At 38.5% G+C, this 56169-nt stretch carries 66 protein-coding genes, 1 other RNA gene, 1 pseudogene and 1 other annotated feature (2 of these 69 cut by a window edge); of the genes and pseudogenes, 61 read left to right on the forward strand and 7 right to left on the reverse strand.

Annotation, left to right across the window (positions count from 1 at the left end):
* Together D0Z64_RS01490 and D0Z64_RS01495 are read right to left on the reverse strand one after the other, a co-directional pair.
* A protein-coding gene (locus D0Z64_RS01490; protein WP_080881152.1) for a DJ-1 family glyoxalase III crosses the window boundary here: on the reverse strand, window positions 1-7 show its beginning. Its footprint begins 578 nt before the window's first position; 7 of the gene's 585 nt are visible here — the first part of the coding sequence; its start codon is at window positions 5-7; its stop codon lies beyond the left edge, outside the window.
* Window positions 8-54: 47 nt separating this feature from the next.
* Window positions 55-705 (reverse strand): HAD family hydrolase, encoded by a 651-nt coding sequence (locus tag D0Z64_RS01495; RefSeq protein ID WP_080881153.1) that lies wholly within the window; start codon window positions 703-705, stop codon window positions 55-57.
* A gap of 201 nt (window positions 706-906) precedes the next feature.
* Here D0Z64_RS01495 and D0Z64_RS08455 point away from each other — a divergent pair, with 201 nt between their 5' ends.
* The 7 genes from D0Z64_RS08455 (at window position 907) to D0Z64_RS01525 (ending at window position 5154) form a co-directional block, all read left to right on the forward strand.
* Window positions 907-1158, forward strand: coding sequence for a TSUP family transporter (locus tag D0Z64_RS08455; RefSeq protein WP_236943522.1), 252 nt, complete (start codon window positions 907-909; stop codon window positions 1156-1158).
* A 58-nt stretch (window positions 1159-1216) separates the two neighbouring features.
* Window positions 1217-1426 (forward strand): sulfite exporter TauE/SafE family protein, encoded by a 210-nt coding sequence (locus D0Z64_RS08460; RefSeq protein ID WP_006351897.1) that lies wholly within the window; start codon window positions 1217-1219, stop codon window positions 1424-1426.
* 161 nt (window positions 1427-1587) lie between these two features.
* On the forward strand, window positions 1588-2268 hold the full coding sequence (locus D0Z64_RS01505; protein WP_080881154.1) for a histidine phosphatase family protein: 681 nt from the start codon (window positions 1588-1590) through the stop codon (window positions 2266-2268).
* Window positions 2269-2330: 62 nt separating this feature from the next.
* Entirely contained in the window at window positions 2331-3227 is an 897-nt protein-coding gene (locus D0Z64_RS01510; RefSeq protein WP_040457133.1) for a cation diffusion facilitator family transporter, read from the forward strand.
* Window positions 3228-3235: 8 nt separating this feature from the next.
* Window positions 3236-3427, forward strand: a complete 192-nt coding sequence (locus D0Z64_RS01515) for a hypothetical protein (protein WP_006351894.1) — start codon at window positions 3236-3238, stop codon at window positions 3425-3427.
* Window positions 3428-3436: 9 nt separating this feature from the next.
* Complete coding sequence (locus D0Z64_RS01520; RefSeq protein WP_127345543.1) at window positions 3437-4114, forward strand: 2,3-bisphosphoglycerate-dependent phosphoglycerate mutase; 678 nt, start codon at window positions 3437-3439, stop codon at window positions 4112-4114.
* Between the two features lie 104 nt (window positions 4115-4218).
* A complete protein-coding gene (locus D0Z64_RS01525; protein ID WP_080881156.1) occupies window positions 4219-5154 on the forward strand; it encodes an AAA family ATPase in 936 nt (311 codons plus the stop codon).
* A gap of 51 nt (window positions 5155-5205) precedes the next feature.
* Here D0Z64_RS01525 and pepC read toward each other — a convergent pair whose 3' ends face one another.
* Both pepC and D0Z64_RS08465 read right to left on the reverse strand, forming a co-directional pair.
* Window positions 5206-6555, reverse strand: coding sequence for an aminopeptidase C (gene pepC / locus D0Z64_RS01530; protein WP_006351891.1), 1350 nt, complete (start codon window positions 6553-6555; stop codon window positions 5206-5208).
* An 80-nt stretch (window positions 6556-6635) separates the two neighbouring features.
* Window positions 6636-6824, reverse strand: a complete 189-nt coding sequence (locus tag D0Z64_RS08465) for a hypothetical protein (protein ID WP_228116998.1) — start codon at window positions 6822-6824, stop codon at window positions 6636-6638.
* A 248-nt stretch (window positions 6825-7072) separates the two neighbouring features.
* On the opposite strand from D0Z64_RS08465, the gene D0Z64_RS01540 reads away from it, so the two are divergent.
* The 41 genes and pseudogenes from D0Z64_RS01540 (at window position 7073) to tsaD (ending at window position 36770) form a co-directional block, all read left to right on the forward strand.
* Window positions 7073-7624, forward strand: a complete 552-nt coding sequence (locus D0Z64_RS01540) for a dCTP deaminase/dUTPase family protein (RefSeq protein WP_006351889.1) — start codon at window positions 7073-7075, stop codon at window positions 7622-7624.
* Window positions 7624-9000 (forward strand): DNA repair protein RadA, encoded by a 1377-nt coding sequence (radA, locus tag D0Z64_RS01545; protein ID WP_080881157.1) that lies wholly within the window; start codon window positions 7624-7626, stop codon window positions 8998-9000. Before D0Z64_RS01540 ends, radA begins: the two co-directional genes overlap by 1 nt.
* A 75-nt stretch (window positions 9001-9075) precedes the next feature.
* Window positions 9076-10575, forward strand: coding sequence for a glutamate--tRNA ligase (gene gltX, locus D0Z64_RS01550; protein WP_006351887.1), 1500 nt, complete (start codon window positions 9076-9078; stop codon window positions 10573-10575).
* Between the two features lie 104 nt (window positions 10576-10679).
* A complete protein-coding gene (cysS, locus tag D0Z64_RS01555) occupies window positions 10680-12104 on the forward strand; it encodes a cysteine--tRNA ligase (protein WP_236943523.1) in 1425 nt (474 codons plus the stop codon).
* Entirely contained in the window at window positions 12097-12540 is a 444-nt protein-coding gene (locus D0Z64_RS01560; RefSeq protein ID WP_006351885.1) for a Mini-ribonuclease 3, read from the forward strand. Before cysS ends, D0Z64_RS01560 begins: the two co-directional genes overlap by 8 nt.
* On the forward strand, window positions 12527-13282 hold the full coding sequence (gene rlmB, locus D0Z64_RS01565; protein WP_080881159.1) for a 23S rRNA (guanosine(2251)-2'-O)-methyltransferase RlmB: 756 nt from the start codon (window positions 12527-12529) through the stop codon (window positions 13280-13282). Before D0Z64_RS01560 ends, rlmB begins: the two co-directional genes overlap by 14 nt.
* Window positions 13283-13443: 161 nt before the next feature.
* Window positions 13444-14019, forward strand: a complete 576-nt coding sequence (locus D0Z64_RS01570; protein WP_006351883.1) for a sigma-70 family RNA polymerase sigma factor — start codon at window positions 13444-13446, stop codon at window positions 14017-14019.
* A 78-nt stretch (window positions 14020-14097) separates the two neighbouring features.
* Complete coding sequence (locus D0Z64_RS01575; protein WP_006351882.1) at window positions 14098-14316, forward strand: P8 family protein; 219 nt, start codon at window positions 14098-14100, stop codon at window positions 14314-14316.
* Window positions 14317-14476: 160 nt separating this feature from the next.
* On the forward strand, window positions 14477-15988 hold the full coding sequence (locus D0Z64_RS01580) for a gluconokinase (protein WP_080881160.1): 1512 nt from the start codon (window positions 14477-14479) through the stop codon (window positions 15986-15988).
* A gap of 58 nt (window positions 15989-16046) precedes the next feature.
* Complete coding sequence (rpmG, locus tag D0Z64_RS01585) at window positions 16047-16196, forward strand: 50S ribosomal protein L33 (RefSeq protein ID WP_006351880.1); 150 nt, start codon at window positions 16047-16049, stop codon at window positions 16194-16196.
* 4 nt (window positions 16197-16200) lie between these two features.
* A complete protein-coding gene (gene secE, locus D0Z64_RS01590; protein ID WP_006351879.1) occupies window positions 16201-16371 on the forward strand; it encodes a preprotein translocase subunit SecE in 171 nt (56 codons plus the stop codon).
* A gap of 113 nt (window positions 16372-16484) precedes the next feature.
* A complete protein-coding gene (gene nusG, locus D0Z64_RS01595) occupies window positions 16485-17042 on the forward strand; it encodes a transcription termination/antitermination protein NusG (RefSeq protein ID WP_080881161.1) in 558 nt (185 codons plus the stop codon).
* Between the two features lie 130 nt (window positions 17043-17172).
* Window positions 17173-17598 carry a 50S ribosomal protein L11 gene (rplK, locus tag D0Z64_RS01600; protein WP_006351877.1) on the forward strand — a complete coding sequence of 142 codons (426 nt, stop codon included), beginning with the start codon at window positions 17173-17175 and terminating at the stop codon, window positions 17596-17598.
* Window positions 17599-17684: 86 nt separating this feature from the next.
* Window positions 17685-18377: a 50S ribosomal protein L1 gene (rplA, locus tag D0Z64_RS01605; protein ID WP_006351876.1), complete on the forward strand. Its 693-nt coding sequence runs from the start codon at window positions 17685-17687 to the stop codon at window positions 18375-18377.
* Window positions 18378-18475: 98 nt separating this feature from the next.
* Complete coding sequence (locus D0Z64_RS01610; RefSeq protein ID WP_080881162.1) at window positions 18476-19342, forward strand: phosphate ABC transporter substrate-binding protein; 867 nt, start codon at window positions 18476-18478, stop codon at window positions 19340-19342.
* A 6-nt stretch (window positions 19343-19348) separates the two neighbouring features.
* Window positions 19349-20344 carry a phosphate ABC transporter permease subunit PstC gene (gene pstC, locus D0Z64_RS01615; protein ID WP_127345544.1) on the forward strand — a complete coding sequence of 332 codons (996 nt, stop codon included), beginning with the start codon at window positions 19349-19351 and terminating at the stop codon, window positions 20342-20344.
* Window positions 20344-21237 carry a phosphate ABC transporter permease PstA gene (gene pstA, locus D0Z64_RS01620; RefSeq protein WP_080881164.1) on the forward strand — a complete coding sequence of 298 codons (894 nt, stop codon included), beginning with the start codon at window positions 20344-20346 and terminating at the stop codon, window positions 21235-21237. Before pstC ends, pstA begins: the two co-directional genes overlap by 1 nt.
* Window positions 21238-21246: 9 nt before the next feature.
* Window positions 21247-22044, forward strand: a complete 798-nt coding sequence (gene pstB / locus D0Z64_RS01625) for a phosphate ABC transporter ATP-binding protein PstB (protein WP_080881887.1) — start codon at window positions 21247-21249, stop codon at window positions 22042-22044.
* Between the two features lie 10 nt (window positions 22045-22054).
* Window positions 22055-22810, forward strand: coding sequence for a phosphate ABC transporter ATP-binding protein PstB (gene pstB / locus D0Z64_RS01630; RefSeq protein WP_040457127.1), 756 nt, complete (start codon window positions 22055-22057; stop codon window positions 22808-22810).
* Between the two features lie 17 nt (window positions 22811-22827).
* Entirely contained in the window at window positions 22828-23505 is a 678-nt protein-coding gene (phoU, locus tag D0Z64_RS01635; RefSeq protein ID WP_080881165.1) for a phosphate signaling complex protein PhoU, read from the forward strand.
* Between the two features lie 45 nt (window positions 23506-23550).
* Window positions 23551-23673, forward strand: a sequence feature (ribosomal protein L10 leader region).
* A 34-nt stretch (window positions 23674-23707) separates the two neighbouring features.
* Window positions 23708-24226 carry a 50S ribosomal protein L10 gene (gene rplJ / locus D0Z64_RS01640; RefSeq protein ID WP_006351868.1) on the forward strand — a complete coding sequence of 173 codons (519 nt, stop codon included), beginning with the start codon at window positions 23708-23710 and terminating at the stop codon, window positions 24224-24226.
* A 50-nt stretch (window positions 24227-24276) separates the two neighbouring features.
* Window positions 24277-24639 carry a 50S ribosomal protein L7/L12 gene (gene rplL / locus D0Z64_RS01645; protein WP_080881166.1) on the forward strand — a complete coding sequence of 121 codons (363 nt, stop codon included), beginning with the start codon at window positions 24277-24279 and terminating at the stop codon, window positions 24637-24639.
* Window positions 24640-24757: 118 nt separating this feature from the next.
* A complete protein-coding gene (locus D0Z64_RS01650) occupies window positions 24758-25096 on the forward strand; it encodes a potassium channel family protein (RefSeq protein ID WP_127345545.1) in 339 nt (112 codons plus the stop codon).
* 109 nt (window positions 25097-25205) lie between these two features.
* Window positions 25206-25822: pseudogene (locus D0Z64_RS01655) on the forward strand (class I SAM-dependent methyltransferase).
* 140 nt (window positions 25823-25962) lie between these two features.
* Window positions 25963-26145, forward strand: a complete 183-nt coding sequence (locus D0Z64_RS01660) for a hypothetical protein (protein ID WP_040457124.1) — start codon at window positions 25963-25965, stop codon at window positions 26143-26145.
* Between the two features lie 83 nt (window positions 26146-26228).
* The gene (gene tadA / locus D0Z64_RS01665; protein WP_006351863.1) at window positions 26229-26729 is read left to right on the forward strand and encodes a tRNA adenosine(34) deaminase TadA; all 501 of its coding nucleotides are present in this window, start codon (window positions 26229-26231) and stop codon (window positions 26727-26729) included.
* 32 nt (window positions 26730-26761) lie between these two features.
* Window positions 26762-26861: signal recognition particle sRNA small type (ffs, locus tag D0Z64_RS01670), an RNA gene on the forward strand.
* 53 nt (window positions 26862-26914) lie between these two features.
* Entirely contained in the window at window positions 26915-28732 is a 1818-nt protein-coding gene (gene dnaX / locus D0Z64_RS01675) for a DNA polymerase III subunit gamma/tau (protein WP_080881168.1), read from the forward strand.
* A gap of 31 nt (window positions 28733-28763) precedes the next feature.
* Window positions 28764-29093 (forward strand): YbaB/EbfC family nucleoid-associated protein, encoded by a 330-nt coding sequence (locus D0Z64_RS01680; protein WP_006351469.1) that lies wholly within the window; start codon window positions 28764-28766, stop codon window positions 29091-29093.
* Complete coding sequence (gene recR, locus D0Z64_RS01685; protein ID WP_006351468.1) at window positions 29094-29693, forward strand: recombination mediator RecR; 600 nt, start codon at window positions 29094-29096, stop codon at window positions 29691-29693. It begins immediately after the preceding gene.
* Entirely contained in the window at window positions 29693-29932 is a 240-nt protein-coding gene (locus tag D0Z64_RS01690) for a YaaL family protein (protein ID WP_080881169.1), read from the forward strand. The genes recR and D0Z64_RS01690 overlap by 1 nt, the downstream gene beginning before the upstream one ends.
* A gap of 101 nt (window positions 29933-30033) precedes the next feature.
* Window positions 30034-30672, forward strand: coding sequence for a dTMP kinase (tmk, locus tag D0Z64_RS01695; RefSeq protein WP_080881170.1), 639 nt, complete (start codon window positions 30034-30036; stop codon window positions 30670-30672).
* A gap of 12 nt (window positions 30673-30684) precedes the next feature.
* Complete coding sequence (locus tag D0Z64_RS01700; RefSeq protein WP_006351465.1) at window positions 30685-31005, forward strand: cyclic-di-AMP receptor; 321 nt, start codon at window positions 30685-30687, stop codon at window positions 31003-31005.
* Window positions 31006-31866: a DNA polymerase III subunit delta gene (locus D0Z64_RS01705; RefSeq protein WP_080881171.1), complete on the forward strand. Its 861-nt coding sequence runs from the start codon at window positions 31006-31008 to the stop codon at window positions 31864-31866.
* A 12-nt stretch (window positions 31867-31878) separates the two neighbouring features.
* Window positions 31879-32214, forward strand: coding sequence for a DNA replication initiation control protein YabA (gene yabA / locus D0Z64_RS01710; RefSeq protein WP_056956222.1), 336 nt, complete (start codon window positions 31879-31881; stop codon window positions 32212-32214).
* Window positions 32215-32228: 14 nt separating this feature from the next.
* Window positions 32229-33083 (forward strand): 16S rRNA (cytidine(1402)-2'-O)-methyltransferase, encoded by an 855-nt coding sequence (gene rsmI / locus D0Z64_RS01715; RefSeq protein WP_080881172.1) that lies wholly within the window; start codon window positions 32229-32231, stop codon window positions 33081-33083.
* A gap of 5 nt (window positions 33084-33088) precedes the next feature.
* Window positions 33089-33820, forward strand: coding sequence for an acyl-[acyl-carrier-protein] thioesterase (locus D0Z64_RS01720; RefSeq protein ID WP_080881173.1), 732 nt, complete (start codon window positions 33089-33091; stop codon window positions 33818-33820).
* A 55-nt stretch (window positions 33821-33875) separates the two neighbouring features.
* On the forward strand, window positions 33876-34394 hold the full coding sequence (locus D0Z64_RS01725) for a folate family ECF transporter S component (RefSeq protein ID WP_080881174.1): 519 nt from the start codon (window positions 33876-33878) through the stop codon (window positions 34392-34394).
* A gap of 27 nt (window positions 34395-34421) precedes the next feature.
* A complete protein-coding gene (gene tsaB, locus D0Z64_RS01730) occupies window positions 34422-35159 on the forward strand; it encodes a tRNA (adenosine(37)-N6)-threonylcarbamoyltransferase complex dimerization subunit type 1 TsaB (RefSeq protein WP_080881175.1) in 738 nt (245 codons plus the stop codon).
* Complete coding sequence (rimI, locus tag D0Z64_RS01735) at window positions 35143-35724, forward strand: ribosomal protein S18-alanine N-acetyltransferase (RefSeq protein WP_127345547.1); 582 nt, start codon at window positions 35143-35145, stop codon at window positions 35722-35724. Before tsaB ends, rimI begins: the two co-directional genes overlap by 17 nt.
* Entirely contained in the window at window positions 35721-36770 is a 1050-nt protein-coding gene (tsaD, locus tag D0Z64_RS01740) for a tRNA (adenosine(37)-N6)-threonylcarbamoyltransferase complex transferase subunit TsaD (protein ID WP_080881177.1), read from the forward strand. The genes rimI and tsaD overlap by 4 nt, the downstream gene beginning before the upstream one ends.
* Before the next feature lie 45 nt (window positions 36771-36815).
* Here tsaD and D0Z64_RS01745 read toward each other — a convergent pair whose 3' ends face one another.
* A complete protein-coding gene (locus D0Z64_RS01745; protein ID WP_127345548.1) occupies window positions 36816-38747 on the reverse strand; it encodes an ABC-F family ATP-binding cassette domain-containing protein in 1932 nt (643 codons plus the stop codon).
* 144 nt (window positions 38748-38891) lie between these two features.
* Here D0Z64_RS01745 and D0Z64_RS01750 point away from each other — a divergent pair, with 144 nt between their 5' ends.
* The 4 genes from D0Z64_RS01750 to D0Z64_RS01765 all read left to right on the forward strand — a co-directional run bounded on the left by D0Z64_RS01750 (window position 38892) and on the right by D0Z64_RS01765 (window position 41906).
* Window positions 38892-39539 carry a redox-sensing transcriptional repressor Rex gene (locus D0Z64_RS01750; protein WP_006352145.1) on the forward strand — a complete coding sequence of 216 codons (648 nt, stop codon included), beginning with the start codon at window positions 38892-38894 and terminating at the stop codon, window positions 39537-39539.
* Between the two features lie 144 nt (window positions 39540-39683).
* Window positions 39684-40142: a LytTR family DNA-binding domain-containing protein gene (locus D0Z64_RS01755; protein WP_080881179.1), complete on the forward strand. Its 459-nt coding sequence runs from the start codon at window positions 39684-39686 to the stop codon at window positions 40140-40142.
* The gene (locus tag D0Z64_RS01760; protein WP_080881180.1) at window positions 40139-40879 is read left to right on the forward strand and encodes a LiaF transmembrane domain-containing protein; all 741 of its coding nucleotides are present in this window, start codon (window positions 40139-40141) and stop codon (window positions 40877-40879) included. Before D0Z64_RS01755 ends, D0Z64_RS01760 begins: the two co-directional genes overlap by 4 nt.
* 46 nt (window positions 40880-40925) lie before the next feature.
* Window positions 40926-41906 carry a class III bacteriocin gene (locus D0Z64_RS01765; RefSeq protein WP_080881181.1) on the forward strand — a complete coding sequence of 327 codons (981 nt, stop codon included), beginning with the start codon at window positions 40926-40928 and terminating at the stop codon, window positions 41904-41906.
* A 40-nt stretch (window positions 41907-41946) separates the two neighbouring features.
* Here D0Z64_RS01765 and D0Z64_RS01770 read toward each other — a convergent pair whose 3' ends face one another.
* Together D0Z64_RS01770 and D0Z64_RS01775 are read right to left on the reverse strand one after the other, a co-directional pair.
* A complete protein-coding gene (locus D0Z64_RS01770) occupies window positions 41947-42933 on the reverse strand; it encodes a LacI family DNA-binding transcriptional regulator (RefSeq protein ID WP_080881182.1) in 987 nt (328 codons plus the stop codon).
* Window positions 42905-44410 carry a sucrose-6-phosphate hydrolase gene (locus D0Z64_RS01775; RefSeq protein ID WP_080881183.1) on the reverse strand — a complete coding sequence of 502 codons (1506 nt, stop codon included), beginning with the start codon at window positions 44408-44410 and terminating at the stop codon, window positions 42905-42907. The genes D0Z64_RS01770 and D0Z64_RS01775 overlap by 29 nt, the downstream gene beginning before the upstream one ends.
* 232 nt (window positions 44411-44642) lie before the next feature.
* On the opposite strand from D0Z64_RS01775, the gene D0Z64_RS01780 reads away from it, so the two are divergent.
* The 9 genes from D0Z64_RS01780 to zwf form a co-directional block, all read left to right on the forward strand.
* On the forward strand, window positions 44643-46595 hold the full coding sequence (locus D0Z64_RS01780; RefSeq protein ID WP_080881184.1) for a sucrose-specific PTS transporter subunit IIBC: 1953 nt from the start codon (window positions 44643-44645) through the stop codon (window positions 46593-46595).
* Window positions 46596-46791: 196 nt separating this feature from the next.
* Complete coding sequence (gene groES, locus D0Z64_RS01785) at window positions 46792-47076, forward strand: co-chaperone GroES (protein ID WP_040457224.1); 285 nt, start codon at window positions 46792-46794, stop codon at window positions 47074-47076.
* 51 nt (window positions 47077-47127) lie between these two features.
* Window positions 47128-48738, forward strand: coding sequence for a chaperonin GroEL (gene groL, locus D0Z64_RS01790; protein ID WP_080881185.1), 1611 nt, complete (start codon window positions 47128-47130; stop codon window positions 48736-48738).
* 271 nt (window positions 48739-49009) lie between these two features.
* Window positions 49010-51583: a DNA mismatch repair protein MutS gene (gene mutS / locus D0Z64_RS01795; RefSeq protein ID WP_127345830.1), complete on the forward strand. Its 2574-nt coding sequence runs from the start codon at window positions 49010-49012 to the stop codon at window positions 51581-51583.
* A 1-nt stretch (window position 51584) separates the two neighbouring features.
* Complete coding sequence (gene mutL / locus D0Z64_RS01800; protein ID WP_080881187.1) at window positions 51585-53468, forward strand: DNA mismatch repair endonuclease MutL; 1884 nt, start codon at window positions 51585-51587, stop codon at window positions 53466-53468.
* A 3-nt stretch (window positions 53469-53471) separates the two neighbouring features.
* Entirely contained in the window at window positions 53472-54065 is a 594-nt protein-coding gene (gene ruvA, locus D0Z64_RS01805; protein ID WP_006352134.1) for a Holliday junction branch migration protein RuvA, read from the forward strand.
* Between the two features lie 112 nt (window positions 54066-54177).
* Complete coding sequence (ruvB, locus tag D0Z64_RS01810) at window positions 54178-55128, forward strand: Holliday junction branch migration DNA helicase RuvB (RefSeq protein WP_236692627.1); 951 nt, start codon at window positions 54178-54180, stop codon at window positions 55126-55128.
* A gap of 76 nt (window positions 55129-55204) precedes the next feature.
* Window positions 55205-55663 carry a preprotein translocase subunit YajC gene (yajC, locus tag D0Z64_RS01815; protein WP_006352132.1) on the forward strand — a complete coding sequence of 153 codons (459 nt, stop codon included), beginning with the start codon at window positions 55205-55207 and terminating at the stop codon, window positions 55661-55663.
* A 108-nt stretch (window positions 55664-55771) separates the two neighbouring features.
* Window positions 55772-56169, forward strand: the beginning of a protein-coding gene (zwf, locus tag D0Z64_RS01820) for a glucose-6-phosphate dehydrogenase (RefSeq protein ID WP_080881188.1). 1054 nt of this gene lie beyond the right edge of the window; only the first 398 of its 1452 coding nucleotides appear in the window; its start codon is at window positions 55772-55774; the stop codon falls past the right edge of the window.

Genomic DNA, 56169 nt, shown 5'->3' on the forward strand with positions numbered 1-56169 from the left:
TAGTCATAAAAAGTTCCTTTCTAAATAACTTAAATTTATCATCATCCCTAATTATTATATATTTAAATAAAATAGTAAATCTAATAGTCTTGATAAATGTAATGTCGGATGAGGCGTAATTGAAATTTTTTCTCTCTTTGGCGTTAACCATAGTGATTTTAGATGAGCGTTTTCTGCTGCTTGGATTTCTTCAGTTAAGTTTGAACCAACTACTAAGCAGGTGTCAGGATCAAGCTGCAGATCATTAACTACTTGAATCAAATTATTTTTTTCAGGAAACTTTGTAGTAAAATCATCAGCAAAATATAATGCTTCAAAGTAGTCAGCAATTCGTGCTTCTTTTAAGCGTGGCAATAATTCTGCTTTTCTTTCCTTTCCTAAGGCTACTAGATTCAGTTTGCCCTTGACCTGTTCCAAAAAATCTCGACTGTTTTTGATCAGTTGGTGCTGCTTTCTTAAGAAGCCATAAAAAGTTTCTTGGGCATTTACGTGGTCTGGCAAAAAATTTTGCAGAAGCAGTTGAATTTGTTGGCCCTCGCTTAATAATTTAAAGCCATTACTGAGCTGAGTATATTTTAATCGTTCACTAGGCCCAAAATTTCTTTGCTGTTTTTTTAATGTTTGCCTTAAAGCAGTTTTTAGGGCAAGCTTTTCATTTAGCAGAGTCCCTTCAGGAACAAAAATTAATGATTCAAAAGTATTCACAATCTTCCTCCTTTGATTACATTGTATAATTTTAATAGCATTTTGTATTTTGATAAAAAATTTGAGGTAAAAAACGGGGATTATCGGAACCTTTATCTTTTTAATTATTGTTGGCATTCTGGCAGGAATGGTTTCTGCAATTGCGATTATGCATCGCTTGTTTCATATCCAGCTTTGCTAATTGCAGGTGCACTACCGGTAATGGCAAATATTACAAATACCGCTGCATTTATTTTTACTGGCGCAGGTTCGGCCTTGTCTTCATTGCAAGAAATGAAAGGGCATTGGTTTGAATCGGCCAAATATGCACTGTTTATTTTAAATGGAGCTTTGATCGGGAGCTTGCTTTTATTAAGGTTTCCTGGCACTGTTTTTGAAAAACGGGTACTGTTCTTTGTCATTTTTTCAGCTGCAATGCTGTTATTAATGGCAACAAAAAGTTTTTTAATTTAAAAGTCAAACGTTCTACAGGTAAAACGATTGCTGCCTGTATTGGCATGTTTTTGCTGGAATGTATACTGGCTGTTTTGGTGCTGCAGCCGGAGTTTTAAACTTAATATTTTTAACTTACGTTAGTGATGCGAGTTTTGTTGCCGTTAATGCAATGAAAAATATTTTGGGCTCTTTAGGCAACCTGGTGGCACTAATTGTCTTTATTTTTGGTGCAAAAGTTGACTGGGGGGAAAGCGATACCGCTTGCAATTGGTTTGTTTATTGGTAACTTTATTGGCCAGAAATGCATTAAATATTTGTCACCTAAAGCAGTGCGCTGGATTACCGCAGGCTTTTCCGTTATTTTAGCAAGTTACCTGTCTATACAGCATACCTATAGATCTGGTAAAATATATACGTAGCTGTAAATCTAAAGGGGGGAGAATTTTATTGACTACAGAAGTTTATTTAGTTCGGCATGGAGAAACAATGTTTAATCAGCTGAATAAAGTTCAAGGTTGGTGCGATTCTCCATTAACGGTCAAGGGAATTGATGATTTAAAACGCACAGCTAGAGCGTTAGCACAAGTACACTTTGATAATATGTATTCATCCGATTTAAAAAGGGCAATTGATACTGTTCATTTGATGAAGAATGCAAATACTGTTTCTCAAATAGGAAAAATTAGAAAATTGCCAGAGTTTAGAGAGGTTTTCTTCGGTAGTTTTGAAGGCGACGATATCAATAAAACCTGGGCACAAATCGCTAAGACAGCGGGAATAGGCTACGGAACCAATGTGCAAAAAATTATTAATCAGCTTGGTCTAGAAAAGTTCAGAGAAGCAACCAAAGAAGCTGATCCACGTCATTTAGCAGAAAATAAACAAGAACTGGATGAACGAATGAAAAGGGGAATCCAGAATCTTCATGAATTAACAAAGGATGAAGAGCGTGTTTTGCTTGTTTCCCATGGTGATTTTATTAAAACCTTAACAATCAAATATTGGAAGAAAAGCGATGGCTACCATGATATTCCATTTCCAGATAACGGCAGCGTTACTCGCGGATTGCTTCATGATGATGGCCGCTTTGAAATTATCGACTATAATCGAAATGCTGAAAGTTTATAAAAAGTCCTACTGCAGAAGTGGGGCTTTTTTTGGTAAACTGGATAGGCGAAAGGAAAATATTTATGGATAAACAAGATCGGACTACAAAACGCTATGTTTTTGTTACTTTGTTGAATGTAATCATTACGATTGCGGAATTCTTCGGTGGAATTATTTCTGGCTCATTATCTTTGCTTTCGGATGCAGTGCATAATTTAAGCGATGTTGGTGCGATCGTTTTGTCTTTTGTTGCTCATTTGATTAGTAAAAGAAACCGCAATAAAAATAAGACTTTTGGTTATCAACGGGCCGAAACTTTAGTCGCTTTTACTAATGGCGTCATTTTGATTGTTATCAGTCTTGTCCTTTTTATTGAAGCAATCGAACGTTTTTGGAACCCTGAACATATTAAAGGTGGCGTAATGCTAGTCGTTGCCTTAATTGGGTTAATTGCTAATTTTATTTCTATGTTTGCTATGCATCGGGATGCTAAAGGAAACTTAAATGTACGTTCAACTTTTGTGCATATGATGAGTGATGCCTTGTCCAGTTTAGCGGTTGTGATTGGGGCCAGTTTTATTTACTTTTGGAAGATTGATTGGCTAGACCCTATTTTAACTATGCTGGTCTCATTGTTTGTTTTGCATGAAGCTTACGAAATTACGATGAAAGCGACAAACGTTCTGATGGAATCAAATCCAGACATCGACCTGAAGAAAATTAATCAGATTGTTCTGAGCTATCCAGAAGTTAAAAATATTCACCATGTCCATATTTGGCGTTATAGTGACGATTACATAATGCTGGATGCCCATTTGAATGTGGATAAGAACTTGACTTGTGGTGAATTTGAAGATCTTTGTCAAAGAATTGGACGAGAATTAAAAGATCAGTTAGGGGTCAACCATATTAACTTGCAAGAAGAATGCGAGCGTGGTCGAAATGATAAAATGATTGTTGAACGGGGCAAGGAAAATTAGGTGCGAAAATGAAAAATGGAGTTAATATTTTTACAGCAATTATCGTAATTATTGTCGGTTTGTATGATTTGTCCTATGCTTATAACCGACGACATCAACCAACAAATAAAGCCGGCTTAAGAGCTTTTACGATTTTAGGTGTGATCTTTACTGTCGGCGGCATAGTCATGCTGATTATGAAGCTGTGTAATTTTATTTAAGGGGATAAAATGGTCAAATTAGTTTTAGTTAGACATGGAGAAAGTGTAGCTAATGCCGCTAATGTGTATACTGGCTGGAATGATGTACCATTAACCAAAAAAGGAGAGCAGCAGGCACGCAAAGCAGGACGCTTAATTAACCAAATCTCTGATTTTCATCCCACGCATATCCATACTTCGGTTTTGTCGCGGGCAATTGTCACAGCCAATATTGTAGCCGATGTGTGCAACTTTTTGTATTTGCCGATCACTAAGACATGGCGCCTAAATGAACGCCACTATGGCGCTTTAAGGGGCCTTAACAAGGACATCTCGCGCAAGGTCTTTGGCGTAGAGCAAGTCCTAATGTGGCGGCGGAGTTTTGATTCCGTTCCGCCTAAGCAAGGATCGCCGATTGTTGATCGTCGTTATCGTTTATGCGATCAACATTTAATGCCACGTGCAGAAAGTTTGCATCAGACTCAGTTGCGTTTAATGCCATATTATTATGACGAAGTTGCTTCAAGGATGATGCGTGGGGAGGATCAATTAATTGTTGCTCATGGTTCAAGTTTGCGTGCATTAATCAAAAAACTTGAAGGTATTAATGACCATGACATTGTAAAATTGGAAGTTCCTAACGCGGAGCCAATTATTTACACAATGAATGACGATATGAGAATTATAGATAAACAAATTTTAAATTAGTGTGCGCTTGCACACTTTTTTAATGCTCTGATTCATGGAATGGGTCACAATTATGGTAAAATTTATTACGAATTAATTATTATTTATAGTTTGGAGTATTTGGCATGCGTAAAATATTTTTATTGAGAGGCGCACCTGGCTCTGGTAAATCTTCTTTTATTGCCCGTCATCACTTACAACCATATGCGATCAGTCGTGATCAAATTCGGTTATTATTGGCGGATTTAACTGTATATTATCAAGAGGAAGCCGATTATTTACACCAGGTGATCCCGCGTCATGTAACTGTGCAGATGCAAAAAATGGTCGACAATTTGGTCGAACATAAGATGTCTTATGGCGAAACAGTAATTGTAGATGGGACCCATATTGTTCCTAGTGAAATCGAGCATTTCAAGCCATGGGTTGATAAGTATCATTACGAATTATTCGTTATTGACCTGATGCAGCATAATACTTTGGAGAGCTTATTAAAACGCAATCAAATCAGAATGCATTATGATTGGGTAAAGCCCGAAGTAATTAAACAAATGTATCGTTCGTATGAAGCCCATCCCGAGGTTCCAGAATGGGCACATGGAATTGTTCCAAGTCAAATGGAAAAGGCTCTTTCGCAACGTGAAAGCAATCTTGATCGTTATTTTCATGTGATTGCAGTTCCTGATCAAGTTGCGGAAGAAGATTTTCCACATGTGCATATCTCGAATTTTTATTTTTCTTTCAACAACAAATTCACAGAAAAATATGGTACTTATCGAAATGTGGTTACGATTGCGAAAACTCGTGATGAAGCTGTGAAAGAATTTAAATTGCCTTATTTTGTTTTTAAATTTCATCACAAGCACTTTTTGATTTCAGCGTATCCGATTAGAAACGAAATGTTGGATTCAATTCATAAGGTTCACGGTGTTTGGTCCTATAATACGGGGCTATATAATGTTGCTGATTATTTAAAAGAATTCCCAGAAAATCGTGAACAACATGTTCATCAATTCAATTTGAGCAAGCTTGATCCGACAAGATTGCTGCATATTTGGTAAAAAAAGAAGTTACTCACAAGAGCAACTTCTTTTTTGTTGAAAAATATTTTATTAGTACTTAAAGGCTAAAGCACCCATTGGGTCCCATGGCAATAATTGAATGGGATTCTTCTTGCCTTCGTCGTAGGCTTTCTTTAAGTCATCTGGCAAGAACTTCTTGTTGATAACTGCTTGATAAACAAATGAATCAAACCACTTATCACTCATAACAAAGTAACCTTTGAATCCAGGCTTGTCACCCCATGAGTTTTCAATCTTCCACTTAGTTGGCTTGCCATCTACGATATCAACGCCGGTGATTACCATTGCGTGGTCCATCATGCTTTCGCCAGAATCAAGCATTTCAGCCTTAGACATTGAAAAGTCAACATCAAATAATTCATCGCGTCTGTAAAGTGCAGTATCAAGAAGACCGGCCTTACGTTCAGAATCCTTAACAACATTTGAACCAAACCAAACAACTTCGCCGCTCTTTAATTGCTTGATGATCAAGTCCTTCATTTCGTCTACTTTCAAGTTTAAGTGACGAACTTGACGACCGCCTTCAATGTTTCCTAAGTATTCAACTGAGAATACTTTGTGGAAAGGTTTGTCAGCAGTTGGAGCATTGATTGTGGAAATGTGGTTTTCAAGATCCATGCCCACGTATTTATCAAAGAATTCCTTTGGAGTAATGTCCTTATCAATGTGGTAATTCTTGTCGTCGTCACGGTATTCAAAGTTGAACTTCTTTGGTGGAACGCCAAGAGAAATTGAAAGAACGCGGAAGACATCGTTTAACATTTCTTCCTTGCGCTTTTCGACTTCGTCTTTAGATTTGCCATCGTTAACCAATTTGCGCAATTCAAGACCATCTTTGCGAAGCAAAGTATTCAAAGTGTCATTTAATGCACTTGAGTTGTTTGAGTTGGCAGTTTCTGGATAAACGCTCTTAGGAACAATACCGTATTTTTCAATAATGCCACAGAGCATGTCCCATTGCCCACCGTCTTGTTGTGGGGTAGCAAATAAGAATGAAACCTTGCGATCACCTAAATCTTTATCGGCAGTTGCAATAACATTTTCAAAGAACCAATTGGATTTTTCGAACTTATCCCAGAAGTTAGTGTAGTTTTGTGACAATTCAAAGTCCTTTAACTTGAACTTCTTTTGCAATGGGTGACGCATGGTGTTCAAAGCACTGAACATCCAGCAACGGCCAGATTGCTTTTGGTCAGCAGGTTTGCCAGTATCGATTTCGATTGAGAAAGTTGGGTCTAAATCAATCTTAGTTTGCAAGTCTTGACTTGCTTTAAAAATACCGTTTTCTTGAGCGGCCCGGCTAGCAACTTTGGCAGCAGGGTGGTTAGTTAAGTCATTTTCAAATTTAGCAATGATATCACTAGAAATTTCTTTTGCCATATTTTCCTCCTTAGAGATTTAATCAACATTTAATCAATTCCTATTTTATCCTATAAAAAAAGAAGCGTCCATGAAGGCGCTTAAAAATTAAATGGTTTGTTGTACCATATGGCTTCTAATTCGGGATGCTGTTTGAAATATTTAATTGCAATTGGATCCAATGGCCAAATCTTTTTTTCACTTTCTTGGACAAAGACAACTACATCATGCATTATAAGTGAAATTTCATGTTGATCATGTTGTTCAGGATTAAGAAATAGATGATTCATAATCCAAACGGTCTCGTCCTTTCGCTCAATTAAATCGAGATCGGTCCGAGATGTGATTATATCGTTGTCGTTTTTACGTGTGAAATATTTTTTTGTTGGGATAGTCATTTTATTTTCCTTTTGACGGTAAAAAGAGATTTTTTTACGTATTTAATAGATAGAGGAATAAATTCTTTTTGCTTTCAATAAAACATTGTAAAATAGATACCTAGCAAAATAAAAGTAATAAATGATGGAGTTTTTTAAAGATGAAAATACGTGGCTTTGAAGTTGTTTCTAATTATCAAGATCAAGGAATTAATTTGCCAAGACGGCAGACTTTAGCTAGTGCCGGCTATGATCTTGAAGCAGCCGAAGATATTACAATTCCAAGTATTTGGCGGTTAAATTTTGTAAGAATCTTTCGGTTGATTAGAAACGGCCATCAAATTTTTGAACGTGACTATGAAATGGCAGAAAAATTGTTAAAGCCAATTTTAGTTCCTACAGGCTTAAAAGCTTACATGCCTGAAGATGAGGTGCTTATTTTGGCTAACCGTTCCTCCAACACCTTCAAGCGCAATCTTAGTTTGCCAAATGGAATTGGCGTAATTGATGCAGATTACTACGATAATCCAAAAAATGAAGGCGAAATTTTTGTGCAAATGATCAACTACGGCGTTCGTCCGCTTCATATTCACAAGGGAGATCGAATTGCACAAGGTATTTTTATGAAATATCTAAAAACTGATGATGATGATCCAATTGATCGTCAGAGAATCAGTGGTTTTGGATCAACTAATGAGAATGAGGGGCATTAATGGCAAGGGTAAAAACACAATATAAATGTCGTTCATGCGGCTATATTTCAGCATCTTATTTGGGTCGCTGTCCTAACTGCGGAGCATGGAATCAATTTGAAAAAGAAACGCAAGAAGTTCAAAAGCATTCAGCTAAAGCAGCGCCTAGTCAATTAATTAAAAAGACAGGGATTAATGAACCGGTCAATTTGGAAAAAGTAAAGGCTGAAAAGGAAAACCGAATTCCAACTGAATCAGAAGAATTAAACCGCGTTTTGGGCGGAGGAATTGTGCCAGGATCATTAGTCTTAATCGGCGGCGATCCAGGAATCGGCAAGTCTACTCTGATACTGCAAATTATGAGCGATTTATCCAAAAAATATAAAGTTCTCTATGTTTCAGGTGAAGAGTCGGCAAATCAAATTAAATTGCGGGCAGACCGCCTAGGCGTTGGTCAAAGTCAAATGCTGCTTTATCCAGAAACCGACATGCATGATATCAGAGAAACCATTGATGATATTAAACCAGATTTTGTGGTTATTGATTCAATTCAAACGATGAATGAACCAAGTTTAGATTCAATGACTGGTTCAGCTTCACAGGTCCGTGAGGTTACCAGTGAACTAATGAAGATCGCTAAAATGGATGTCATTACGGTTTTTGTTATTGGGCATGTTACCAAGGAAGGTGCAATCGCTGGGCCGAAAATCTTGGAACATATGGTAGATACAGTCCTTTACTTTGAAGGGGATGAACACCATTCATACCGGATTTTGCATTCTGTTAAAAACCGTTTTGGCGCTGCGAATGAAATTGGGATGTTTGAAATGGAAAACGGTGGCTTAAGAGAAGTTACCAATCCATCTTCAATTTTTCTTGATCAGCGTTTGCCGCAATCAACCGGATCGGCGGTAGTAGTTTCGCTTGAAGGAACAAGGCCGCTGCTCGCAGAAATTCAGGCTTTGGTTACTCCGACCGCTTTTGGTTATGCTAAAAGAACGACGTCGGGAATTGACTATAATCGTGCAGCTCTTCTTCTGGCTGTTCTTGAAAAACGAGGTAACTTAATGCTGCAGAATCAAGATGTTTACTTAACTGCTACCGGTGGTATTCGTCTTAGTGAGCCTGCGATTGATTTGGCTGCAATCATGGCCGTTGCTTCCAGCTATACTGACAAGGAGATTCAACCGACTGATTGCTTTGTGGGTGAAGTTGGCTTGACTGGTGAAGTAAGAAGAGTCAATAAAATTGAAGCACGAGTAAAAGAGGCCGCAAAAGTTGGGTTTAAGCGAATTTTTATTCCACGACATAATCTCAGCAAAAGCTTAATGAATAATGGAATTGAAGTTATTCCTGTTTCTAGCATCCCTCAAGCATTAAAGTTAGTTTTTAATTAGTAAGATTGAACTTTTTGTCTATTACGCGTAAACTAATACTGTTACAATCCATTATTTTTGAAAGAGGCATGAATTTTGGCTAAAGAAAAGATTCGTGTAAGATATGCACCAAGTCCAACTGGTCACTTACACATTGGTAATGCACGTACTGCACTTTTTAACTATTTATTCGCTCGTCACAATAAGGGTACTTTTGTTTTAAGAATTGAAGATACCGACCAAAAGCGTAACGTTAAAGGCGGTTCAAAGTCACAGATGGAGAACTTGCATTGGCTTGGTATCGACTGGGACGAAGGTCCTGATAAGGGTGGAGACTATGGTCCATATCGTCAATCAGAAAGAAAAGATATTTATAACAAATACATCAAGCAATTGATTGACGAAGGCAAAGCTTACTATTCCTACAAGACTGAAGAAGAACTTGAAGCTCAACGTGAAGAACAACGTGCAATGGGCATTGCTCCTCACTACACTTATGAATATGAAGGCATGACTGCTGATGAAATTAAAAAGGCTCAAGATGAAGCCAAGGCAAAGGGCTTGAAGCCAGTTGTTCGTATTCATATTCCAGAAATGGAAACTTATGAATGGGACGATATCGTTAAGGGTCACTTAAGCTTTGAATCAGACACTATCGGCGGCGACTTTGTTATTCAAAAGCGTGATGGCATGCCAACTTATAACTTTGCCGTTGTTGTTGATGACCACTTAATGAAGATTACTCATGTTCTTCGTGGTGATGACCACGTTTCAAACACTCCTAAGCAATTAGTTGTTTATGAAGCACTTGGCTGGAAGCCACCTAAGTTTGGTCACATGACTTTGATTATTAACGCTACTACTGGTAAAAAGCTTTCAAAGCGTGATGAATCAGTTTTGCAATTCATTGAACAATATCGTGACCTTGGCTACTTGCCAGATGCCATGTTTAACTTCATTACGCTTCTTGGCTGGTCACCAAAGGGTGAAAGTGAAATCTTCAGCAAACGTGAATTTATTAAGCAATTTGATCCTTCACGTTTGTCAAAATCACCTGCCGCTTTTGACCAAAAGAAGCTTGAATGGGTTAACAACCAATATATCAAGAAGGCTGATCGTGATACCTTGCTTGATTTGGCACTTAACAACTTGCAAGAAGCAGGCCTTGTTGATGAACATCCAACACCAGAAAAGATGGAATGGGTTCGCCAATTAGTAAACATTTATTCAGTTCAAATGTCATATACTAAACAAATTGTTGATATGGCAAAGATTTTCTTCACTGATGCAGAAAACCTGTCAGATGAAGAACTTGAGGAAATCAAGAAGGACGATGCCCGTCCAGTAATTGAAGAATTCAAGAAGCAATTAGATTTGATTCCTCGCTTCACTTCGGTTCAAATCATGAATGCAATCCAAGCTACTCGTCGTGCTACTGGCATCAAGGGTAGAAAGTTGTTTATGCCAATCAGAATTGCTACTACTAGATCAATGGTAGGCCCTGGTATCGGTGAAGCAATGGAACTTTTAGGCAAGGAAAAGGTAATTAAACACTTGGACTTGACCTTAAAGCAAATGGAAGAGAATGGTCTTTAATTTTTTAAAACCATAAAATCTAAAAAGAAGCTGTAAATGACTGCAGCTTCTTTTTTCTTTGGTAAAATATGGGTAATGATTACAAAGAAGGGAAAGAGCAAGCTGTGAAAGTTTTTAATACCTTATCGCGTAAAAAAGAGGAGTTCAAACCATTAGTTCCCGGACAAATTAGCATGTATGTTTGTGGACCAACGGTTTATAACTACATTCATATCGGCAATGCCAGAAGCGTAATTGCGTTTGACACGATTCGTCGCTATTTTGAATATCGGGGTTATAAAGTTAAATACGTTTCTAACTTTACTGATGTCGATGACAAGATGATTAATGAAGCAAGAGCTGAAAATACCACTGTTCCTAAGCTTGCTGAAAGATATATTAATGCTTATTTAGAGGATACAGAGGCACTTAACGTTGAACCAGCGACGCTCCATCCTCGTGCTACTCATGAAATAAAAGAGATCATTGCCTTTGTAAAAGAATTGATTGCTAAGGGTTATGCTTATGAAGTTGATGGCGATGTTTATTACCGTGCTAAAAAGTTTGCCGATTATGGCAAATTGAGTGATCAAAATATTGCGCAACTTGAAGAAGGTGCTTCAGAGCATATTAACGATACTGAGCAGCAGCGTAAGGAAGATCCGATCGATTTTGCTCTTTGGAAGGCACAAAAGGAACCTGATGAAATTGCTTGGGACTCACCATGGGGTAAAGGCCGTCCAGGCTGGCATATTGAATGTTCAGTTATGTCAACCAAATATTTAGGCGACACCATCGATATTCATGGTGGTGGACAAGATTTGGAATTTCCACACCATGAAAACGAAATTGCGCAGAGTGAAGCCAAAACCGGCAAGAAATTTGTTAATTATTGGCTTCATAATGGCTTTGTCACTGTAGGTAAAGACCAAGAAAAGATGTCAAAATCTTTGCATAATTTTGTGACTGTGCACGATATTATCAAAGAGGTAGATCCACAAGTTCTGCGTTTCTTTATGGCCAGTGTTCAATATCGTCGACAAATCAATTATTCAGAAGATAATTTAAAGCAAGCTCAGGTTATTTTGGAGCGGTTTAAGAATACACTGACTAACATTAATTATCGCTTGGAAGATGACACAGCTAGCCAAGAAGATGCTGCCTTGAAGCAGGCCGTTGCTCAAACCAAACTTAAATTTGAACAGGCAATGGATGACGATTTTAATGTTCAAAATGCTTTAACAGCAATTTATGAATTATTGCCAGTGGTTAACGCAAATACTAATCTTGCTAATGTAGACAAAACCGAACTAAAGCAGTTCAAGAAGCTGCTTTGCCAATGGCTGAATATTTTTGGCATCGATTGTGATAAGCTGGTTGCAACTAAAGCTAGTGCAGAAGATGAGCAAATTGATGCGTTGGTTAAAAAGCGTGATGAAGCCCGTAAAAATAAAGATTGGGCTACAAGTGATCAAATTCGAGAACAATTAAAAGAAATGGGGATTACGATTCAAGATACTCCTCAAGGAACAAGGTGGACTCGTGATTAAAGTAAAGAAGTTAACTGAAACAGATGTCAATCCAGATACTTTAAATGGTCAGACTTTGGCCTATTTGGGGGATGCCGTTTATGAAGTTTATATTCGGCGGCACCTAGTTAAAGGCGGAATTGTGCGACCACAAGTTTTGCAGCGAGAAGCTACGCATTATGTTTCCGCTAAAGCTCAGGCTGGTTTGATCACCAAGATGAGAGATGAGCAAATGCTGTCAGAAATTGAGCTGACAGCCTTCCGTCGTGGGCGTAATGCCAAAACTCACACTAAGGCTAAGCATACTAGTTTGAAAACCTATCAATTATCGACTGGCTTTGAAGCGATGTTGGGCTATCTTGACTTGGCTGGTGAATATGAGCGAGTTAATCAATTGGTCTTTTGGTGCATTAATGCTGTGGAAAATGGAGATTTAGAAAAATATGACTTCGAATGATAAAGATTTCGTGTTTGGCCGTCATGCCGGACTAGACTTTTTAAAAACACAATCAGCAGATCGAATTAATAAAGTCTTTTTGCAGCATGGGGTTCAAGAAGATTTTGCCAATCAAGTTTATGCTTTAGCTAAGAAAAAAAGATTAGTTGTTCAGACAGCACCTAAGAATAAATTGGATCGACTGGTAGCTGGCGGAAACCATCAGGGCCTGGTGTTGGCTGTTTCTAGTTTTGAATATGCTGACCTTGATCAATTGCTGGATGAATTTGATCAAGTAGGTAAGGAACCATTCTTGCTAATGTTAGATTCAATTGAAGACCCTCATAATCTTGGCTCGATTTTACGTTCAGCTGATGCAACTGGAGTAGATGCGATTATTATTCCTAAGCGCCATGCTTCTGGCTTGACATCGGTAGTTGCAAAAACATCAACCGGAGCAATAGATTATGTACCGGTAGCTAGAGTTAATAATTTGGTACAAACAACAAAAAATTTGAAAAAGCGCGGTTATTGGATTTTTGGCACCGACATGAAGGGAACGGACTACCGTCAGTGGAACGCTAACGGCAAAACAGTTTTAGTTATTGGCAATGAAGGCAAGGGGATTGCTCCACTTTTAAAAAAGCAGATGGATCAAACTCTGACTTTGCCAATGGTAGGGCATGTGCAGTCCTTAAATGCCGGTGTTGCAACCGGTATTCTGCTATATCAAATGTTAAATAGCAGAAATCCATTAAAATAAGGATTTGACCAGATACAAGTAACGATTTTTGTGAGTGGCAGCGAAGACAAAAATCGTTTTTTGTTTGCCTCCAATTGCCGAAGTGTAGTTCTGTCATTATTTATCCCGTATTCTAATACTCAGAGGTTTTAAGAAAAATAAAAAAGCGAGGGTAAATAATTATGATCCATGCAAAGAAAGAAGCAAAATTAATCAGTGCAGCACGTCAAGACGATGAAAAAGCATTATTGCAATTATTTGAAAAATATCGTCCGTTAGTTGTAAAGAGTAGAAGAAAATTCTACTTCCGCGACTTTGATGATGACGACTGGGAACAAGAAGCACTGATTGTTTGCTTAGATGCAGTTGACAGCTACAATCCAAATCGAGGCAAGTTTGGAACTTTTTATAAGAAGCGATTATATAATCGAGCAGTTGACTTATTGCGCTACCGTACAACCAGCCGCAGAATTGGAAATGAAATTATGTTATCACTTGAGGCTTTAATTGAATGTGATAGCAACAAAATAATTGAGCCGATTGAACAGCCAATTGCTACGGTTGCGAATATGGAGAACTTAGCTGATTTTTTCAGAAATTTGTCTGATCCTGAATTGGTTGCGATGAAGGTCTTTTTAGGTCATTACACAATTGAAGAAGCAGCAGAAAAATATAATATGTCAATTGAGAAAATCAAGCGCGCAGGTCAACGTGCTTATCAAAAATTATTGAAAGCAGTCTTTGATCAAGTTAAGTAAATGGACAGTAATCGCTAGCTGATAACTGCTATCTTTGGTATAATATATCTCGTAGAATATTTTAGGAGGTAATTTAAGATGACAGACGAAATTATTAAGACTGCATTGTTAGACCGTCACATGAACGAAGTTTTTGACTGGAGCGATTCAAAGTTACCAGTTAGAGATGCCCTTTGGGACTATTTCATGGAAAAGAATGGTAGAGATACCATGAAGACGGAGGAAGATATGCTTCCGTTTTTGAAAGACTCTGACGATAAAATTAAAGCCTTCGTCAACGAAAATCTTAAGAAGTAAATCCGACTAAAAACAATGTTCTACGCACAGTGGTCACGCTTTGTTTGACCACCATGACAGCTACTGATTAGTAGCTGTTTTTTTTGTGCTCTTTTTTATAATCTGCTATAATTTTGAAAATTAATTATCTAAATATTGGAAGAAGTTTTATTCAAAAAATATGAACTACATAATTGGCATGGATGTTGGCACGACCGCAACCAAAGGCGTGCTTTATGATGAAAATGGCAGTCAAATTTTTGAAATGTGCATTCCATATCCTTTGATTCAAGATGAAATTGGTCAGGCTGAAGAAGATCCAGAAGTGATTTTTGATGCTGTTCAGCAAATTATTTATAAACTTTCCCAAAAAGCGAATGGCAAAATTTTGGCAATTTCCTGGTCAAGCCAGATGCATTCCTTGATTGGTTTAGATGAAAATAAAAAATTATTAACTAACAGCATCACTTGGGCGGATAATCGTGCCGAAGAGACAGTTGCTAAGGCCAAAGCAACTGGCCTTGCACAAATAATTTATCTACACACCGGCATACCGATTCATCCGATGGCACCAGTTTATAAATTGTTGTGGCTTAAGGAGAATAATCATCAGCTTTATAAAAAAGCAAAATACTGGATAGGAATAAAAGACTATTTAATTTATCGCTTAACTGGTGAAGTATGGGAAGACATTCCTATGGCGGCCGGCAGCGGGATGCTTAATTTAAAAACTTTAACATGGGATAAAGAAATTCTAGCTCAGTTAGATTTGGATACAGAACAATTACCCAAATTAACCAACCCAACCCAAATTATTTCTTGGATAAATGATGAATATCGTCAAAAATTAAATTTAAATTCCAACACGGTAATCGTACTAGGAGCGAGCGATGGCTACTTGTCTACAATCGGTGTCGCTGTTTTAAATAAAAATAATTTTGCCCTTAATGTCGGCACATCAGGAGCAGTCAGAACGCTAGTAAATAAGCCAGTGATTGATAAAAAGACCAGATTTTTTTGCTACCCGGCAAATAATAATTCATATTTAATTGGCGGACCTGTAAATAACGGCGGGATTATTTTTGAATGGGCACGCAAAACAATTTTTAATGCTGATGAAACAGCCGAAGATTTCTTGAATATTGCTCAGACTGTTCCTGCTGGCAGTGGTGGTCTGATTTTTCATCCATATTTAGGCGGAGAAAGGGCACCCATTTGGAATGCTGATGCTAAAGGCTCTTTTGTCGGACTAACGCGTAATCATACTAAACCGCAGATAGCACGCAGCGTTATCGAGGGGATTGTTTTTAATCTGTTAGGGGCCTCACATGCTATCACGGAAAATATTGGCAAGCCACAAACGATTAGAGTTACGGGTGGTTTTGTAAAAAGCAATTTTGTTAGACAAATGCTGGCTAACGTCTTTAATCTGCCAGTCACCGCATTGAAAAACAATCAAAGTGGTACTTTGGCGGCCATGTTTTTAGCGCGTCTTGCTCTAGGGATGAATCATGAGCTAAATGAAATTGGCAATTTTGTTAAAGAAGATAAAGTTTATTTTCCAAATGATAAAGATGTAAAAATTTATCAAGAATTGATCCCTATCTATCATGAGGTAGAAAAAGAAATTAGTCATAGTTATCAAAAAATCGCAGCCTTTCAAACTCGGCATCCAGATTTGTTTACAAATTAAGACTAATTGCTTTATTGAATTAATCCTGTTAAAATAATTTAAGTTTGGAAGTGAGATTATGGCAGTTAGAAAAGCAGCCTTAGCCTGCAGCGTCTGTGGGTCACGCAATTACTCAATCACCGCAAGCAAAAATCGCACTCAGCGACTTGAATTGAAAAAGTTTTGCAAACATTGCGGCAAGATGACTTTACATAAAGAAACGAGGTAAGAGAATGTTTAAGTTCTTTAAGAGTGTTGGACATGAAATGAAATTAGTTACATGGCCAACTTACAAACAAAATCGTCACGATACTATGATTGTTATTGTGAGTTCAATTTTGTTTGCCATTTATTTGGGTGCACTTGACTGGGCTTTCAGTGCATTGACTCAAGCAGTTATGTAAAGAAGATAATAATAGCTAACAAAATCAGACCGTGGTATAATATGGCTAACTGATTAAGAAAACCTCATTTGCGAGGTTTTTTTGTTTGCAATAATTTAAGGAGAAATATTTAAATGGTCGAAACAGCAAAAAAACAATGGTATGTTTTACACACATATTCTGGCTATGAGGACAAAGTAAAGTCTGACTTATTGTCACGTGCACAAAGCATGGGAATGCAAGACTACATTTTCCGTGTAATGGTTCCAGAAAAAGAAAAGGTTGAAACTGTTCGTGGCAAAAAACAAGAAGTTGAAGAAAAGATTTTCCCAGGCTACGTTTTGGTTGAAATGGTAATGACTGATGAAAGCTGGTTCGTCGTTAGAAATACCCCAAACGTTACTGGATTCGTTGGTTCTCATGGTGGTGGTTCCAAACCTTCACCACTTCTTCCAGAAGAAGTAGAACGTTTGCTTAACCAACAAGGTCAACCAGAAAAGAAGAAGCCAACTGTCAACTTCGAATTGGGTGAACATGTTACGATTACTGAAGGTGCCTTTAACGGCATAGTTGGTAAGATCACCGATATTCAACCAGATAAATACAAGCTTTATGTTTCAGTAGACATGTTTGGTCGAGCAACGACAGCTGAATTAGATTACGATCAAGTAAAGAAGCTTGATGAAGAATAAACTAGATAATTAGTTGTTGTAATTGCGGTTAAACCATGGTAAGATACTAAAGTACGTTTATTATTGTGGGAGGAGAAAATAGGTAAATTCCCCATTTTAACCGCATCACGGAATCAAGGAGGTTTTGACCGTGGCAAAGAAAGTTATTAACGTAGTTAAGTTACAAATCCCAGCTGGTGCTGCAACACCTGCACCTCCAGTTGGTCCTGCTTTGGGTCAAGCTGGTATTAACATTGTAGGTTTCACTAAGGACTTCAATGCTAGAACTGCTGACCAAAAAGGCATGATTATCCCTGTAGTTATTACAGTTTATGAAGATCGTTCATTCGAATTCATTACTAAGACTCCACCAGCAGCTATTTTGCTTAAGCAAGCTGCTAAGATCAAGAAGGCTTCTGGTGAACCTAATACCAAGAAAGTTGGTAAGGTAACTAAGGACCAAGTCAAGGAAATTGCCGAGACTAAGATGAAAGACCTTAACGCTGCTGATATTGGAGCTGCTATGCGTATGGTTGAAGGTACCGCTAGAAGTATGGGTATCGAAGTCGAAGACTAATCCGGTTATTTAGGAGCTTAAGTAACACATTAGGTGGGAGAGTTCAGAGAAAACTCGTTTGACCACATATACAAGGAGGAAATCACATGCCAAAGCATGGTAAGAAATATTTAGAAGCTGCTAAAAAAGTAGATTCAAACAAGCTTTACTCAGTAAAAGAAGCTATGGAACTTGTTAAGGAAACCTCATATGCAAGCTTTGACGCTTCAGTTGATGTTGCTTACAATTTGAGTGTTGATCCTAAGCAAGCAGACCAACAAATTCGTGGTTCACTTGTTTTACCTAACGGTACTGGTAAGACCCAAAAGGTTATCGTATTCGCTGAAGGTCCACAAGCTGAACAAGCTAAGGCCGCAGGTGCTGACGAAGTTGGTTCTGATGAATTAGTTGAAAAGATTCAAAACGGTTACTTGGACTTTGATGTTGTTGTAGCAACCCCTATGATGATGGCTAAGGTTGGTCGTTTAGGTCGTATCCTTGGACCTAAGGGCTTGATGCCAAACCCTAAGACTGGCACTGTAACTATGGACATCGAAAAGGCTGTTAAGAACGTTAAGGCTGGTCAAGTAGAATACCGTCTAGACCGTCAAGCTGCTATTCACGTTGCTATTGGTAAGGTCTCATTTACTGTTGATCAATTAGTAGAAAACTTTGATGCTTTACGTGACGTAATCTTACGTGCTCGTCCTGCATCCGCTAAGGGTCAATACATCAAGAGCGTTGCTGTTTCAGCAACCTTTGGTCCAGGGATCAAGCTTGATCCATTAAACTTGAACTAGTTTAATAAAATTAATCAATAAAAGCGTCTCGTGTATTGCGAGGCGCTTTTTTCTATGGTATCATTAATTGAATTTAAGTAAGTAAAAAGGAGCCACTCATGCATAAACATCACTTTGGCGGAATAATTACAGTTTGTTTATTACTGCTGTTTTTTTTAACTGGATGCCAAAATAATAGTTCACGAATTACAGTTGTTGGTTCAAGTGCGATGCAATTGCTTGCTGAACAGGCCGGCAATGATTATCGCCTTGCACATCCAAGCATCAATATTGTAGTTCAAGGTGGAGGATCTGGTACTGGATTAAGTCAAATTCAAGCCGGTGCAGTCCAAATTGGAACTTCCGATGTTTTTGCCGAAACGCAAAGTGGAATTAATGCAAAAAAGCTTAAGGATCATTTAATCGCTGTCGTTGGAATTGTTCCAATAGTCAATAAAGATGTTGGTGTTAAAAACTTATCTTTAACGCAGCTGCAAAAGATTTTTACTGGTGAAATTACTAATTGGAAACAAGTCGGTGGCAAAAATGAGTCAATTACTGTTATTAATCGCTCCAAAGGCAGCGGGACTCGGACTACTTTTGAAGATATCGTCCTTAAAGGCAAAAAGCCGGTTGCTGCGCAAGAACAAGATTCTAACGGAACAGTAAAAAAGATTGTTGCTTCAACGCCAGGAACAATTAGCTACATTTCTTTCCCTTATGCAAATGATCAAAATATTCAAAAATTGAGTATTGATAACATCCAACCTACTAATCAAAATATCACGACGAATAAATGGCAACTTTGGAGTTATGAGCATATGTACACGAAGCTAAAGCCAAGCAAAGCAACGCAAGACTTTATTGATTACATGTTAGGAAGCAAAGTACAGGAGGATTTAATTCCGAAGATCGGCTATTTAAGTATTAAGGATATGAAGGTAGAAAGAGATAGCAACAATCAAGTTACTAAGATAGGCAACTAAAGGAAAATGAAGAAAAAAGACGAATTAAAACAAGTTGTTGATCAAGCAATCGCTGAACAACAAGTACCATACGTTAAGATAAATCAAATTGGTCCTAACGATGTCAATATCAAAAAGCTAACGCAACCTTCTAAAGAAACGCACCAAGAATATTGGGGCAAAGGTTTAACTTATGCAGCAATCGGCCTCATTATCGTGTTGGTTATTTCTATAATTGGTTTTATTGGTGTCCACGGATTATCTACTTTTGTTAGTGATCATGTCAATGTATTTCACTTTTTAACTTCAACTGACTGGGATCCAAGTGAAGGTAAAAATCACGTCGGCGCTGCTGCAATGATTGTCACATCATTTGCCGTTACCTTGCTGGCTGCAATTGTGGCGACACCATTTGCAATCGCAGCAGCACTCTTTATGACTGAATATACATCCAAAAAGGGTGCCAGCTTTTTGCAATCTGTCATTGAACTGTTGGTAGGGATTCCGTCCGTGGTTTACGGATTTTTGGGTTTAACCATTATCGTGCCAACGATTAGAAAAATCTTCGGTGGAACCGGGTTTGGTATTTTAGCGGCTACCCTGGTTTTATTTGTGATGGTTTTGCCAACGATTACCTCCTTAACGGTTGATGCCTTAAAGGCAGTTCCTAAGCAATTTCGTCAAGCTTCATTTGCCTTAGGAGCAACAAAATGGCAGACAATTCATAAAGTAACTTTAAAGGTGGCTACGCCGCGGATTTTAACGGCGGTAATTTTCGGAATGGCGAGAGCATTTGGCGAAGCATTAGCTGTTCAAATGGTTATTGGTAATGCGGTTCTCATGCCAGCAAATTTGATTAGTCCTTCAGCTACTTTAACAAGTCAATTGACTAGTCAAATGGGCAATACAGTAATGGGAACTTTGCCGAATAATGCTTTATGGTCATTAGCTCTGCTTTTGCTTATTATGTCATTAGTGTTTAATTTCTTGGTTAGATTAGTTGGTAGAAAGGGCAGCAAATAATGAAGGCGAAAAATACTGATAAAATCGCTACCTGGGTTATTTACTGGTTGGTAGCCATTGTAGTTTTGATTTTGGCAGGCATCCTTGGGAACATTTTATGGACCGGCCTTCCGCATCTTTCATGGCACTTTTTGACATCTGAGGCTTCTTCTTATCAAGCAGGGGGCGGCGTTCGGGATCAGCTGTTTAATTCAATTTATTTGTTGATTTTGACGACAATCATTTCTTTTCCAATTGCTTTAGGAGCTGCAATCTACTTATCTGAGTATGCAAGTGATAATTTGTTTACCAGTTTGATTAGAACGACGATTGAAATTCTAAGTTCATTGCCATCAATTGTTGTGGGCTTATTCGGCTATTTACTATTTGTCGTTCAATTTGGTTTAGGCTTCTCAATTATTTCTGGTGCACTAGCTTTAACCTTCTTCAATTTGCCAATTTTGACAAGCAACATGGAGCAGGCAATAAATGGCGTACCACAATCTCAGCGTGAAGCGGGGCTTGCGTTAGGTCTGTCTAATTGGAAAACGATTCGAGGCATTGTTCTTCCAGCAGCATTGCCAGGAATACTAACTGGATTGATTTTGAGTGCCGGCCGAATTTTTGGTGAAGCAGCTGCCTTAATTTATACAGCCGGACAAAGTGGATCAACTGTTAATTACTCTAACTGGAATCCATTTAGTCCAACCAGTTTTTTAAATGTTATGCGTCCAGCCGAAACCCTAGCGGTTCATATTTGGAAAGTAAATACCGAAGGTATTATTCCAGATGCAACCGTTGTTTCAGCCGCAGCTTCAGCTTTATTAGTGATTGTAGTTATTTTGTTCAACTTAGGTGCACGTTATTTAGGTAATAAGCTGTACCAAAAGCTGACAGCAGCTAAAGCAAAGTAGGTGTTGCGAATGGAAATTATCGATCAACCAAGCTATATTAAAACTTTTGATAAAAAAGATCGTGCCCTTTATACCGAAAACTTAAGTGTTTTTTATGGGGGAACGATTCAAAAACAGTTTGATGCCAGTTTACAATTTAAGAAAAATACGATTACCGCTTTAATTGGTGGTTCTGGGTCAGGAAAATCGACTTTCTTACGTTGCTTAAATCGAATGAATGATCAGGTAGCTAGAGTTGATGGCAAAATTATGTTCCATGGCTTAGACGTAAATCAGAAGAATATCAATGTTTATGAATTACGGAAGAATATCGGCATGGTCTTTCAGCGACCAAATCCTTTTCCAAAATCAATTCGTGAAAATATTACCTATGCCCTAAAGGCTAATGGTCAAAACGATAAACAGAAATTGAATCAAATTGTTGAAGAAAGTTTACGTGCTGCTGCTCTTTGGGATGAAGTAAAAGATAAGCTTGATAAAAGCGCATTGGCCCTTTCCGGCGGTCAGCAGCAACGCCTTTGCATTGCTCGGGCTTTAGCAGTCAAACCTGAGATTCTTTTACTTGATGAGCCAGCTAGTGCGTTAGATCCCGTATCTACTTCAAAATTGGAAGATACTTTGAAACAACTGCGTTCCAATTATACGATGGTCATGGTTACGCACAATATGCAGCAGGCTTCAAGAATCAGTGAATATACTGCTTTCTTCCATTTAGGACATGTTATTGAGTATAATTCAACAGATGAGATCTTTACCAATCCTAAAGGCAAGTTAACAGAAGATTACATTCAGGGTAGTTTTGGATAAAGGAAAGATAATGAAGGACGTTATTACTGCAAAAGATGTCAAACTGAGTTATGGCAGCTATGAAGCATTACATGGCATTAGTTTGAACTTTCATGAAGATGAATTGACCGCTTTGATTGGACCTTCAGGGTGTGGAAAATCCACTTTTTTGCGCTGCTTGAATCGAATGAATGATGATATTGAAAATATCAACATTACTGGAAAAATTCTGTTTGAAGGACAAGATATTTATAGCCCTAAAATGGATTTAGTTGAATTGCGTAAAGAAGTTGGCATGGTATTTCAACAACCAACTCCGTTTCCGTTCTCAGTTTATGACAATATTGCTTATGGCTTGAGAATTGCCGGTATTAAAGATAAAGAATTAATTGATCAGCGAGTAGAAGAAAGTCTTAAACAGGCCGCAATTTGGAGAGAAACTAAAGATAATTTAAAACGCAATGCACAAGCTTTTTCCGGCGGACAACAGCAGAGAATTTGTATCGCACGCGCGTTGGCGATTCGGCCAAAAGTAGTTTTGCTTGATGAGCCTACGAGTGCTCTTGATCCAATTTCAAGTTCTGAGGTTGAAGAAACTTTAATGGACCTGAAGCGTAAATATACGTTTATCATGGTTACGCATAACTTGCAGCAAGCCGGTAGAATTTCGGATCAAACAGCCTTTTTGATGAACGGTAATTTAATTGAAGCAGGCAAAACTGAAGAAATGTTCATTGCACCTAAAAAGCAAATTACAAGTGATTACCTTAACGGTCGTTTTGGTTAAACCAATGGAGAAATAAGATGCACGAAATATTTTTAGATGAATTAAAGAAATTAAATACCCAATTTATGGAAATGGGTGTGTTAGTTAATGATGAAATTGATCATGCAACTAGAGCATTCGTCGCTCACGATAAAAAGCGAGCACAGTCAATTGTTGATGATGAAGAAAAAATCCCACATGAATCTTTGGATATTCAAAAGAAAGCATTAAAGTTAATGGCTTTGCAGCAACCTGTTGCAACCGATTTTAGAGTAGTGATCAGTATTTTGAAAGCAACAACTGATTTGGAAAGAATCGGGGAAAATGCGATGAGTATTGCTCTTGAAACAATCAGAGTAAAAGGCAATCCACGAATTCCGGATGTTGAGGAGATCATCTCAAACATGACTCATAATGTCAGACACATGTTGATTCAAGTTTTAACTGCATATGTCCAGGATGACGAAAAGATGGCCAAAGATGTTGCATCAAGAGATGCAGATATTGACGAGGATTATGTTAAGGCTAGAAAACTGATTGTTGACGGAATTGAAAACGATCCTTCGGCAGCAGTTGCTTCTTCAAGCTATTTTGTCGTAACAAGATTGCTTGAAAGAATTGGTGATCATATTGTTAATTTGGCAATGTGGGTTGTTTACAAGACCACTGGTGAATTAAATGAATTAACTAATGCCACCGAAGAGAAAACAATCTAGAATTTTAAAATATTTCCTTGCCAGAAGCAAAATAGGCTGTTATACTATTTAAAGTAAATTCTACCTAAGACTCGGGTGGCATGACGCCTCAAAATCCCGCCGAGGCCAGAAGATAATGAAGATTTTAATGCTCCATGTCTTTCGGCATGGAGTTTTTTAGGCCTTATAGAATTTATTAATGTCATCATGGAGGTGAAATCAATTGAGTAAAGCTGCTATTGCAGAAAAAGAAAAGCTTGTTAATGCTTTTGCCGATGAACTTAAGGATGCTAAGGCTATCTTGGTTATCAACTACTTAGGTTTGACTGTTGAAGAAGTAACCAACATGCGTAAGGAACTTCGTGATAACGACGTTAAGATGAGAGTTATCAAGAACACTTACTTGAAGCGTGCTGTTGCTAAGGCTGGCATCGAAGGCCTTGACGATACTTTCGTTGGCCCTACTGCTGTTATCTACACTGATAACGCTGATGATGTTACTGAACCAGCTCGTATCGTTTCTAAGTACGAAGATGATTTCGACGTTATTGAAATCAAGGGTGGTATGCTTGAAGGCAAGTTAACTTCAAAAGATGAAATCAAAGAACTCGCTGCTATTCCAGGCCGCGAAGGTTTGCTTTCAATGCTTGTTTCTTGCTTACAAGATCCTATTCGCAAGGTTGCATATGTTGTTAAGGCTGTTGCTGATTCTAAGTCTGAAGACGAAGGTTCAGCAGAATAATTATTATTGTAAATAATATCTAAATTCTAAAATTTCGGAGGATACTTATAATGGCTTTAGATAAGGATAAGATTATTGAAGATTTAAAGGGCGCTTCAATTCTTGAATTGAACGACCTTGTAAAGGCTATTGAAGATGAATTTGACGTTTCAGCTGCTGCACCAGTTGCAGCTGCAGGTGCTGCAGGTGCTGCTGAAGCTAAGTCAAGCTTTGACGTTGAATTGACTGAAGCAGGTCAAGAAAAGGTTAAGGTTATCAAGGAACTTCGTGACATCACTGGCAAGGGCTTGCTTGATGCCAAGAAGATGGTTGACGGTGCTCCAGTTATCGTTAAGAAAGACGCTTCAGAAGATGAAGCTAACAAGATCAAGGAACAACTTGAAGGCGTTGGCGCAACTGTAACCCTTAAATAATTGATGCCGTTAGGCAAAATTATAAAAAAATGGACTCTGTTCTTTGCAGAGTCCATTTTTTTCTTTAAAATAAAAGTATGCTTAAAGATAATACCTATACTCAAACTAAAACTTATAAATGGACAATGGCATCCTGTACATGCTTTATTTCAGTATTGCTTTTTCAATTATTGAACATGTTCCTCTTAATCGAGCTTTTTGGTGGGCAATAACAACTGCCAGCACAGTAGGTTATGGCGATATTTCAACGCATACACTTGTACCGCATACAATGATCGGACAATTCGTTGTTTTAGTCATGATTATCATTGGCGTTGGCATGATGGGAATGGTTTCCAGTTCTCTGACGACATATTTTATGAGAAAAAATTCAGTCACAACGCAGAGCGAAACACAAAAAAGTTTAAAATTAATCCTTAAAAAATTAAATCAACTTGAAAAAAGAATGATAATTTAGCTCAACAAAACGAAGACTTGAAGGAACAAATTCAGGCTATTAAAGAACAACAAAACAGCAGTGAATGGCATCATTTTAAGGACTGGCTTAAAAATAAAGGAGATAGAAAATGAGTGCAGAAAAGAATCAAATGTATTTTGCCGTAAATCCTGATGCTGCCCATGATGAACATGTTGTGGATTACCACGTGGCGGATGTGGATTTAAAATTCAATACTGATGCAGGCGTTTTTTCAAAAATGCGGGTTGACTATGGCTCAGGCGTACTCATCAAGGCTATGCACAATGTGACTTTTCCGGATGCCGGAATTCTTGATGTCGGGACAGGCTATGGTCCACTAGGCTTATTTGCGGCAAAGTTTTGGCCAAACCAGACCGTAGAAATGGTCGACGTTAATGAGCGTGGTCTTAAATTGGCTAAAAGAAATGCTCAGCTTAATCACATCGATAATGTGGAAATCTATTCTTCAGATGTTTATGCGCAGGTGGATAAAAGCAAAAAATTTGGCTTAATTATCACTAATCCACCGATCCGTGCCGGTAAAAAAGTCGTTTCTGCAATTTTAGCGGGTGCAGCTGATCATTTAGTAAAAGACGGCATTTTACTTGTGGTAATTCAAAAAAGCAGGGCGAACCAAGCGCACGCAAATTATTAAAAGCTACTTTTGGCAACTGCGAAATTTTGCAAAGAGATAAGGGTTATTACATCTTAAAAGCACAAAAATAATAATTAAATAATGAATTAAATAAAAAGCGCTGAAACCCTCATTAGAGTAGTATTGGACTTTGCAAAAATGCTTTGCTTTCATATTTTTGCTTTTTATAATGGTAGCGGAAACAAGAAATAAAGTTATAAGGGTGATTGTTATGCAAAAGTTTATTAAGTATTTAGTCGCAGTTTTATTCATTATTGGTGGTATTTTTATGTTTGGTTGGATTTTAGGCGATAACGAAACAGCTACTCCAGCAGGTTTAACTGCTCTCTACATGATTGTAGAAGGAATCTTTTTCTACCATTACTTTAGAAATCGCAACATTAGTACTTTATAAGTTAAAATGAAAAACAATCGTTAACCAAGCGATTGTTTTTTTGTTATGATGAGTAATAATCAATCTTCTGAGGGGGAGAATTATTGCTTTCTAATGACGAAAAAAAGAAGTATATGCAGTTAGCCATTATTGAAGCTAAAAAAGCTGAGAGACAAGATGAGGTGCCAATCGGAGCAATTGTGGTTGCACCTGATGGACAAGTGGTTGGTAAAGGATACAATCGGCGTGAGCTTGATCAAGATGCAACGCAGCACGCAGAAATGATTGCCATTCGTGAAGCTTGCAAAAATATTGGCTTTTGGCGATTGATCGACTGCAGCTTATTCGTAACACTCGAACCTTGTCCCATGTGTGCCGGTGCGATTATCAACGCCAGAATCAAGGATGTTTATTTTGGAGCGATGGACCCAAAAGCAGGAGCTGCCGGCAGTGTAGTTGACCTGTTTACCGTAGAAAAATTTAACCATCATCCTCAGGTTATTCGGGGACTATATCAAGATGAGTGCAGTCAGATGCTGACAGACTTTTTTCGGGCAATTCGCAAAAAGCAAAAGGAAGCCAAAAATAATTCAGAAGAAAAATAGTTAATAGTAGAAATCTCACGCGAAATACGCTATTATATTTGTTGGGCAATGTCTGACCTCTGAATTGTGTCAGGACCGGAAGGTAGCAGCACTAAGGTTGTTCAGGCATGTGCCTTTTATTAGACAATTACAAACTCTTAACTCTTTTAAAGAGTTAAGAGTTTTTTACTAGGGAAAGAGAATTCATGGCTTATCAAGCACTTTATCGGAAATGGCGTCCAGGCACTTTTGATAGTGTAGTTGGCCAACCCGCGATTACCGATACTCTTAAAAATGCGATAAAACGAAATACAATTTCACATGCGTTTCTGTTTGCAGGACCAAGAGGAACGGGTAAAACTTCGTGTGCTAAAATTTTTGCTAAAGCACTGAATTGTACCAATCTCCAAGATGGTGAACCTTGCAATGAATGTGAAAATTGTAAGGCGGCTGATGCCGGATCAATGCCGGATATTATGGAAATCGATGCCGCATCTAACAACGGCGTTGATGAGATCCGCGATATTCGTGATAAGGTAAAATATGCACCAACTCAAGGAAAATACAAAGTTTATATCATCGACGAAGTTCATATGCTTTCAATGGGTGCATTTAATGCTTTATTGAAAACTTTGGAAGAGCCACCAGAGCATGTCGTTTTCATTTTAGCGACAACGGAATTGCAAAAAGTTCCGGCAACTGTTATTTCGCGGACGCAACGCTACAATTTTAAACGAATTTCAAAAGCAGATCTTGAACAGAGGATGAAATATATTCTTGATCAAGAAAAAATCAAATATGATGAAAAAGCACTAGCTGTGATTGCCCAAGTTGCTGATGGTGGGATGCGGGATGCACTTAGTATTTTGGATCAGTTGCTCAGTTATGAAAAAGGCTCCGTCAATTATGACAATGCACTGAAAATTACTGGTTTTGCGGCTCGTGAAAATATTGAAAAAATTTTGCTGGCTTTGTTAAGTGAAGATGCTGGTGCAGCCTTAAAAGAAACCCAATCTGCTTTAGCGGATGGTGCTAGTTCCAAAAATATTTTAGATGAGCTCGTTGATCTGGCCACTAACAGTTTGATGATTAGCAAGGCCAATGGGGCCGTTGATGACAATAGTTTTTTAACCAAAGATTTTAGTCAAAAAATCAGCCAAATCCCAAGTGCACGCTACTTTCGTCTAATTACATTGGCTAATAACGCTTTGAATGATTTGCGTTATACCAATCAGCAACAGATTCCACTTGAAGTATTTTTGGTAGAAGCAAGTCAGAAAGAAGAGCCTCAAACACAGGTAGCTACTCAATCCGCTAACCAACCAGCTCCTGCTAATAATGATTTGCAAGCTGAAATTGCGGCACTTAAGAAGCAGGTTGTTGATTTAACGCAGCAGGTTAATAATCTTACCCAGTCACCGAAGACTTTTGACAAAGATCATGTTTTTCATTTGGATTCGACCAAGAAAAATAATAAGCCGCAACAAACGCGAGCTGAAGCCGCAGAAACTAAGGCAAAAAAGAAGCCAGTTAAGCGAATTAAAGAAAGCGATCAGCAAAATCGCAAGCGTGTTTATCAGGTTCTTGAGAATGCTACTCGTGAAGATCTTACTCGAATCAAGAATGTCTGGCCGGATTTGCAGTCAGTATTGGCTGTTTCTGAACGTGCATTGCTGGACGTGCTTGAACCAGTTGCTGCCAGTCCCGAGCAAGTAGTAATGAAATGCAAGTATGCTCTATGGTTTGAAAAGGCTAGTTCGGACAGTGACTTGCTTGATAAGTTAACTGGCTATATTGAAAAATTTGCCAAACATTCTTATGGTATTGTATTAGTGCCAGATAATGATTGGCTTGAAGTCAGAAAAGAATTTGTGCAAAGTCACAAAGAAGAGCTGTTGGCTAAGAAAAAAAAGAAGATTGAAGCAATTCAAGAAGAAAAAAATGACGCTCAGTCAGAGGCTGATTCCAAGATAATCGATAAAGCTAAAGATTTATTTGGCGACGCGGTTCATATTAAGGATTAAAATAAAAGAAAAACAAAGAAGGAGAACAAAAATGAGTAGAAGACCTAATTTTGGTGGTATGGGTGGCATGAATATGCAACAAATGATGAAGCAAGCTAAGAAGCTTCAAGCCCAAATGCAAGAAGAGCAAGAAAATATCACAGCTCAAGAATTTACTGGCAAATCTGCAGATGATATGGTTGTTGCAACTTTTAGCGGTGATCGCAAGTTAAAAAAATTAAAGATTGATAAAGAAGCGATTGATCCTGATGACCCAGATATGTTGCAAGATTTGGTCATTGACGCAGTTAACAAAGGACTTTCTGCAATTGATGAAGCTACTCAAGCAAGTTTGGGCAAATATACGAAAGGCTTGATGTAATTGCAATATCCATTACCAATTGCTCATTTGATTGATTCCTACATGAAGTTGCCGGGAATCGGTGAAAAAACAGCTACTCGCTTAGCTTTTTATACGTTGGATATGCCTGAACAGGATGTGCAAGAATTCGCCAAATCATTGACGGAAGTCAAACAGGATTTGCATCAATGTTCAATTTGTGGCAATATCACGGAACAGGATCCATGTGCGATTTGCTCGAATCCGGAACGTGACCAAACAACGATTATGGTTGTTGAGCAGCCAAAAGATGTAATGGCTTTTGAAGAAATGGGCGAATATAACGGCTTATATCACGTCCTTCATGGTGTCTTGTCACCGATGGATGGAGTAGGTCCAGAAGAGATTAATATTAAGTCACTGATTACTCGTCTTCAAAAGCAGGATCAAGTCAAAGAAGTAATTTTAGCGCTTAACTCAACTCCAGAAGGTGAATCAACTGCAATGTACATTAGCAAATTGATTAAACCGGCTGGAATTAAAGTTACCCGTCTGGCAGCTGGATTAGCTGTCGGTAGCGATATTGAATACGCTAATTCAATTACTTTAAAACGTGCTGTACAAGGGAGAACATCATTATAATGGCTAAAAGAAAAAGAGATAAGATCAAAGAAGAGGGCGACAAAAAGTTGATCACTCTCGTTGAAAAATTGCAAAATCAAATTGCTTTGCAACAAGATTTAGATCAAACTACTTTAGATTTGTCAGATGATAATGTGGTTGCTAGCGAAATCCTGCGCGCTAAGTACAGCTTTTTGTATAGCGAGGCACGTTATCGTCATACAAGATTTAGTGGTATCACAAATGCTATTACGCAATAAAAGTTTGCCCATTGGGCAAGCTTTTTATTTTTTCCTTTAATCAAATACTGGGACTGTAATTCCAAAGCTAACTCCTGTAAAATAAAGGCATGGAGGATTTTATGAAAGGTTATTTTATTAGTCTTGAAGGTCCCGATGGTGCGGGAAAAAGCAGTGTATTAGAGCAGGTTTTGAATGAAATCGGACCACAATTGAAGACACAATATCTTGTGACTAGAGAACCAGGTGGTTCACGAATTGCAGAAAAGATTCGGCAAATCATTTTGGATCCTGCCAATGTAAAAATGGATGATCGTACCGAAGCACTTTTGTATGCTGCAGCGCGAAGCCAACATGTGGAAGAAATTGTACGGCCAGCTTTGGCAGCAGGCAAAGTTGTCTTTTCAGATCGTTTTGTCGATAGTTCTTTAGCATATCAAGGTGCCGGTCGTGATCTTGGCATTGACCAAGTTAAGCAAATTAATGAGTTTGCAACAGGAGGAATAGAACCAGACTTAACACTGTTTTTTGATCTCGATCCTAAAATTGGCTTAGCCCGAATTCGAAAACTGCGTCCTGATCAGGAAGATCGCTTGGAACAAGAAAAACTAGCCTTTCATGAAAAGGTTTATGCTGGTTATCAAAAAATTGCTCGCCAGAATCCTGACAGAATTGTAAAAATTGATGCTAGTCAGCCGTTTGATCAAGTGGTAGCTGAAACAATTGCTATTATTAAAAAACGGCTGCCTGATCTTTTTTAAAGGAATGATTATATGAAATTAGTAATTGCCATAGTTCAAAAAGAAGATTCCAATAAATTGCAGCACGCTTTTATTAAGGCAAATATTCGTGCGACTAAATTGGCAACAACCGGTGGTTTTTTAAGCGAAGGAAATACCACTTTCTTAATCGGAACACCAGATGATCAAGTGGAGCAGGTTTTGGATGTTATCAAATCTAAATCTGAGGCCAGAGAAGAATATGTTCAGCCTAATTTAATTCCTAACGGCATGGACATAAGTATTCCAGTTAAAGTAACAGTTGGCGGAGCAACTTGCTTTGTCGTAAATGTAGATGAGTTTAAACGATTTTAAATGGTAGATCTAAAAAACATTGGCCAAAAGCAAGCGACCTTTTTACGCGAAGCTTATCAAAAAAAGCAGCTTGCTCACAGCTATTTATTTGTGGATAAAGATGAAACGCGTGCATTAAATACTGCATATTGGTTGGCATGTTTATTTAATTGTACTGGTGAAAAAAAGCCCGATAGCACTTGCCGCAACTGTAAGCAGATTTTATCAGGCAACCATCCTGACGTTTTGCTTGTTCAAACTGAAGGAAAACAAACTTTGAGTATCGACCAGATTCGTCCGTTAAAGGAAGAACTGGCAAAAAGTCCGGTTGAGAGCACCTGTCGCTTTTTCTTCATAAATGAAGCACAAAAATTAACTTTGCCAGCAGCTAATGCTTTGCTTAATTTGCTTGAAGAGCCCATCGCACCAGTAGTTTCAATTTTGATCACAAATAATGCGGATCAAATATTGCCAACAGTGCGTTCAAGAACGCAGATCATTAACTTTAATGAGGGCGAAGAGGTTCATGGTAAAACTGCCATTCTTTTAGACAATGGTTTTACCAATGAAGAAATTGAAGAGTTAGGCGATACGACCAAGCTTGATCAAGAAGTGAAGTATTTTTATCAAGAAATGCTTGAACGCAGCAGTCTTGCTTTAGTGAGTGCACATAAATTAGCAGATGAAGCTAAGACAGTCACTTATCAGCATTATATTTTGCTGCGGCTCAAGATTATGGCCCAGCAGGATTTGCAAAGCGAAAGCAGAAGATTGGCTGGTACACGTATGCTAAAATGGCTGATGGAAGTTGATAAAATGCGGTTCAGTAACGTGAATTTTCGCAATTCATTAGATTATCTTGCTTTACAGTGGAAACGGTAGGTGTTGAAAAGAATGGATCCATATTCCAAGCTGCAGCAGCTCCACGATTCAATGGAAAAAATGACCAAAACCATTGAAAGCCTTGAAAATGATATGTTGGATACGCTGAAGGAAAACACAGAACTAAAAGTTGAAAATCAGCTTTTACGTGAAAAACTAGATAAATTGACAGCCAAACGTGGCGAACCAGTTGCAAAAACGCAAAGTGGACTTGAATCATTAAAGCAAATTTATAATTCAGGTTACCATATTTGCAATATGTACTATGGCTCTCACCGTGACCCTAGTTCGGACTGCATGTTTTGTTTAGATATTCTAGATAATTTTGGTGAAAAGAAGAAGCATTAAAAAGGACGGAGACAATGCAACGGCAAAGTAGTTATACCAAAGATGGCGGTAAACTTTTTTTAGTACCGACTCCAATTGGAAATTTAGAAGATATTACGATTCGGGCAAAAAAAGTTTTAACGGATGCAGATTACATCGCAGCCGAGGACACGAGAACGAGTGGCATTTTGCTTGAAAAAATTGGTGTCCACAATCATATGATTTCTTTTCATAAATACAATTCAAAAGAAAGAGCGCCTGAATTAATTAATTTAATGCAAGATGGTGCTACGATTGCGGAAATTAGTGATGCAGGGATGCCGGTCATTTCCGACCCTGGTTATATTTTGGTGCAAGAGTGCATTAATAATAATATCCCCGTTGTTCCTTTGCCAGGGCCATCTGCGTTTGCTACGGCGTTAATTGCTTCTGGTTTTGATGCGCAGCCGTTTACTTATTATGGCTTTTTGCCACGCAAAGCAATGGAGCAAAAGGGCTACTTTGAAAAAATGCGGGATTTTCGTGGAACCTCTATTTTTTATGAAGCACCGCATCGTTTAGCAAAAACTTTGAAAACATTAGCGGAAGTTTTGCCAGCAGAGCGTCAAATTGTGGCTGCTAGAGAACTGACGAAAATTCATGAGGAATTTATTCGCGGCACAGTTGCGGAAGTTAGCAGCTATTTTGCCGAAAATGTTCCACGAGGCGAGTTTGTTATTTTGATCTCACCTAATACTGAAGCTCCTAAACAGCTTTCTTGGCCAGATTTAATCAAATTAGTTAATGATTTGGTACAAAAAGGTGAAAGCAAGAAAGATGCGATCAAGGAAGTTGCCAAAGAGCATCATGTTTCTAAAAACGAATTGTATGATCAATATCATCAAGGCTAGGAAAAATGAAGTACACGGAAAAATATCAAATTGAATATAGTGATTGCGATGAAAATCAGCATTTAAAAATCCCCGTCATGATCGACTTGTTGATGCAGGTTTCCGAACATCAACTTGATAAAGGACACGCTGGAATTGCGGATTTGCTCAAGCGCGGACTAGGTTGGGTAGTAACTCAATATCAAATTAAGATTTCTTCTTTGCCCAAACCAGGCGAACATGTAATTTTGAGCACCGAAGCAGCCGGTTATAACCGCTTTTTTGAATATCGTGATTTCGGGATTGCTGATCAAGATGGCAATTCTTTAATTCAAGTTCATAGCCAATGGATCATGTTTGACTTGAAGAAGCGAAAGCTGACTGTGGCTGATGAGAAAATGATGCATGATTTTGACGTTCCGCTTCTGCAAAAGATGCCACGTTTTCCGCGCCTGCGTCCATTAGATAAATATGATGAAAAGCGGCAGTATCGCGTACGTTATGATGATTTGGATATAAACCATCACTTGACCAATAGCCATTATTTTAACTGGTTTATCGATATGTTTGATCGCGACTTTTTAAAAACGCATCTGATTCAGACAATTGACATTAAATTTGATAAAGAAGTTCGCTATGGTCAAGTAACTTATTCCTGCATGACACTAAGCAAAGAGCCAGTTAAGTCTTATCACGCTATTGAAAATGAGGACGGAAAAGAGCAAGCTGTTTGTGAGATTGGCTGGCGTAAGATATGATTAAATTAATGCATGACAAAATGGTCATGCTTTTTTATGAAAGGGATTACCAGCAATGAGTATTAAAAAATGGTTTGAGATCGATTTGCGTGAATTGATTTTGTTGGGATTAATCGTAGCCATGAAAGTTGTTTTGGAACAATTTTCATTCGGCCCAGCTACGGTAAAAGTCGGTCTTGGTTTTATCGGCAGTGTTTTGCTTGCTTATCTGTTTGGCCCAATTTGGGGAGCCGTTGGTGGCGGTATCAGTGACTTGATTGCTTCCGCAATTTTTGGGCAACAGGGCGGCTTCTTTATTGGTTTTACGCTAACAGCAATGGTCGCACCATTTATATATGGTTTGTTTTTCTACCAGCAGCCAGTGAAAATCTGGCGGATTATAGTTGCGACTTTATTAGTTGACCTCATTGTCAATATTGGCATGAATACAATGTGGATTCACATAATGTATGGCCTGGATCTTAAGGCAGCTTTGATTCAGCGCGCCCCTAAAGAAATTATCGTTCCTTGGATTCAAATGATCGTCGTCTACTTTGTCTTGCAGTCCGTTTCTCGTGTTAAAATAAAAAAGTGATTTTAGAAATAAAAGGGAAAGAATAATATGAAAATCTTAAGTGTCTCTACAGCAACCAGCAATTTGAGCGTTGCTTTAAATGACAGTCAAAAGATTATTGCCGAAAAAAATGAAGTAGATAAGCGCAACCACAGCGAACACCTTGATCCGTTAATTGATGAAATTTTAAAAGATAATCAGTTAACTTTGCAAGATATCGACCGCTTTGCTGTCGCAATTGGGCCAGGTTCATATACTGGATTGAGAATCGGAATAACAACCATTAAGATGTTTGCCAGCATCTTGCATAAGGATGTTGTTGGTATTTCCACTTTGCAAGCATTGGCCAAGTCAGCTTCTGGCGATGATTTAATTGTGACTGCACTTGATGCCCGCAACGATAATTATTTTGCCGCTGCATATGTTTTAGATAAAAATCAAATTCCGCAAAATGTAATTCCAGATGGTCATTATCATATTGATACCTTATTGCAAGCCATTAAGGATTATTTGAAGGAAAACGATAGGCATCTGTTGTTGCTAGGCAGCGGTTTAGATAAGCAGGAAGATAAAATTAAAGCCTTAGGCGTTGATTTTGCCTATGGTAAAGATGAGCAAATGGGTGTTCATGCTGGTTTAATTGGTCAATTAGCTGAAACTGCAGAGCCAGTTGACCCTGATAAATTGTTGCCGAAATACTTGCGCAGAACGCAAGCTGAGGTAGATTGGCATAAGAAGACGGGGAAGCCTTTCGGTCCAGATAGTGATTATGTTGAAGAAGTTTAAAACATTAAACCAATTCTTTCATCCGGAAAGTAATCAAATCTCGATGGATTTTACTCCTTTTGTCACGACAGTAGGGAATAATCGTCTACAGGTAATGCTAGCTTCAGATGAAAATATTCCGGACTTATTGGTTTTGGAAAAAGAAGTCTATTCTGGTCAAACCCCTTGGAGCAGTTTTTCCTTTAAAACGGAATTAAGAAAGCGCAAAAATTCACTCTATTTGGTTGTATATGAGGCCTCAACCTTAGTTGCCTTTATCGGAGCGCGTTTCCATCCCCGCGAGGCGCATATTACCAATATTGCGGTCGCTCCTAAATATCAAGGCCAGCACATTGGTCATATGCTATTGGAATTAATGATTGAAAGGGCAAGACAGAATAACTGTGAATGTGTCAGTCTGGAAGTAAGAATTGATAATGATCGGGCCAAAAGACTGTATTCAGAATTAGGTTTTGAAGCAACTTTTGTTAGAAAAAATTATTATCAGGATACTCATACCGATGCAGTCAATATGGTTTTATGGTTAAAACCTCATCGAATTAGAAAAAGGAAGTTTACACTGTGAGTGAGAAAAAAGACGTTCGCATTTTAGCCTATGAAAGTTCTTGTGATGAAACTTCAACGGCGGTTATCAAAAATGGTCGTGAAATTGAAAGCTTAATTGTTGCTACGCAGATCAAAAGTCACCAGCGTTTTGGCGGCGTTGTTCCAGAAGTCGCTAGTCGGCACCACATTGAAGTTATTAGTCAAATTACGAAAGAAGCTCTAGCTGAAGCAAATGCCAGTTGGAATGATATTGATGCAATTGCCGTTACTTATGGTCCCGGCTTGGTTGGGGCTTTGTTAATTGGCGTTAGTGCAGCAAAGGCAGCTTCAATGGCAACTGGTATTCCTTTAATTGGTGTTGATCATATTATGGGACACATTATGGCTGCCCAATTAAAAGATGAAATTGAATATCCAGCTTTGGCTTTACAAGTTTCTGGTGGCCATACCGAGATTGTTTTAATGAAAGATCCAATTCATTTTGAAATCATTGGCGATACCCGTGACGACGCAGCAGGTGAAGTTTATGACAAGATCGGTCGTGTACTTGGGGTTAACTATCCAGCAGGTAAAACAATTGACGCTTGGGCTCACGAAGGCAAAGATACTTTCCATTTTCCACGTGCAATGATGGAAGACGATGATTATGACTTCTCATTCTCAGGTCTTAAGAGTGCTTTTATCAACACTTGTCACCATACTGATCAAATTCACCAACAATTGAATAAGTATGATTTAGCTGCAAGTTTTCAAGCATCAGTAATTGATGTTTTAGCTCATAAAACCATTCGGGCATTGAAGCAATATCGGCCTAAGACTTTCATTATGGGTGGTGGGGTTGCCGCCAACCATGGTTTGCGCGACCGGATGAGTAGTGAAATTGCCAAGTTGCCAAAGACAATGCAGCCTAAGGTGATTTTGCCAGATATTAAGCTTTGTGGCGATAATGCAGCAATGATTGGAGCGGCTGCTTACAATCTTTACAATGCTGGCAAGTTTGCGGATTTAACTTTGAATGCTGATCCATCGCTTGAACTGCCATATGCTGATAGTATGTTGAACTAATTTTTAGACAAAAAAAACGACTTCAGAAGTGAAGTCGTTTTTATTTTATTCGAAATTATCAAGATCTGTAATTGCTTGTTCCCAATCACTATTGGCTTGATCAAGTTTTTCCTGGATTGCAGATAATTTTTCTTGCAAAGGCCCTAATTTATCAAAATTAGTAGCAATTTCTGGTTTTGCCATTTCATTTTGAACCTCTTGTTGCTTTTTTTCCAGTTCTTCAATTTCCTTTTCGGCATTTTCCATCGCGCGTTGCAATTTACGTTTTTGCGAATCACGCTGTTTTTGTTCTTGATAAGATAATTTTTGCTCACTGATCTTCTTTACTGGCTCAGTTTCTTGAGGAGTGGTTCCATCTTGTTTTGGAGTTAGTCCTGCGTTTTGTTTTGCTTTTTCGTCAAGGTAGTAAGAATAGTTTCCTTCATAGATTTTAGCATGACCGTCGCGAACGGAAACAATCTTGTTTGCCAGTTGATTGATAAAGTAACGGTCGTGAGAAACGAAGAGCAGGGTGCCATCGTAATCTTTTAAGGCTTGTTCGAGCACTTCTTTGGCTTCAATGTCCAAGTGGTTCGTTGGTTCATCCATTAACAGGAAATTGTCATGCTCGAGTGAAAGCACTGTTAATGTTAGTCGAGCTTTTTGTCCACCAGATAACTGGCCGACAGTCTTATCAATATCTTTTGCTGTGAAAAGAAAGCTAGCCAAGATTGACCGCACATCACGCTCTGGCATTGTCTTATGGCGATCCCACACAGTATCTAGCACTGTTTTGCCAGGATCAAGACGTTGCAATTCCTGATCATAGTAGCCAATGTCAAGGGAAGCACCATATTTGATTGAACCGCCCTTAGGCTTGAGCTGCTTCATAATTGTTTTAAGCAAAGTTGATTTGCCGATACCGTTAGGACCGATGATCGCTACGCGATCTCCCTTGTTTACTTGGAAGGAAATATCTTGCACCACGGTCTTTTCGGGATAACCAATCGTTAAATTATTTAAAATCAAGACTTCTTTTCCGGATGGGCGATCACTGCTAAAACTAATTCTAACCTTGTTTTTATGTTTTGGCGGCTTAATTCGTTCAATCTTTTCCAGCTTTTTGCGCCGACTCTGTGCTCGCTTAGTGGTTGTAGCCCGAACGAGGTTCTTTTGAATAAACTCTTCGTCCTTTTTGATTTCTTCTTGTTGCTTTTTGTAAGCTGCTTCTTGTTCTTTATCGCGTTCTTGGCGTTGCTTCTGGTATTGAGAATAATTGCCTTTAAAAGCAGTTAGCTTGCCAAATTCAAGTTCAAAGATTTGCGTTGCCAGATGGTCCAAAAAATATTGGTCGTGGGAAACGACAAGGATTGCGCCTTCATAATTTTTAAGAAAGCTTTCCAACCAGTCTAAAGTATCTAAGTCAAGATAGTTGGTAGGTTCATCTAACAGAAGCAATGGCGGCCTTTTCAGCAATAGTTTAACAAATGCCAATCTGGTCTTTTCACCACCAGAGAGGCTACCGATTTGCTTTTGCCAAGTATCCTTTGGGAATTTAAACCCATTCAAAATACTTTTAATATCTGATTGGTAAGTATATCCGCCATTTTGTTCAAATTGAAACTGCATTTGATCATATTGTTTAAGCAGGTCGCTGTCTTCAGGATGATCAGCGATTTGTTCTTGCATATGAGTTAATTTTTTGCCCTGATTAATTAATGGCAAAAAGACGGTTTCCATTTCATCCAAAATGCTTTTGTCCTCATCTAATGCATTTTCCTGAGCAATATAACCGACCTCAATGTTTTTATTAACAGTAAATTCGCCATGAGTTGGCTCTTGCTGACCGGTCATAATTTTAAGCAAAGTAGTTTTACCGACACCATTTGGACCGACTAACCCAATTCTGGCATTTGAATCAATTGAGAAATTAACGTTTTTAAATAAAGTATTGGCACCGAATTGCTGTTCAAGATCGTGCCCTTGTGCAATAATCATAATTCTTCACCTGTCATTATTTTACCATAAGCAGAAAAAAGCTTGTTTGTGAAAAATCCACTTGCAAAGTTCCTATATTTCCGCGTATGATATAGATGCTTGATTATTGATTCACAAACATGAAACACATTGGGGGCTTCATTAATGGACAAAATTAAAATTCCTAAAGCAACAGCAAAGAGATTGCCGTTATACTACCGTTACCTGATCATTTTAAATGAAGAAGGCAAGGCAAAAGTTTCATCAACTGAATTATCTGAAGCTGTGCAAGTCGACAGCGCATCTATCAGACGCGACTTTTCTTATTTTGGTGCTTTAGGCAAACGTGGATACGGATATGATGTAAAAAACTTGCTGACCTTTTTTAAGAAGATTTTGAACCAAGACACTTTAACCAATGTAGCTTTGGTTGGTGTTGGTAACTTGGGTCGAGCTCTTCTGAACTACAACTTTAAACGCAGCAATAATATTAGAATTTCTTGTGCCTTTGATATTAATAAAGAAATCACCGGTCATATCTTAAGCGGTGTTCCCGTCTACGATATGAGCGATTTAAAGCAGCAATTAAGTGATCAGCAAATTTCAATTGCTATATTGACAGTGCCATCATCAGCTGCGCAAAAGACAACGGATGATATGGTTGAGGCTGGAATTAAAGGAATTATGAACTTTACGCCAATTAGATTATCAGCACCAGCTGATGTCAGAGTACAAAATGTCGACCTGGCAACTGAATTGCAAACTTTAATCTATTTCTTGGATTCTGATAAAGCTAAGGAAAGTGACTTTTAAAATTGAATAAAAATTGCCGCCAAACTTTTGGCGGTCTTTTTTTACCACTTGGTTGATAAAAATGACCACTTAGTTTAAAAGGCTAGTTTTCCATGATTAAAGCTGTTTTAATATCATTAAGTCGAAAAAAGGAGGGGAGAAGATTTGAAAATAAGATTGGAAATCGATCCTAATCAAAAAGAACCTGAGATTTTGATCACTGCGCCTAAAATGAATGAGAAAATTGAACGCTTGTACAAACGGCTGCAGGCAGATGAGGAATCTCCTGAACAGCTTGAAGTGACTAAGGACGATACTTCTTATTATTTAAATCTAAATCAGATTCTCTTCTTTGAGACCGATAGCAAGGTCGTGATAGCGCATACTACAACGCAAGCGTATCAAGTAAAGTATAAATTATATGAACTAGAACAACTGTTGGGCAGTAATTTTATGCGTGTTTCTAAATCTACAATTCTAAATTTAGATCAGATATATTCTTTAACCAGATCAATTTCAAATTGCCAGATTAGGTTTCAAAATTCATATAAAACAGTATACGTTTCAAGACATTATTATCGCGACTTAAGAGACAGATTAGAAGAAAGAAGACAATTATCATGAGAAACAAGCTTTGGCGCTCTTTTTGGGGCATTTTCTTTTTAGCAGCTGCAGCATTGGTAGTTGTTAACCAAATGGGAATTTTGAGCTACAAAATTGGTTTTTGGGCTATTGTAGGAACAATTATTTTTGCTTTAGGCTTAATTGACAGCGTGATTAATCGGCGAATTACGGAAGGCGTCTTTTCTATTGCTTTTTTATTGATGGTTTATGCTAAGCCATTGCATATTGAACGTTTAGTACCATGGACGATTTTGCTTGCCGCGGTTCTTATTTCAATCGGATTGGGGATTATTTTTCGCAATCGATTTCATACGGTGGTTTACGCAAATAAGAAAATTAAGGATTTTAGGAACAAAAGAGAAAGTATTTCAGATAATATCTTTACTGATACGGTGAGTAACGAAAAAGGGTCTCACGTGGTTGTTGATCAGACTTTATCCGATACTTCGCGCTACATTCACTCAAAAGAATTAGAGACGATTGAAGTCAATGGCAAGTTAGGTGATATCAATCTCTACTTAGATGATGCACAGGCTGCTGGTGATACGGTAGTAATGGATTTAAACGTTACAATGACTGAACTGAATATTTATGTGCCTTTGTCTTGGCAGGTAAAAGACAACTTGGGTCAAACATTTGGCAATATTCAAATTGAGGGAACTTCCAATGGTGGCGGTCCTACCTTGATTATTCAAGGGCGTGCTAGCATGAGCGATATTGATGTTAGATACATTTAGAATATAGTATTGGTATAGTTGTTTTAAATATAGAAAGAGCAGATTAATGATCGAAAAAAACGTCAATCTAAGCTTAATGTATGAATTGGAAAATTTGCATCATGTCGTAGTGCAAGCAACCAATTTAGTCAATAATCAAATCTTTGCTTTGCAGCTTTTGCATAAACAAAAAGATATCATTGTCTATCAAGCAGAAGCAAACCGGAAGCACATTTTCTTTGATGAAGATAATCCAATTGTTTACTTATCAGGGATGGCTGGCGGTCATACCCAGACTTGGGTTTACTCAGGCAAGCCAGGCAACTACTTTGTCGGAACCAAGCCTAAGAAACATGGTCATATCTTATGGGATACGCAAATTGCACGAGTAAACATTAATGGCGGTAGCGTTCAGTATGACAGCAATACCGAAATGCCACGTCTGTCATATTTAAACCGTGCCGGTTCAGGCTTTGGCGATGGCAGCGTTGCTTACCCAGGCAAAGAGCTAGAACGTCTTGAGGCAGCCATTTCCCCTGATTACAAGCGTTTATTGATTGCAAGCATTGATTTAAATCATGTAGGTCATTTTGCTCTTTATGATTTGAATGAAGTTAATGAAGCTTTGGATAATGCCGAAGCTAGTGCGTCTGATGTCAATATTCAAAATTTGCATTGTTTAGTTGCATTTACAATTCCTAGTTTTAATCAAACAATTTCATCAATTCAGGGCTATGATATTGATCAAGACAACAATGTTTATGTTTCTTGTCAATTAGGGCCAAAAGCTAATTTCTTAGGGATGGCTAAAGAAGGACATCCACGTCAGATTGTCAAGATTCCATGGGGTTCAAGCAATCCTGATGAATGGGAAGTAGCCAACCTTGATCATGATCATACAGTTGATACTTTGGGCTATGTTACCGAATTTGAGAGTGTACAGGTCGTAAGTCCAAATGAAATTTATTTGACTGTCGCATATCATAGAAAGAACGATCTTAAGACTTTAAAGAATAGAGTCTACAAGATTGAAGGCTTTGGCAATTAAAGGTATTAAAAAACTTCTTAGCGATGCTAAGAAGTTTTTCTTATGCTGTGGTTTTACTTTTAATTAAGCGAACGGGTAGTTGATACTGGTGCTGGCTAAGTGGTTTTTGTGGATCATTAATGCGTTCTAGCAATAATTTAACAAGCAGGATAGCCATGTCCGAAATCGGTTGAGCAATTGTAGATAATTCGGAATGATAAGTTTGAATTTCTTTTGTCCCATCAAAACCAGTCACCTTTAAATCCTTTGGTACCTGGATACCTAGCTCGACTGCTTCTTGCAAAACCAAAATTGCCGTTAGATCATCTGTACAAACTACGCCATCCGGATGATCATGCGTCAGCATTTTATGGATTGTCATCTTTTTTAAAACAGGAGAATCGGAAAATGCTACTGAACAAAGATGAGGCGTCATTTTTAATGATTTAATCGTATCCAAATAAGCCTTTAGACGTTTGTCCGTTGGATTGCCTTTAGTTAATTTGTTTCCCAGGAAATAAATATTTGTGCAGCCGGCTTGAATCAAATCATGTACAGCCAATTGAATTCCTTGATAGTTATCGCAGCTAACGATCGGAATATTATCGGAAAGCTCGCGATCAAAAGAAACAATTGGCAAACCTAAGCGTTGATATTCATCAATTCCTAAATTGTGGGCACCAGCGATAATGCCATCAACTTGGTTAGCTAACAGCATCTTAATGTATTCACGTTCTTTTTCTTTATCCTTACCGGCATTGCAAAGGATAATTTTATAGTTCTTTTTAAAAAGTTCAGCTTCGATATCTTGAATCAATTCCGCAAAAAATGGGTTAGCAATGCTTGGAAAAATTACGCCGATTAGCTTCATCTTTTTGCCTTGCAAAGAGCGAGCCAAGGAATTGGGCTGGTAATTTAATTCACGCATAGCTGCGAATACTTTTTTCTTTGTTGCTTCGCTTAAATATCCGTAATTATTAATTACACGCGAAACTGTGGTTGCAGAAACTCCGGCCTTTTTAGCTACATCGGTGAGTTTTACTGCCATTTTTGATCGCCTTTACTTTAAAAAGGATGGTTTTCATTTTCCAGAATTGGCCTGTGTAGTCAATCTTGTGATCGAAACAAATTTTTTGCTTGTCAGGATCATTAAAGAATCTTCCGGTTAAAACATGTTCACCATCGTTAACAAATACTTCGATTAAAGAATGGTCAACAAAAATGTCTAGTTTAAGATCAGCATCCTGCTTTAGCAAAATGCTACGTGTTTGACCATATTTTTCTGAAACGGATTGAGCGTTATGTGAACGATCTAAAGTTAATGAGCCTTTGGCAGTATCAAAACTGAGAGTGACATTCTGACTTAAATCGTCGCTTGCTGCTAAATAAAGTTTACCATTTTGACCAGCTTTAATGGTCATTGCTAATTCATATTGTCCGTTGGTTTTTTCTTTAATTAATTGTGAGTTGGTTTGTTCCTCTTGACCGCGCAAACTTTTAATTGAAGAAACAGGCTGCTGTAACAGTTTGCCATCTTTAATGGAGAGTTCTTTAACTTGACTCAAGCAGTTGGCCCATTCTTCATTATCGGTTGGATAAGTTGTGTCGGGCAAGCCTACCCAGCTGATAACATAAGCTTTACCATTTGGTGCATTAAATGCTTGACTGGCATAAACATCAAAGCCTTCGTCGAGATTGTGCAATTTACCAGGATTGATTAATTGCGTTTTTTCAAAATCAGCTTGGTCGGCAATTACGTACATGTTTGGATAAATATTGCGGTAGTTTGCGACTTGTTGATCGAGTCCTTGAGGACAGAAAATGGCGACAGTTTTGCCGTCAACGTTGACGATGTTTGGACATTCGATCATATAGCCCATTGTTTGATCAGTAAAATGCAAAAATCCTAACTCGTGCCAATCAGTTAAATTGTCAGATTTCCAAACATCAATGTGTCCATGTTTTTCTGCCTGATCCTGTGCACCTAAAAGTGCATAATAATGTCCGTTCTTCTTAATAATTTGTGGATCACGGAAATGCTCAGTGATGTTTGCTGGTTTTTCGAATAAAACATGCTTATCACTGACATTGCCATTTTTATCCATCCAGGCTCCAATTTGATATGGCGTTCTTATCCAGTTTTCATCGCGGTGGTTTCCAGTATACATTAAGAAAAGACGATCGCCAATTTGCATTGCAGAACCAGAATAAGCCCCATGAGAATCGGCTTTACAGTCAGGTTTAACTGCCAAGCCCAAATTTTCCCAGTGAACTAAATCTGAAGACTTGAAGTGCCACCATGATTTCAAACCATGAACGGCTCCAAAAGGATAGGATTGGTAAAAAAGGTGATATTCGCCATTAAAATAAGAAAAGCCATTCGGATCGTTGACTAATCCTGAGATGGGATGCAAGTGATAATGCATCTGTGCAGGCGAATTGGCTGCTTTTGCTTGCAAATCCAATAGTTTTTCAGCGCTCCACTGATTATAAGGCAAGTAACGTTTTTCTCGAGTCCATTCCATAATAATATCCTCCATGAAAGCGGTATCTTTTTAAGATTATTTTATTAAAAACAGTAAGCTGTGTCAAACGATTATCAGCTAAGCTGATTGCTAAAGAATCAATGCTTATACAATATCATAGCAAAAAAAGATGAAAATATATGATAAACGATTGACATATTTTTAGAATGCGATATCATAATTTAATGACTTTAAAGATAAAGCGTTTACATAATTTTGAGGGAGGAAAGTTATGGATCACAGGAAAGTAGCAGAACGAGTTATCAAAGATGTTCATCAAGATAACATCATTGCCGCTGCGCATTGTGCTACTCGTTTGCGTTTGGTTTTAAAGGATGATTCAAAAATTGACCAAAAGGCCTTAGATAATGATCCTGATGTTAAAGGAACATTTAAGACTAATGGTCAATATCAGGTAATTATTGGGCCAGGGGACGTTAATGACGTCTATGATGAATTAATCAAAATTACTGGCTTGAAAGAACTATCAACTGATGATTTAAAGAAGGTTGCTGCCAAGGGTCAAAAGAAGAACCCAGTAATGGGCTTCATTAAACTCTTGTCTGATATCTTTGTTCCAATTATTCCAGCTTTAGTTGCTGGTGGTTTGCTTATGGCATTGAACAACTTCTTGACTTCGCCAGGTTTGTTTGGCTCCAAGTCAGTTGTTCAAATGGTACCAAGTATTGCCGGACTTTCAAGTATGATTCAAATCATGTCCGCTGCGCCATTTATCTTTATGCCAATTTTGGTTGGTATGTCGGCAGCCAAGAGATTTGGTGCTAACCAATTATTAGGTACAGCCGTCGGTATGATTATGACCACGCCTAACTTAGGCGGTGCAACTAAGTTCTGGGACTTATGGGGTTGGCATGTTGCTCAAATCAACTACCAATATCAAGTTATTCCAGTATTGGTTGCTGTTTGGGTACTTTCTATTCTGGAAAAGAGATTGCACAAGTGGCTGCCATCAGCCGTTGACTTTACTTTCACACCACTTCTGTCATTGATGATTACCGGTTTTCTTACTTACACGATCATCGGTCCTGTCTTTAAAGGCGTATCTGATGCGATTACTAATGCCATCGTATGGCTCTACAATACAACTGGTGCCTTCGGAATGGGTGTCTTTGGTTTAACTTACTCAGCAATTGTTACTACTGGTTTGCACCAAAGCTTCCCAGCTGTTGAAACTCAGCTTTTGGCTAAATTTGCTCAAACTCACGGTGCAAGCTCTGGTGACTTTATCTTCGTTACCGCATGTATGGCCAATGTAGCTCAAGGTGCCGCTACTTTCGCAGTTTACTTCTTAACTAAGAACAAAAAGATGAAGGGCCTTTCTTCATCAGCTGGTGTTTCTGCACTTCTTGGTATTACTGAACCTGCACTTTTCGGTGTTAACTTGAAGTACAAATTCCCATTCTTCTGTGCTTTAATCGGTTCTGGTGTTGCTGCTACCTTTGCGGGCTTGATGCATGTTACTGCTGCTGCTTTAGGTTCAGCCGGCTTCCTGGGCTTCCTTTCAATTTATCCAAAGACGATTCCAATGTGGGTTGTTTCCGTTGCAATTAGTTTTGTCATTGCCTTTATTTTGACTTATGTTTACGGTAAAGGTCATTTGAAGGAAGAAGTTGCTAGTCAAGATGTTCCAGTTAATGATGCAACTTCAATTGCTGAAGATAATCAAAAAGCCGAAAAGGTATCTAAAGAACAATTAAGCTTAAAGGATGAAGTTATTGCGGCTGCGGTAGATGGACAGCCTGAAAGCTTAACTAAAGTAAACGATAAAGTATTTTCCGCTAAATTAATGGGTGACGGTGCAGCAATCGTTCCTAGTGATGGCACGATTTACGCACCAGTGACAGGTACTGTTACTATTGCTTATGAGACCAAGCACGCTTATGGCATTAAATCTGATAAAGGTGCTGAAGTATTGATTCATATCGGTCTTGATACAGTTAACTTAAAGGGTCAGCACTTTGAAAGCTTTGTTAAGCAAGGACAACGTATTAACAAAGGAGACAAGTTGGGTACGGTTGACCTTGAAGCCGTCAAGAAGGCTGGCTATGATACAACAGTAATGGAAATTATTACTAATACTGCCAACTATGCTAACGTTCAAAGAATTAGCGATGCAGGCGTTAAGCATGGTGATAAATTAATCGCTGTTACTGCTCATAATTAAAAAATCTTATACTCCTCTAGAAAAATAAAGAAAAAGTAAAATTAGCACTCTTTTATAAAAAGTGCTAATTTTTTCTTGCTTTTTTATTGAAAACACGTTATTATCATATTTGTAAGCTAGCACTTGGTAAATACGAGTGCTAATTAACAAATATGATAATAAAAATTAAAAAACTAAGATTATAGGAGGGACAAACGTGTTAGAACCAATCGGTGATCGCGTGATCGTAAAAGTTAAAGAAGAAGAAGAAAAGACTGTTGGAGGCATTGTCCTTGCTTCCAATGCTAAGGAAAAGCCAACTGAAGGTGAAGTTGTTGCAGTTGGCAACGGCGCTTATGCTGAAAATGGCGAAAAGCTGCCAATGACAGTTAAGAAGGGCGACGTAGTTTTATACGATAAGTACTCTGGCACTAATGTTAAATATGAAGGTGAAAAGTACTTAGTCCTTCACGAAAGAGATATTTTAGCAATCGTTAAGTAATTATCTAAGTCAAATCTTTTAAAATAAATCGAGATAAGGAGGAGCTAATCTATGGCTAAAGATATTAAATTCTCAGAAAACGCAAGACGTTCACTCTTAAAGGGCGTTGATAAGTTAGCTGATACTGTTAAGACTACTATTGGTCCTAAGGGTAGAAACGTTGTTTTGGAACAAAGTTACGGTAACCCAGACATCACTAACGATGGTGTTACTATTGCTAAGTCAATTGAATTAAAAGACCACTACGAAAACATGGGTGCTAAGTTAGTTGCCGAAGCAGCTCAAAAGACTAACGACATCGCAGGTGACGGTACTACTACTGCTACCGTTTTGACTCAAGCTATCGTTCGTGAAGGTATGAAGAACGTTACTGCTGGTGCTAACCCAGTTGGTATTCGTCGCGGTATTGAAAAGGCAACTAAGGCAGCTGTTGATGAACTTCACAAGATCAGCCACAAGGTTGAATCAAAGGATCAAATTGCTAACGTTGCTGCTGTTTCATCAGCTTCTAAAGAAGTTGGTGCTTTGATCGCTGATGCTATGGAAAAGGTTGGTCACGATGGTGTTATCACTATTGAAGACTCACGTGGTATCAACACTGAGCTTTCAGTAGTTGAAGGTATGCAATTTGACCGTGGTTACTTATCACAATACATGGTAACTGACAACGACAAGATGGAAGCAGACCTTGATAATCCATACATCTTGATCACTGACAAGAAGATTTCAAACATTCAAGACATCTTGCCATTACTTCAAGAAATTGTTAAACAAGGCAAGTCATTGTTGATCATTGCTGACGATGTAACTGGTGAAGCTCTTCCAACTCTTGTTTTGAACAAGATCCGTGGTACTTTCAACGTTGTTGCTGTTAAGGCACCTGGCTTTGGTGACCGTCGTAAGGCTCAATTACAAGATATCGCTGCTTTAACTGGTGGTACTGTAATCACTGAAGACCTTGGCCTTGAACTTAAGGACACCAAGATTGATCAATTAGGTCAAGCTCGTCGTATCACTGTAACCAAGGACTCAACTACTATTGTTGACGGTGCTGGTTCAAAGGAAGCCATTGACGAACGTGTTGACACTATCAGAAAGCAAATTGAAGACTCAACTTCAGACTTCGACAAGAAGAAGTTGCAAGAACGTCTTGCTAAATTAACTGGTGGTGTAGCTGTTATCCACGTTGGTGCTGCTACTGAAACTGAACTTAAGGAACGTCGTTACAGAATTGAAGATGCCTTGAACTCAACTCGTGCTGCCGTTGACGAAGGTTACGTTGCTGGTGGTGGTACAGCTTTAGTAAATGTTGAAAAGGCTGTTCGTGAAGTTAAGGGTGAAACCACTGATGAACAAACTGGTATCAACATTGTTCTTAGAGCTTTGAGTGCACCAGTTCGTCAAATTGCTGAAAACGCTGGTAAAGATGGCTCAGTAATCTTAGACAAGCTTGAACACCAAGACAATGAAGTTGGTTACAACGCTGCTACTGACAAGTGGGAGAACATGGTTGATGCCGGTATTATCGACCCAACTAAGGTAACTCGTACAGCCCTTCAAAACGCTGCATCTATTGCTGCACTTCTTCTTACTACTGAAGCTGTTGTAGCTGATATTCCTGAAGATAAGCCACAATCTCCAGCTCCAGATATGGGAATGTAGCCGTTAGCGCTTTAGCGCTTACGGATACATTTCTAGATCATGAAATGATCTAGTTCATCTCTTAGCGTTTTAGCGCTTAGAGATTCAATTCTCAAACATTTATGTTTGAGAATATAATTTAAAACATTGCAATAAAAGTTATACACATAGAAAAAAGATCGCATTTGCGGTCTTTTTTCTTTTGTCCACATCTTTAGCGTATAATAGTTAACAGTGAAAAAGAGCTAAAAAGAAAGAGGAATTTCATTTGGCTAAAAGCAGTACTACTCCTATGATGGAGCAATATTATGACATAAAAAAGCAATATCCCGATGCCTTCCTTTTTTATCGCGTCGGCGACTTCTATGAATTATTTGAAGACGATGCAGTCAAAGGTGCGCAGATTCTTGAGTTAACCTTGACTCACCGTTCTAATAAAACTAAAAATCCAATTCCAATGGCAGGTGTGCCTCACTTAGCTGTGGATTCATATGTGAATACTTTAGTTGAAAAAGGCTACAAAGTTGCACTTTGTGAACAACTAGAAGATCCGAAAAAGGCCAAGGGCATGGTGAAGCGAGGGATCATTCAGTTGGTTACGCCCGGTACTATGATGGCTGAAGGACCTAATGAGGCAAAAGAGTCTAATTACTTAACTTCTGTAGTGACGACCAATAGTGGATTTGGTTTAGCCTATAGTGATTTGTCCACAGGTGAGATTTATACTACCCACTTAAAAGATTTTGCAGCAGTTTCAAACGAACTTTTATCTTTAAGAACGCGTGAAGTTGTGTATAACGGACCATTAACGGCACAAAATCAAGATTTTATGCACAAGGCAAATATCACAGTTTCTAAACCAACGCCGCTTGAAGGCGAACATGCCGAAATTTCATACGTTGAACAAAACTTAAAGAATCATGCAGAAAGACAGGCAGCTGAACAATTAGTAGGTTATTTATTAACAACACAAAAACGCAGCCTGGCCCACTTACAGATTGCAAAAAGCTATGAAGTAAATCAATATCTGCAAATGTCGCATACTGTGCAGAATAATCTAGAATTAATTTCTTCTGCAAAAACCGGTAAAAAGATGGGTTCGCTCTTCTGGGTGCTGGATAAAACTCATACGGCAATGGGTGGTCGTTTGCTTAAGCGGTGGCTATCGCGTCCGCTTCTTTCAATTGAAGAAATCAATAAGCGGCAAGAGATGGTTCAATCCTTGTTAGACAACTACTTTACCCGAGAAAATGTTATTGATGCTTTAAAAGGCGTTTATGACCTTGAACGATTGACCGGACGGATTGCTTTTGGCAATGTCAATGCTCGTGAACTTTTGCAATTATCACGTTCCTTGCAAGCTGTACCAGTGATTTTAGATGCTTTAAAGCAATCAGACAGTACAGAATTAAAAGATTTTGCCGATAAAATTGATCCACTCAAAGGTGTTGCTGAATTAATATCAACTACTTTAGTTAAGGATCCGCCAATTTTAACAACAGAAGGCGGCTTAATTCAGGATGGCGTAGATGCTCAGCTTGATCGTTACCGTGATGCGATGAACAACGGTAAAAAGTGGCTGGCACAAATGGAAGCTGATGAACGAGAAAAAACCGGAATTGAGAACTTGAAGGTAGGCTATAACAAAGTATTTGGCTACTATATTCAAGTTTCTAATGGCAATAAGAGCAAAGTCCCCTTGGATCGTTATACGCGCAAGCAGACGCTGACTAATGCCGAACGTTATATCACGCCTGAATTGAAAGAACATGAAAACCTCATCATGGAGGCGCAGACTCGTTCAACTGATTTGGAATATGATTTGTTCGTTAAATTGCGTGAAGAAGTTAAAAAGTATATTCCAGCTCTGCAAAAATTGGGCAATCAATTGGCTGCTTTAGATGTTTATACAGGCTTTGCTACCGTTGCAGAAGAAAATAATTATTGTCGCCCAAGCTTTCACAGTGCCAACCAGAATATCGACGTCGTTGGTGGCCGCCACCCAGTTGTAGAAAAGGTAATGACGGCTGGTTCCTACATCCCTAATGATGTCAAAATGGCCGACGATACGGATATTTATTTGATTACTGGTCCAAATATGTCTGGTAAAAGTACCTATATGCGACAAATGGCATTAATTGCGATTATGGCGCAAGTGGGCAGCTTTGTGCCAGCTGACAGTGCAGACTTGCCAATTTTTGACCAAATCTTTACGCGAATCGGTGCGGCCGATGATCTGATTTCTGGTAAGAGTACTTTCATGGTGGAAATGAGTGAAGCAAATGAAGCACTGCAATATGCTACCAAACGTAGTTTGGTACTATTTGATGAAATTGGTCGTGGAACAGCCACTTATGATGGAATGGCTTTAGCTGGCGCCATTGTTAAATACCTGCATGATAAAGTCGGTGCGAAAACTTTATTTGCCACGCACTACCATGAATTGACTGATTTAGACAAGACATTGCATCACTTGAAGAATATTCATGTTGGAGCAACTGAAGAAAATGGCAAATTGATTTTTCTGCACAAGATCTTACCTGGCCCAGCCGATCAGAGTTATGGGATTCACGTTGCTCAACTTGCTGGCTTGCCGCATCGCGTTTTGCGTGAAGCAACTAAATTGCTTAAACGACTTGAAGCACAGGGTGCAAGCGAATTGGGACCAGCCAGTGAACAGCTGAATTTGTTTATGGAAAATGCTCCAGAAGCAGAAGAGACAACTGACGATGAAGCAGAAACAGTTTCAAATGCTGAAAAAGATGTGCTGGATCAAATTTCTAACCTTTATTTAGCAGACAAGACACCACTGCAAATAATGCAAATGGTTGCTGATTGGCAACAAGATTTAAAGGATGACGAGTAAAATGCCTAAAATTCATGAATTATCCGAGGCCCTAACTAATCAAATTGCCGCCGGAGAAGTTATTGAGCGACCGGCTAGTGTTGTTAAGGAATTGGTTGAAAATTCAATTGATGCTGGTGCAAGCAGAATCAGAATTGATTTTATGGATGCCGGTTTAAAGCAAATCGTTGTTCAGGATAATGGTACAGGAATTGCACGCGATCAGATTGATTTGGCATTTACTCGCCATGCAACTAGCAAAATCAATAATGAGCGTGATCTTTTTAACGTTTCTACATTAGGCTTCAGAGGAGAAGCTCTAGCTTCTATATCTGCGGTTGCTCATGTTGAAATGATTACGGCAGCTGCTGATGAGATTGGTACTAAAGCAGTTTTTGTGGGCGGAAATAAAAAGACTGAAGAAGATGCAGCTGCAAGAAAAGGAACAAAGATAACAGTTAAAGATTTGTTCTTCAATACCCCGGCGCGGTTGAAATACTTGCGTAGTCCGCGAACTGAGATGATGAAAATTGTCGATATTGTCAACCGCATTTCGCTAGGCTATCCGCAAATTTCTTTTACTTTGTCTAATGCCGGCAAAGTATTATTGAGAACGCCGGGTAATGGCAACTTAGCCCAAACCGTAGCTAATGTTTACGGTCGCCATATTGCTGAAAAGATGATTCCCTTTAAAAATGCAGACAGTGATTTTCAGGTTTCGGGTTTAATGTCTCGTCCTGAATTGACGCGTTCAACCCGCAATTTTATTTCCATTTTGCTTAATGGTCGCTATATTCGGAACTTTCGCCTGAACACGGCGATTATGGAAGGATATGGTTCCAAATTAACTGCACGTCATTATCCAGTTGTGGTGGTTGCAATTAAGGTCGATCCTTTATTAGTTGATGTCAATGTTCACCCAACTAAGCAAGAAGTAAGATTGTCTAAAGAAAAAGAACTAAGCCGTTTGATCACGGCCGCTATTAGCGATAACTTAATCAGTCATCCCGAACAAAGCGATGCTTTTGCCAATTTAAAAACTAATCGGCAGGAGACCCTGGTTGATCAATTAAAGTTTAATTTAAACCAGAACGTGGTTAATACCACTAGGCAACCAACACCAGAAATTCATGAAAAAGTAACGCCAACTGAATTAACACCTAAAAAGGCTAAGACGAAATACGTGGATTTAAGTATTCCACGTGAGGATGATCGTTACGTAATTACCACGACATGGGCAGACAATATTGCCAAACAAACACAATTAACGCCCTTTGGCAAAGGCAAGTCTGACAAGGAAGTTATTTCAACTGGGGATGAAACGCTGGCTACCAGTTTGCCAGAACTGCAATATTTGGGTCAAACTAAAACCTATATTATTGCTGAAGATAATGGTGATCTGTTTTTGATTGATCAGTTAGCAGCACGGCGCCGTTTAACTTATGAAAAAATTTATCAGACACTGCTTGAAAAAAAGATTGTGCAGCAAGGTTTATTAACGCCTTTGGTTCTTGAATTTGGCAACTTGGACTTTTTACAGATAAAAAGCAAAATTGACGAGATTAAAAAAATCGGAATTTTTCTGGAAGATTTTGGTCAAGACAGTTTTATTATGCGCTCCTATCCAACATGGATTCATGGTGATGTTGAAGGCTCAGTTAGAAAAATTTTGGATAGCTATTTAACGTTCGCACACCAGACTGAAACGACCTTGTTTGCTAAAATTGCTGCTTTGCAGGCTCGAAAAGAAATTACCGGTCATGTTGATTTATCGGCTGGAGAAAATGTCAGTCTTCTAGCGGATTTGCGCAAGAGCAGTGATCCATATCATGATGCCGATGGCAAAGTTGTTTTAGTAAGAATAAGTCAAAATGACTTGCGGAAGATGTTTAAAAAGGATGAATAAAAGATGTTTGAATATTTAGATGGAACGATTGCTGAAATTTCGCCAAGCTATATCGTCGTTGATGTTAATGGCGTTGGCTATAAAGTTTTCAGTCCGACTCCTTTTGCTTATCATCAAGGGCAAAAGGCTAAAGTTTATGTTGAGCAGAATTTCTCAGATAACAATGGCTTTACTCTTTATGGTTTTCAAGACAAAAATGCTAAAGGTCTTTTCCTGAAATTGTTGAGTGTCAGCGGAATTGGTCCCAAGTCTGCTTTAGCTATCATGGCGGCTGAAGACAGCGACTCCTTGGCTGAAGCAATTGAGCAGGGTGAAGTTAAGTATTTGACGCGTTTTCCGGGCGTGGGCAAAAAGACGGCTTCCCAAATTGTGCTTGATTTGAAAGGAAAGTTAGGCGATTATGTTAATCGTTTGGATCGGACGGTTGCCGATAATGAAGAGATTTCACCAGAATTGCACGATGCCTTATTAGCTTTGATTGCCTTAGGCTACACTCAAAAAGAGGTCAATCGCATTACTCCGAAACTGGAAAAAATTGATACCGATAGTGCAGATAAATATATTAAGAAGGGATTGGCCCTTTTATTAAAGAAGTAATGTTATAATGAACATTAGTTTGTAAAAAAGTGAGGAAGTGAATTTTGTGGTAGACAAGGAAGACGCGATAACTTTAAGTGAAGCGCAAGATGCGGAAGAAGAACAAGTTGAAATGTCGCTGCGTCCGCAAAGTTTGGATCAATATTTGGGACAAGCACGAGTAAAAAAAGAAATGGCAGTTTATATCAAGGCAGCCAGACAAAGGGATGAAGCATTAGATCATGTTTTGCTTTATGGCCCACCAGGTCTTGGTAAAACTACATTGGCTTTTGTCATTGCGCATGAGTTAGGCGTTCATCTTAAAAGTACATCTGGGCCAGCGATTGAAAAAGCCGGTGATTTGGTGGCACTTTTATCAGAACTGGATCCTGGCGATGTTTTGTTTATTGATGAAATTCACCGTTTGCCTAAACCGATTGAAGAAGTACTTTATTCTGCTATGGAAGATTTCTATGTCGATATTATGATCGGTGAGGGAGAAACGACGCATGCCGTTCATGTTCCACTTCCTCCATTTACCTTAATTGGGGCAACTACTTTGGCGGGACAGCTTTCAGCGCCGCTACGTGATCGTTTCGGTATTGTTGAGCATATGCAATATTACACTGTAAATGAGTTAGAGCAGATTATTCAACGATCCGGCGATGTCTTTCATACTTCTATTGCTCCTGAAGCAGCTCATGAATTGGCTCGTCGGTCTCGGGGAACGCCACGAGTGGCCAACCGTTTGTTAAAACGGGTGCGTGATTTCGCCGAAGTTAAAGGTGAAGATACCATTTCTTTAAAGACAACGGAGCATGCTTTGAAGCAATTGCAGGTTGACGATGAAGGACTGGATCTGACTGACCGCAAACTTTTGCGTACGATGATCGAAGGCTATGGTGGCGGCCCTGTTGGCATCAGAACTTTAGCAGCAAGTGTCGGTGAAGATATTGATACGATTGAATCTTTGTATGAACCATATTTGCTGCAGCATGGCTTTATTTTATTAACGCCGCGTGGTCGAATGGCAACTGACAAAGCTTATGCTCAATTAGGATTACCTAATCCAAATGAAGAATAAGACAGATTAGAGTGCATCTTAGGTCTGCTTTTTGTATAATAAAAGTAATTGACATTAACATTGATATTTTTATGAGGTGAAAAATTTGAATACTTTATTTTTGGCTAATGCTCAAGGTGGCAGCAGCAATATTATGATGATTGTTGTTTTCGTTATTTTGATCGGATTCATGTACTTTGGCATGATTCGCCCGCAAAAGAAGCAACAACAAAAGAGAATGCAAATGATGGATCAATTGAAGAAGGGCGACCGTGTTGTTTTAGTTGACGGCTTGCACGGAAAAGTTGATTCAATCAATGGCAAAGACAATACTGTTGTTATTGACGCTGATGGTATCTACTTGACTTTCAGCAGAATGGCTATTCGTCAAGTTTTGCCAGCCGCAGCAGAAAAGCCAGCATCAGCTGAAACTGAAAAGTCAGAAGCTCCTGCAGAAGAAAAATCAGCAGAAAAGACTGAAACTAAGGAAGAACCTGAAGCAAAGCCTGAAACTGAAAAGCCAGCAGATGACAATTCAGAAGAAAAGAAAGATTAATCATAAGATAATTTTATGAATAAAAGCGCCTTTGAAAGGCGTTTTTTATTTTGCTAAAAAATTCCTTGTTGTAAAATAAATGTGTTGACTATGAAGTGGAGGTACAAAATGAAAAATATTCCAGTTGTCATGATTATTTTCGGTGGTAGTGGTGACTTGGCACACCGTAAGCTTTATCCTGCATTATTCAATCTTTATGAACAAGGCTTGATTCACGACAATTTTGCTGTTATTGGAACTGCACGTCGTCCTTGGTCGCATGAATACTTACGTGGACAAGTAAGCGATGCAATTCATGAAACTCATACTGAAGTTGATGAAAATGATGTCAAAGACTTTACAAGTCATTTTTACTATCAATCTCATGATGTAACTAATGTTGAACACTATGTTACTTTAAAAGAATTGGCTCAAGAACTGGACGATCGTTACAGTGCCCAAGGAAATCGCTTGTTCTACATGGCCATGGCACCAAGATTCTTCGGAACAATTGCCACCCATATTGA

The sequence above is a fragment of the Lactobacillus amylolyticus genome, assembly GCF_003999355.1.
GTDB lineage: Bacteria > Bacillota > Bacilli > Lactobacillales > Lactobacillaceae > Lactobacillus > Lactobacillus amylolyticus.

What these genes read in the sequence shown, in the direction of transcription:
- D0Z64_RS08455 (WP_236943522.1), top strand. Translation starts at nt 907, where the DNA reads ATGGCAAATATTACAAATACCGCTGCATTTATTTTTACTGGCGCAGGT.
- D0Z64_RS08460 (WP_006351897.1), top strand. Translation starts at nt 1,217, where the DNA reads ATGTATACTGGCTGTTTTGGTGCTGCAGCCGGAGTTTTAAACTTAATA.
- D0Z64_RS01510 (WP_040457133.1), top strand. Translation starts at nt 2,331, where the DNA reads ATGGATAAACAAGATCGGACTACAAAACGCTATGTTTTTGTTACTTTG.
- D0Z64_RS01515 (WP_006351894.1), top strand. Translation starts at nt 3,236, where the DNA reads ATGAAAAATGGAGTTAATATTTTTACAGCAATTATCGTAATTATTGTC.
- D0Z64_RS01520 (WP_127345543.1), top strand. Translation starts at nt 3,437, where the DNA reads ATGGTCAAATTAGTTTTAGTTAGACATGGAGAAAGTGTAGCTAATGCC.
- D0Z64_RS01525 (WP_080881156.1), top strand. Translation starts at nt 4,219, where the DNA reads ATGCGTAAAATATTTTTATTGAGAGGCGCACCTGGCTCTGGTAAATCT.
- pepC (WP_006351891.1), bottom strand. Translation starts at nt 6,555, where the DNA reads ATGGCAAAAGAAATTTCTAGTGATATCATTGCTAAATTTGAAAATGAC.
- D0Z64_RS08465 (WP_228116998.1), bottom strand. Translation starts at nt 6,824, where the DNA reads ATGAATCATCTATTTCTTAATCCTGAACAACATGATCAACATGAAATT.
- D0Z64_RS01540 (WP_006351889.1), top strand. Translation starts at nt 7,073, where the DNA reads ATGAAAATACGTGGCTTTGAAGTTGTTTCTAATTATCAAGATCAAGGA.
- radA (WP_080881157.1), top strand. Translation starts at nt 7,624, where the DNA reads ATGGCAAGGGTAAAAACACAATATAAATGTCGTTCATGCGGCTATATT.
- rlmB (WP_080881159.1), top strand. Translation starts at nt 12,527, where the DNA reads ATGACTTCGAATGATAAAGATTTCGTGTTTGGCCGTCATGCCGGACTA.
- D0Z64_RS01570 (WP_006351883.1), top strand. Translation starts at nt 13,444, where the DNA reads ATGATCCATGCAAAGAAAGAAGCAAAATTAATCAGTGCAGCACGTCAA.
- D0Z64_RS01575 (WP_006351882.1), top strand. Translation starts at nt 14,098, where the DNA reads ATGACAGACGAAATTATTAAGACTGCATTGTTAGACCGTCACATGAAC.
- D0Z64_RS01580 (WP_080881160.1), top strand. Translation starts at nt 14,477, where the DNA reads ATGAACTACATAATTGGCATGGATGTTGGCACGACCGCAACCAAAGGC.
- rpmG (WP_006351880.1), top strand. Translation starts at nt 16,047, where the DNA reads ATGGCAGTTAGAAAAGCAGCCTTAGCCTGCAGCGTCTGTGGGTCACGC.
- secE (WP_006351879.1), top strand. Translation starts at nt 16,201, where the DNA reads ATGTTTAAGTTCTTTAAGAGTGTTGGACATGAAATGAAATTAGTTACA.
- nusG (WP_080881161.1), top strand. Translation starts at nt 16,485, where the DNA reads ATGGTCGAAACAGCAAAAAAACAATGGTATGTTTTACACACATATTCT.
- rplA (WP_006351876.1), top strand. Translation starts at nt 17,685, where the DNA reads ATGCCAAAGCATGGTAAGAAATATTTAGAAGCTGCTAAAAAAGTAGAT.
- D0Z64_RS01610 (WP_080881162.1), top strand. Translation starts at nt 18,476, where the DNA reads ATGCATAAACATCACTTTGGCGGAATAATTACAGTTTGTTTATTACTG.
- pstC (WP_127345544.1), top strand. Translation starts at nt 19,349, where the DNA reads ATGAAGAAAAAAGACGAATTAAAACAAGTTGTTGATCAAGCAATCGCT.
- pstA (WP_080881164.1), top strand. Translation starts at nt 20,344, where the DNA reads ATGAAGGCGAAAAATACTGATAAAATCGCTACCTGGGTTATTTACTGG.
- pstB (WP_080881887.1), top strand. Translation starts at nt 21,247, where the DNA reads ATGGAAATTATCGATCAACCAAGCTATATTAAAACTTTTGATAAAAAA.
- pstB (WP_040457127.1), top strand. Translation starts at nt 22,055, where the DNA reads ATGAAGGACGTTATTACTGCAAAAGATGTCAAACTGAGTTATGGCAGC.
- phoU (WP_080881165.1), top strand. Translation starts at nt 22,828, where the DNA reads ATGCACGAAATATTTTTAGATGAATTAAAGAAATTAAATACCCAATTT.
- rplL (WP_080881166.1), top strand. Translation starts at nt 24,277, where the DNA reads ATGGCTTTAGATAAGGATAAGATTATTGAAGATTTAAAGGGCGCTTCA.
- D0Z64_RS01650 (WP_127345545.1), top strand. Translation starts at nt 24,758, where the DNA reads ATGGACAATGGCATCCTGTACATGCTTTATTTCAGTATTGCTTTTTCA.
- D0Z64_RS01660 (WP_040457124.1), top strand. Translation starts at nt 25,963, where the DNA reads ATGCAAAAGTTTATTAAGTATTTAGTCGCAGTTTTATTCATTATTGGT.
- dnaX (WP_080881168.1), top strand. Translation starts at nt 26,915, where the DNA reads ATGGCTTATCAAGCACTTTATCGGAAATGGCGTCCAGGCACTTTTGAT.
- D0Z64_RS01680 (WP_006351469.1), top strand. Translation starts at nt 28,764, where the DNA reads ATGAGTAGAAGACCTAATTTTGGTGGTATGGGTGGCATGAATATGCAA.
- D0Z64_RS01690 (WP_080881169.1), top strand. Translation starts at nt 29,693, where the DNA reads ATGGCTAAAAGAAAAAGAGATAAGATCAAAGAAGAGGGCGACAAAAAG.
- tmk (WP_080881170.1), top strand. Translation starts at nt 30,034, where the DNA reads ATGAAAGGTTATTTTATTAGTCTTGAAGGTCCCGATGGTGCGGGAAAA.
- D0Z64_RS01700 (WP_006351465.1), top strand. Translation starts at nt 30,685, where the DNA reads ATGAAATTAGTAATTGCCATAGTTCAAAAAGAAGATTCCAATAAATTG.
- D0Z64_RS01705 (WP_080881171.1), top strand. Translation starts at nt 31,006, where the DNA reads ATGGTAGATCTAAAAAACATTGGCCAAAAGCAAGCGACCTTTTTACGC.
- yabA (WP_056956222.1), top strand. Translation starts at nt 31,879, where the DNA reads ATGGATCCATATTCCAAGCTGCAGCAGCTCCACGATTCAATGGAAAAA.
- rsmI (WP_080881172.1), top strand. Translation starts at nt 32,229, where the DNA reads ATGCAACGGCAAAGTAGTTATACCAAAGATGGCGGTAAACTTTTTTTA.
- D0Z64_RS01720 (WP_080881173.1), top strand. Translation starts at nt 33,089, where the DNA reads ATGAAGTACACGGAAAAATATCAAATTGAATATAGTGATTGCGATGAA.
- D0Z64_RS01725 (WP_080881174.1), top strand. Translation starts at nt 33,876, where the DNA reads ATGAGTATTAAAAAATGGTTTGAGATCGATTTGCGTGAATTGATTTTG.
- tsaB (WP_080881175.1), top strand. Translation starts at nt 34,422, where the DNA reads ATGAAAATCTTAAGTGTCTCTACAGCAACCAGCAATTTGAGCGTTGCT.
- rimI (WP_127345547.1), top strand. Translation starts at nt 35,143, where the DNA reads ATGTTGAAGAAGTTTAAAACATTAAACCAATTCTTTCATCCGGAAAGT.
- D0Z64_RS01745 (WP_127345548.1), bottom strand. Translation starts at nt 38,747, where the DNA reads ATGATTATTGCACAAGGGCACGATCTTGAACAGCAATTCGGTGCCAAT.
- D0Z64_RS01750 (WP_006352145.1), top strand. Translation starts at nt 38,892, where the DNA reads ATGGACAAAATTAAAATTCCTAAAGCAACAGCAAAGAGATTGCCGTTA.
- D0Z64_RS01760 (WP_080881180.1), top strand. Translation starts at nt 40,139, where the DNA reads ATGAGAAACAAGCTTTGGCGCTCTTTTTGGGGCATTTTCTTTTTAGCA.
- D0Z64_RS01765 (WP_080881181.1), top strand. Translation starts at nt 40,926, where the DNA reads ATGATCGAAAAAAACGTCAATCTAAGCTTAATGTATGAATTGGAAAAT.
- D0Z64_RS01770 (WP_080881182.1), bottom strand. Translation starts at nt 42,933, where the DNA reads ATGGCAGTAAAACTCACCGATGTAGCTAAAAAGGCCGGAGTTTCTGCA.
- D0Z64_RS01775 (WP_080881183.1), bottom strand. Translation starts at nt 44,410, where the DNA reads ATGGAATGGACTCGAGAAAAACGTTACTTGCCTTATAATCAGTGGAGC.
- D0Z64_RS01780 (WP_080881184.1), top strand. Translation starts at nt 44,643, where the DNA reads ATGGATCACAGGAAAGTAGCAGAACGAGTTATCAAAGATGTTCATCAA.
- groL (WP_080881185.1), top strand. Translation starts at nt 47,128, where the DNA reads ATGGCTAAAGATATTAAATTCTCAGAAAACGCAAGACGTTCACTCTTA.
- mutS (WP_127345830.1), top strand. Translation starts at nt 49,010, where the DNA reads ATGATGGAGCAATATTATGACATAAAAAAGCAATATCCCGATGCCTTC.
- mutL (WP_080881187.1), top strand. Translation starts at nt 51,585, where the DNA reads ATGCCTAAAATTCATGAATTATCCGAGGCCCTAACTAATCAAATTGCC.
- ruvA (WP_006352134.1), top strand. Translation starts at nt 53,472, where the DNA reads ATGTTTGAATATTTAGATGGAACGATTGCTGAAATTTCGCCAAGCTAT.
- ruvB (WP_236692627.1), top strand. Translation starts at nt 54,178, where the DNA reads ATGTCGCTGCGTCCGCAAAGTTTGGATCAATATTTGGGACAAGCACGA.